This window comes from Exiguobacterium sp. ZWU0009 (genome assembly GCF_000798935.2).
Taxonomy (GTDB): domain Bacteria; phylum Bacillota; class Bacilli; order Exiguobacteriales; family Exiguobacteriaceae; genus Exiguobacterium_A; species Exiguobacterium_A acetylicum.
This window is the reverse complement of the sequence record NZ_CP018057.1, coordinates 2,216,018-2,273,688: the sequence shown is the minus strand read 5'-3', so window position 1 is coordinate 2,273,688 and position 57,671 is coordinate 2,216,018. Positions and strand designations below refer to the sequence as shown.

The following is a 57,671-nucleotide window of genomic DNA, read 5'->3' as shown; positions in this document are numbered from 1 at the left end:
TGGCGTTTCGAACGATTCCGACCGAGGTGCCAACGCTTGAGCAATTAGCGTTGCCGCCTGTCTTAAAGCGATTCTTAACGAAACCACACGGCTTGATTCTCGTGACGGGTCCGACGGGTTCCGGAAAATCGACGACGCTTGCAGCGATGATCAATGAAATTAATCAGACGATGTATAAACGGATCATTACGCTGGAGGATCCGATTGAGTACTTACATAGTCATCATAAAAGTCTTATTGATCAGCGGGAAATCGGGATTGATGCGCCGCGCTTTGCGACTGGATTACGGTCAGCGCTCCGTCAAGATCCGGATGTCATTTTGCTTGGAGAGATGCGAGACCTTGAAACGATCGCGACCGCCGTGACAGCAGCAGAAACTGGTCACCTCGTCTTTGCAACGGTCCATACGTCGACGGCTGCCTCGACAGTCAGCCGGATCATCGATGTTTTCCCGTCAGAGCAACAAGATCAGATTCGGGCTCAACTCGCAAACGTTCTTGCGGGTGTCGTCTCGCAACGCCTGATGCCGCGTTCGGATGGAACTGGACGCGTCGCAGCCCTTGAAATCATGGTCGATACACCAGCTGTCTCGAACTTGATTCGGACCGGTAAGGAATATCAGATTCAATCCGTCCTGCAGACGGGTAAACAATACGGCATGCAGACGATGCAGATGGCATTGCAGGATCTCGTCAGTCGGGGATTGATTCCGGCTTCTGCTGCATCACCGTACATATCGGGGTGAACACATGGCAGTATTCATTTATGAAGGTCGGACGATTGCCGGCAAACGAAAGAAAGGCAAGATTACAGCACTGACGAAACGAGAAGCTGCAGAACGGTTGCGGACGGATCAGATTGCTGTCACTTCGCTTGAAAAACAAGAATCGAAAGGCTTGAACACCGAGATTACGTTTCTCAGTGCCAAACCGAAAATCGAACATCTCGTCATGTATGCGCGGCAGTTCGCGACCCTCGTGCGGTCCGGTGTCTCAATCGTCAAGGCGACGGAAATTCTACGCAAGCAGACGGAGTCGAAACCACTTGAACGGGCACTCGTTGAGGTCGAGGACGATTTGCGAAGTGGGATCCAGTTTTCGCAAGCAATCGAAAAGCATCCACGTGTCTTTGATACGTTCTTCGTCAGTATGGCGATGGCGGGAGAGGCGAGTGGTAATCTCGAGGAAGCACTCGATAACATCGTCACTCAACTTGAGAAACAATATGAAATCAAACGGAAGGTCATCTCGGCACTCATTTACCCGGCGGTCGTCTCACTCGTTGCCGTTGGGGTCGTCGTCTTTTTGATGATGAACGTCGTACCGACGTTTGCGTCAATCTTTGATCAGCTCGGGAGTGAATTACCGTTAATCACGAAGCTCGTCGTCGCCGTGTCCGACTTCTTCGTCGCCTACTGGTGGGTGATGCTATTGATTGCGTTCGGTCTGATTGGATTACTGTACTTCAATTTAAAAAACGAACGGCAACGTGTATTCTTTGATCGTTTTTTATTGATGATTCCAGTCTTTGGACCGTTGATTCAAAAGTCACAGATTGCCTTGATGACGCGTGGTTTGTCCGTACTGTTGAACGCTTCGGTCCCGATCCTGGCATCGCTCGACATCACGGAACGAATCGTCACGAATCGGATCATCCGGAAGGGGATTGCTGGTGCCAATGAAGCGATGTCACGCGGAATCCCGATGCACGAGCCACTTGAGAAAAACAAATATTTTCCACCTCTCGTCACACAGATGATTGCGATTGGGGAAGAATCAGGGCGTCTTGATACGATGTTGACAGAAGTCGCGAACTTCTATGAGACTGAAGTCGAGACAACAACGGACCGATTAAAGTCGATTATTGAGCCACTCTTAATCGTTGTGTTGGCCGCAATCGTTGGGGTCATCGTCATTGCTGTCGTCGTGCCGATGTTTAAAATTTACTCGGATATCCAAGCAAGTTGACAATTGTAAAAACATTTACCTGTTGTGAAAAAAAGACATAATCTACAAAAAATATGGTGCTACTATAATAGTATTCGTCTGGATAGTATTACCTACTAGCCACGCACAGTAAAAAAGTACTAGGGAGGCATAATGTAATGGTAGAACGGTTAAAAGAAATCTGGTTAGATGCAAAACAAATGCGCGATGAGCGCGGACTGACGTTGATCGAGTTACTGGTCGTCGTCGTTATCTTAGGAATCATTGCAGCAATCGCTGTCGTCGCAATCGGTGGATTGATCGAGAACTCACGTAAAGATGCAGTTGTTTCGGATGCGAAGCAATTGGTATCAGCTGCGAAGTTGTACACTTCGTCAAATCCGATTCAAGCAGGAGAATCAATTATCTTGGGAATTAATGAAGATGGAAAAGCTATTAAATCAACAGCAGTTGGCACCGATGTTCCAGTTCGTAAAGAATCATTAAGTAAGTATATCGATGAAATGAAAGATTCATTAAATTCGGATGCAGAGTATAAAGATTCTTACGTACTTGTGAAAGAAAGTGCTGGAAAATATACTTATACAGTCACGCTCACAAGTAAAAAATCGACAAATTCTTACTTCGAAAAACAAGATCCATCTGAACTCAAGCGTTCAGCTGTTGAAGTAAAATAATTCCTACCCCCTCCTCGGGGGTTTTTTTCTGAACTTTTTTGAAAGGGAGGTCGTGTCATGACGATCGTCTTCACGGTTTATTTTTTCTTGTTAGGCTTACTCATCACGTCGTTTACGAACGTCGTCGGTCTGCGCGTCCCGGTCGGGGAGTCGATCGTTCATCCGCGCTCCCATTGTCCGACGTGTGGACATGTTCTTGGACCGCTTGAACTGACACCGGTACTCGGTTACGCAATACTCGGCGGCAAGTGTCGCTCTTGCGGACAGTCAATCTCGATTAAGTATCCAGCGCTTGAATTACTCGGAGGGATTCTTTACGCCTATGCCTTTTGGCAGTTCGGCTGGTCGATGGAACTCGCGTTGACACTCGTCCTGACGAGCTTGCTGTTTATCCTGACGATGTCGGACTTAGCCTACATGCTGGTTCCGAATAAAATTTTGCTGATCTTTTTGCCGATTGCCTTGATTGTGCGCTACCTTTCTCCACTCGAAAACTGGTATAATCCAATTATTGGTGGAATCGTCGGATTCGTTCTATTATTCGTCATCTTTCTTGCTTCCCGGCGTGGTATGGGAGCAGGGGATGTCAAGCTGTTTGGACTGCTCGGAATCTTCCTCGGACCACTTCACGTCGTCATTGCCTTGTTCGTCTCGGCATTCGTCGGTTCCGTTCTTGGCTTAACGTTACTTGGACTCGGACGCGTGAAACGGAAACAACCAATTCCCTTCGTTCCGTCGATTGCCGTCGGAACATTACTGACATATTATTTTGCGGATGATTGGGTATCGTGGTACCTCGATTTACTGCTTTAAGAAAGGAAGAACGTACATATGGCGCAACGGCGTAAAGGTACTTATATCTACTTTAATTTCACCGATGTCGCAATTTTCGGTGCAGTCGTCAAAAAAGGCGTCATTAAGCGCCGGGCAGTCGTCGCGCTGCCGCCGGGAACACTGCAAGGAGGCTGGTTGCAACCGGAAGCCTCGCTTGATTTCATCTTTGACGGGTTACTGACGAAGCTGAAAGTACCACGTGGCTCGCAAGCGGTGCTGGCGCTCGATGGTTCGCTCGTTCTTGCCCGGAAACTCGATATTCCGGAAACGATCGAGACGAATCAAATTCGCGGCTACCTGTTCATGGAGATCGGACATAGTATCGTCTTGCCGTTTGAAGAACCGTATTTTGATTACACGGTTCTTGAAGAAGATGGCAAGCGGGAAATCATGCTCTATGCCGCGCCGAACGAGGCGCTCAAGCAATATACACAACTGTTCAAACAAAAACACCTGCGCCTCGTTGCCGCTGAACCACAACCGCTTGCGACCTATTTCGGGATTGAAGCCCATCATCCGGTCGCAACGGAAGCCGATACCTTATTGATCTGGAATGCCAACGCGACGAACCATCAGTTGATCATCATCGAAGATCACGTGCCGCGTTTGATTCGCTCCGTTGATACGTTTGCTGCTGACGCGTGGGATGTTGATGTCATCGACGATCAACTGCATTACCGTTATCGTTCAGATGATCCGACTGTCGAACTTGTTTTAGACGAGATGTTGCTCGAGTTCTCACGGGTGCTCGATTTCTATCGTTTTTCACTCGCGCGCGAAGGGCGAGAGATCACGAACGTTGTCCTTGCTGGGGACTTCCCGTTCCGTGATGAATTGGCGACGCGTTTCCGGTCGAACTTTGATTTAAGTCTTGATGAGATTCCAGACATGATGACGATCGATGGGCAGTCGATTCCACGAGCGTACTTACCGCTTGCTGGTCTTGCCTCACCGCGAAAAGACCGGATCAACTTATTGCCGGAAAATGACGAAGCCCCGAAATATCCGCTTGTTGCTTCACTCATTTTATTGTTATTCGGAGGACTTGCCGGCGGCTATCTGTATTGGCAAACCGATCAATTCGCTGATCGCGTCGAATCGACGAATGATCAAATCCAGATCGTTCGTCAGCTACAGTCGGAATCCGATCAATCGGCAAAGCAAGAAGTCGCACAACTTAAACAGACGGTTGAAGGTCTTGAGACGACGCCTCGTCCTGCCGTGCCGACATTGGAACGGATTACTCGTTATCTCCCGGAACGCGGTTATATTCTTCAATTTGCGTACGGTGCAGATCATGCCGTGACGATGACGACCCAGTTCGAGACACTGGATGAACTGAACGATTTTTATCGCGAGCTACTGACGGATAAAGTCTTCTCAGGAACGAATCTCGCGAGTGTGACGACACGAACGATGAACGAAAAGGCAGACGTCGTCACGACGACGACAGTTGATCCGACGACTGGGCAAGAAGTTCCAACGACGGAAATTACACCGTCTGACGATGCTAAGTCAGAAGAACCACGTTATATCGGACAATTCTCGTTGAACGTCAATCCGACGGAAGTCGTTAAAGGTGAGACGAACGAGGCCGATCCAGAAGTACCGAAGGAAGATCAGCCAGCTGAATCGGAAACGGATAGCTCAACCGAAGCGACTCCTTCGACTGATTCGACGACAGGGACGACTGATCCAAATGTAACGACTGAAATCGAGGAGGTGCCGGACAATTGAAACGTTATAGTAGCTTCATCCTCCTTGGTCTAACGATCTTGATCGTCCTCGGTGCGGTTGGTTACTTCGGTTATACGACGTATACGACACATCAAACGTTGCAAGAAAAAGAAGCGACGCTGAAGCGAGAACAGATGGTGCTCGAACAAGCGAAAGCAAATGAACAGAAAGTTGACGTCGCTGAATCGAGCTTTTTGCAGCAAAAAGTACCGGTGACGGCGTCAAACGATGACGTCATCGATGCGATCAACGCATCAAGTCAGATTGCCGGTGTCAAAGTCCAGTCGATCACGTTTGGTCAGGCGACAGAGACAGCACAGCAGTCACCCGTGACATCAACACCTGCAGTTGACGGAGCGATGGCGACGGAATCGGATCAGGCTGAAACAACTGCCGCAGCACCGGTCGCAGCGAATGCAACACCACTTCCGGCATCACTAACAGTCGAAGCTCCGTCGTATGTTGAATTAATGGCATTCCTGAAGCAAATCGAGCGGACGGACCGGATTACGGTCTTACGTCAGATTCAATTGTCGGGACCGGAAGAACCAGGTCCGGGTAGTGGAGCCATCTTGCTTGAGGATGAGATGCTCTCGTTCACAGTGGAAATCGAATCGTACTATCGTCCGGACTTGACGAAGTTGACGCCGGATAAACAAACACCACTCGAGGAGAAGACACCGAAGTCGGATCCGTTTGTCGATGTGACAGGAAATTAAGATAAAACAAGTGGTTCCTAGGCTGTTAGGGGCCGCTTGTTTTTTGTTAGACTAAACGATGACTCGAATTATCCGATTCGAAATTAACGGGAAAGAACGTGATACTGATGATAACGCAACCACACTTGATTCTCGCGTCGGCTTCACCACGTCGGACGGAACTCCTACAACAAATCGGGATTCCTCATGAAGTCGTACCGGCGAATGTCGTCGAAGAAGCACCATACCCGATGTCACCGCATGAATACGTCCGCCATCTATCACAAAAGAAAGCGCGAGCGATTACAGCAGATGGTGTCATTCTGGCTGCCGATACGGTCGTCGCAATCGATGACATGATTCTTGAGAAGCCGGTGGATATTTCTGAAGCGCGGGCGATGCTTGCGCGTCTGTCAGGACGTGCTCATGAAGTCGTGACAGGCGTGACGATTCGCTTCGGGGAGAAGGAAGAGACGTTCGACGTGACAACGTACGTCCGTTTTGGTGCATTGCCAGGCGAGTGGATGGAAGGCTATATCGCGACGAACGAGCCCTATGATAAAGCGGGCGGCTACGGCATCCAAGCGATGGGTGGTCTGTTCGTCGAAGCGATCGAAGGCGATTATTATAATGTCGTCGGACTGCCGATCCACGAGATCACGAAACGTCTCGCGTCCTTTGAAATCAAGCCGATGTTTGCGTAATCCTGAAACAGAGAGGTCGGATGCTGTGATTGAATGGCCGAAGGATATGGTTCAGTTGAAAGGCTTGGCACAAGCGACGACAGTCGAGTTGCTGGCGTGTCTCGTCCGAAGTGGGACGCGCGACCGGACACCACTTGAAATCGCGGAAGAATTACTGCACATCTATCCTTCATTGATCGAACTTGAGGCGGCTGGAGTCGGTGGACTCGAAAAAGCACCTGGGGTCGGGAAGGCGAAGGCACTACAAATCATGGCTGGACTGGAACTCGGTCGTCGGCTCGTCACGGAACCGAAGTGGGTACGACCGACGATCCGCTCACCGGAAGACGCGGCGGAACTGTTGTTAGAAGAGATGCGTCTCTATCAGCAGGAACACTTCATCTGCCTGTATTTGAATACGAAAAATGAGGTCGTCTCGAAAAAGACGTTATTCATTGGAGGATTGAACACGTCAATCGTCCACCCGCGAGACGTCTTCCGGGAAGCGATTCGTTGCTCGGCTGCGAACTTCATTGCCGTCCACAATCATCCGTCCGGTGACCCGACGCCAAGTCGCGAAGATATCGAGGTATCCGAGCGACTTGTTGAGGCGGGACGACTCATTGGAATCAGTTGTCTTGACCACATCATCATCGGGCATGGACAATTTATTAGTATGAAACAGCGCGGATTTATGTAAGAATAACGTCTGAAGGGAAAGCTTTGATTCTTTCCGTCAGACGTTTTTTTGTGTGTTTTCTAAGGCGAACTGTAAACAAGCTGTAACGTTTTAACGCTTTCCAATGAAGGCTTTTCCGTTATAATTAGTGAAGTGTATTCTCAGAGAGGGGTTTTTTGAATAATGTTTGGATCATTCAGCCGTGAAATCGGCATTGACTTAGGTACGGCTAACACGCTTGTGTATGTAAAGGGGCAGGGAATCGTCGTTCGTGAACCGTCCGTCGTCGCCTTCCGTACGGATACAGGGAAAATTGAAGCTGTCGGTAACGCAGCGAAAAACATGATCGGTCGTACGCCGGGTAACGTGACTGCACGACGCCCGATGAAAGACGGGGTTATCGCGGATTATGAAACAACCGCTACGATGATCAAATATTTCATGGATCAAGCTTCGAAGAAAAAAGGCTTGTTCTCTTCTAAGACGAACGTCATGATCTGTGTACCAAGTGGTATCACATCAGTTGAAAAACGTGCGGTCGAAGATGCAGCGAAACTCGCAGGTGCGCGTGAAGCGTACACGATCGAAGAACCATTCGCAGCAGCAATCGGAGCGGGTCTTCCGGTTTCAGAACCAACAGGCTCGATGGTCGTTGATATCGGTGGTGGTACGACAGAAGTTGCTGTCATCTCACTCGGTGGTATCGTTACGAGCCAATCGATCCGTGTCGGTGGTGATGAGATGGATGAGTCGATCATTCGTTACATCAAATCGAAATACAACTTGATGATCGGGGAGCGGACAGCTGAGACGTTGAAAATGACGATCGGTTACGCTCGCATCGATGAAGAGTCAGAAAACGAAACGATGGAAATCCGTGGACGTGATCTCGTCACAGGTCTTCCGAAACAGATTGAAGTCACAAGTGCTGAAATTTGTGACGCACTCTCGGATACAGTCGAAGCGATTCTTGCAGGTGTCAAACATACGCTTGAGCAGACGCCTCCTGAATTATCAGCAGACGTCATGGACCGTGGAATCGTCTTGACAGGCGGTGGGGCACTCTTGAAGAACCTCGACGCTGTCATCGAAGACGAAACACGCATTTTGACACTCGTTGCGGAAAACGCACTCGATTGTGTCGCAATCGGTACAGGAAAATCACTCGAGATGATGAATGTCCTTCGTTCGAAATCAGGCATCTCGCAAAAAAGATAAGGACGGGATGAGCGATGAAGCGATTTTTAAATAATCGAAAACTGCTCATCACACTCCTTAGTTTTCTCCTTTTGGTGATCTTAATCGGGATTTCGCTACAAGGGCGTAACCAATCCCACTGGTATCAAAGCTTCGTGCGGGATACCGTGGGCGTCGGTCAACGCCTTTTCGCGACACCGATTGGCTGGATTGATGATACGGTCACTTCGATTAAAGAAGTGCGTGACGTGTACAAAGAGAACGAACACTTGAAATCACGTTTAAGTGACTATGCCGGTAATGCCGTCAAAGTCCGTGATCTAGAACGTGAGAATAAAGAATTGAAAGATATGCTCGACCTGAACGGATCGATTCGCGACTATAAATTGTTACCAGCAGAGATGATCGGTCGGACATCGTCCGAATGGCAACGGTTCGTTACGATTAACATCGGCGAACAAAAAGGAGTCAAGCCGAACATGGCCGTCGTAACAGCAGATGGACTGATCGGTCGCGTCATCCAGGCGAGTGCGTATACATCCCTCGTGCAGTTGATGTCAGATACGAGTCGGACGAATAATGTCTCGGCAACGGCAGACGACACGAAAGGAAAAGGAGTCTTCGGTACAATCGAAGGCTTTGATGAGGAGACGAAATTACTCAAGTTCACGAAAATTCCGAATGACGCGAAGCTGAAAAAAGGGCAGACCGTCACGACGTCCGGTCTTGGTGGAAAGTATCCGAGCGGAATCGTCATCGGAAAAATCGAGGAAGTGAAATCCGATCAGTATGGGGCTTCGAAAATCGCATACGTCAAACCGGCAGCAGACTTCGAACAGTTCGGTCATGTCTTCGTGATTGAGCGCGAAGCGAAGGAACCTTTCGCTGAGACCGATAAGGGAGGGGACACTCGTGAATAACGTTAAGTTGTTTTTCGCCGTGTTCCTTCTTTTTATCTTAGAAGGAACGCTGTTCGCAGGACCACTCGGAGACGGTTCACCGTACGTCATCCATGCGACATTGATTGGTCTAATGTTCCTCGGTCGGTATGGAAAACTTGAACAGGCACTCGGATTCGGACTCGTCTTTGGATTGCTGTATGATTTCGTGTACTCGGATATCATCGGCATTTACTTATTTGCGTTATCCGCCATTCCGCTTTTTAGTAGCTTCGTGCTAAAATATGTAAAGGAGAACGTATTGACGATTCTTGTCACGTTCACGTTCAGTGCCATTTTGTATGAGCTCGATATATATTTCTTCACGGCTTCGGTCGTAGGTGTCGGAGTCTCCTTCCAGGAACTCGCGACACAGATCATTCCAAGGAGTCTGGTTGCCCAGCTGATCGGGATCATCATCCTGTATTATCCGATGACCCGACTCGTGCAGTCGACCCTTGACGAGAAAAGAGGATGAGTCATGATTGAGCGTAAACGTTATGTAACGATGAAAGGTCATCGTGGTGGCCTCGCCGTCTATGTGAATGAAAGGTGCAGTGTGGATGAATTTCTTGACGATCTAGAGTTGACGCTTGCGGACAAATCCGTCGAGAACGGACGCGCCGTACCGATTACCTTCTTCTTCGGTCGACGTTATGTCGATGAAGGAGTGTTGACGGCCGTCGAATCTATCGTCGCGCGACATGATTCCTTCTCTTTCAAAGGCTATGACAGTGAGTGCATCACGAAGGACGAGGCAAAAGCCTTGTACGGAGAGCGAACGTTTCATTACTTCGGTGGAACGGCACGCAGTGGGCACGTATTAGACGTCGAAGGTTCGATCGTCATCATCGGAGATATCAATCCAGGTGCGGTCGTCCATGCGACAGGAAGTATCTATTGTCTCGGTGCTTTACGTGGTACCGTTCATGCAGGAAAAGGTGGCAATGCGGAAGCCGTCATTGCGGCGAGTGTATTGCAGCCGAAGTGGGTTGCAGTCGCTGGCACCGTCCATGAAGAACCGGACGACGCACCGATTCCAGCTCTCGATATGGGTTGTGCATTTTTAGGCGAAGACGGGGTCGAATTCTCCCGCCTTCAAACCGTTCCGCTCGCGCGGATGGATCAGTTTGCGATTGATAGTGAAAGAGGGTGACGGATATGGAACAAGTGAAAGAACAGGTACATATGGAGGCGAAGACGAACATGGGACGCGCCATCGTCGTCACATCCGGTAAAGGTGGCGTCGGAAAGACAACGACGACTGCAAACATCGGAACAGCACTTGCATTGATGGGACATTCCGTTTGCCTCGTTGATACGGATATCGGGTTACGTAATCTGGATATCGTGCTTGGTCTCGATAACCGGAGTATCTATAATATCGTTGACGTCGTGACAGGGCAATGTAAGTTGCACCAAGCACTCGTCCGCGATAAACGTTTTGAAGAGATGTATCTGTTGCCTGCTGCTCAATCAAAGGATAAGTCCTCCGTCACACCCGAACAGGTGAAGGCAATCATCGATACACTGAAACTCGAATACGACTTCGTCTTGATCGATTGCCCTGCAGGAATCGAGCAAGGCTTCATGAATGCAATCGCTGGAGCCGATGAAGCCGTCGTCGTGACGACACCGGAAAAAGCAGCCGTTCAGGATGCGGACCGGATCATCGGGATGCTCGAGCGCTCAGAACGTAACATCGTTCCGAAACTCGTCATCAACCGGGTGCGTTCGCATATGATGGCATCTGGCGATATGCTCGACATCGATGAGATCATGCGTATCCTTTCGATTGATCTGCTTGGTCTGATCATCGATGATGAAGAAGTCATCGCCGCTTCCCACCGTGGTGTGCCTGTAACGATGAATCCGGATAACCGGGCTGGACTCGGCTACCGGAACATCGCTCGCCGGATTCTTGGAGAATCTGTACCACTGCTTGATTTAAATGAACAACCGCAAAAAGGGTTCTTCGTCAAATTGAAGAAGATGCTTGGGATGAAATAAGAATGGGAAATTAGACTAGGACGACATCGTCGCGCCTAGTCTAATTTTTTTGGAGGGATCAGTATGCGATGGATTAGTGAACAGACCGCTTCGCTTGAACGATTGGCATTGGTCGAAGGCGGTCGATTGATTGAATACCATGAGCGGATGCGTGACGAGATTCGGGTTGGCACTTTCGTCTATGCCAAGGTCGACCGGTTGCATCCGACGCTCGGAGCAGCCTTTTTGATTGCGACCGACGGTACACCGCTTTACTTACCGCTAAATGAGACGATTGAAGCGTTGCACCGTTATCCGGACGTACCGACGATCGGACAAGCCGTCCAGGTCGGACAGACGTTACTCGTCCAGGTCGTCAAAGAGGGCGTTGCACCGAAACAACACAAAGTGACGCAAAACATCACCTATGGTGGACGTTATCTCGTTTATTTCCCGTACGGTCGACGCATCCGTTTCAGTCGAAAGCTGGATCTCGTCGTCCAGCGTCAACTGGCGGAACAACTGACGACGACGGACGAAGAGGGGATTCTCTACCGGACGGAGGCAGCAAAAGCATCAATCGACGAATTGAAGCAAGAGCTGCAGTCGTTACGGACACGGCACAAAGAACTCATGCAGGCGCCGCGTCTTGAACAAGACGAGGCACTGATCGTCCAAGAAGCGAAACGTCTTCCACATGTCACGGAAGCACTCGTCATGACGCGTCAGGAAAAGGAACGACTCGAACTACTTGGTCTTTCTGTCGAACGGTCGCTACGAAAAGGGCGCTTACCCGAGATGGAAGCAATCGATGGCGCGATTGAGAAGGCGATGCAACGGGTCGTCTGGCTCGACGGAGGAGCGTATCTCTTGATTGAAGAAGTCGAGACGATGACTGTCATCGACGTCAACAGCGGGAAGACGATCTCCGTCAAGGAACAAAAGCGGACGTTTGATCAAATCAATGAAGCGGCTGCCGTCGAAGTCATGCGGCAATTACGGTTGCGCAACATTAGTGGCATGATTGCGATCGATTTCCTCCGTGGCTCAAGTAAAGGACAGACGCGCGTGACCCAACTCCTTAAAGAACGGGCAGCGCTCGAGACGAAACAAATCGAAGTCTATGGGTTTACGAAGATGGGTTTATGCGAACTGACACGACAACGTCACGGGAAATCGCTACAGGAACGTTCACAGGAATCCGGGCAGTGGACGCGATTGAGTGTCTATCGCTTGATTGAACCGAAGTTACTTGAGATTGCGACCTATGCGGAAGCGGTCGTGATTCGCGCACCACGGCATCTGTTGCAGGACGAATTCGTTTCCCGTCAACCGCTCGAAGTCCATGTGCTCGAAGGCGATCCAGCGGTCCTGTTCACGGGGTTGTCACAAGACTGTCTCGATTTCATCAAGCGATCGGAATAATCCTTCAGAACAGCATTGACAAGGTAGAAGAACGTTTGGTATTCTGAATAACGTTAGTTCGTTTGGAAGCACCCAAATGACTACAACCGCACAGACCGGGTTTTAAAGCATCCGCTGCCCGTGATGGCGAGTCTGAGTTCCTAAGAGGAGGTGCACGTAATGTACGCAATTATCAAAACTGGTGGTAAACAAGTCAAAGTTGAAGCTGGCCAAGAAATCTACGTTGAGAAATTAAACGCAGACGTCGACAGCACAGTTGAATTTGGTGAAGTATTGATCCTTGGTGGTGACGATGTTAAAGTCGGCGCTCCACTCGTAGAAGGTGCGAAGGTCGTAGCAACGGTCATCAAACACGCTCGCGCGAAAAAGATCACTGTCTTCAAAATGAAAGCGAAAAAGAACTACCGTCGTAAGCAAGGTCACCGTCAACCTTACACGAAGGTCCGCATCGAGAAAATCGAAGCGTAAGCCATGATACGTGTCAAGATTCGACGAGATGAAGCGGAACTCGTCCGCTCCATCGAAGTGACAGGACATGCCGAGTTCGCAGAACCAGGTCTCGACCTTGTCTGTGCCGGCGTCTCGTCGGTGATCTTCGGGGCATACAATGCCATAGAAGCATTACTCGGGCAGGTCCTGCTCCTTGAAATGGCAGAACAACAAGAGGGTGGCTACTTTTATGTAGAACCGTACGCTGACTTAGCACCGGATGTCAGTGAGCGCACCCAATTGTTACTGGAAGCGACTTTGGTCCAACTTGGTACCATCGCTGAAAGTTACGGTGAGTTTATCCAACTTGAACAAGTATAGGAGGTGGATTCCACATGTTGAAACTTAATCTTCAGTTCTTCGCATCGAAAAAAGGGGTAGGTTCGACAAAGAACGGTCGTGACTCGCAATCGAAACGCCTTGGGGCGAAACGTGCAGACGGTCAAACTGTTTCTGCTGGTTCAATCCTCTACCGTCAACGCGGTACGAAGATTCACCCAGGTATGAACGTCGGACGTGGTGGCGATGATACACTTTTCGCAACTGCAACTGGTGTCGTTCGTTTCGAACGTCTCGGACGCGACAAGAAACAAGTCAGCGTTTACCCAGCATAAGGATCGACGAAGCAGACTCTAGCCACTTTCGAGGGTTAGGGTCTGTTTTTTTTAGGAGGGAACGACCGATGGAGGAACAGCAGGTACTTGATCTTTTGAAGACTCTTCGTCACGAGTGGTTGAACCGGATACAACTCGTCCGTTCGTATGGCGCGATCGGAGACGAACAAGCAGTCGAGTCGATCTGTTCGGCGTACCGGGAGCAAGCATCTCGGGAAGGACGTCTAGGGCGAATCGGATTGCCGAAAACCGCACTGGCGTTACTGCAAGCTGAATGGTCAGGCAAAACTGTGACGTATGATGTCATCGGAGCACCCCACATGGAAGATGAGCGGCTGAAGCAACTCGTCGAAGCAGCCATCGCCATGATTGATGTAGGAGTAGGAGAAGTATCCGTGACCTTCCACGAGGGCGTGACCATCGAGATCTATCGGGATCTACTAGATATGTCGCGCCTTGAGGATCTAGTGACGCCGATGGAAATCGAGTCGCAGACGGAAAATGAGTGTGTGATTGAGATTGAAAGTCTTCCGTTTGAGGAAGAGAAGTAAGAGGAGGGATCCGACATGTTTGTCGATCAGGTAAATATTTATGTAAAAGCAGGTGACGGAGGACGTGGGCAAGTAGCGTTCCGTCGAGAGAAATACGTTCCGGACGGCGGTCCTGCCGGCGGTGACGGTGGTCACGGGGCTCACGTCGTCCTTGAAGTCGACGAAGGGCTTCGGACATTGATGGACTTCCGTTACAAACGTCACTTTAAAGCAGTTCAAGGTGAAAACGGTATGTCAAAAGGCATGCACGGTCGTAAAGCCGAGCATTTAATCGTCAAGGTCCCACCTGGTACGGTCGTCTATGATGACGATACGAATGCAGTCATCGCTGACCTCGTCCATCACGGGCAACAAGCGATCGTCGCAAAAGGTGGACGTGGCGGACGTGGGAATACACGTTTTGCAACACCTGCCAACCCAGCACCTGAGCACGCTGAAAACGGTGAGCCAGGAGAAGAGAAGTACTTGAAACTTGAGCTGAAGATGCTAGCAGACGTTGGTCTCGTTGGTTTCCCGAGTGTCGGAAAATCAACGATGTTATCAGTCGTTTCAGCAGCACGTCCGAAAATCGGCGCGTATCACTTCACGACGATCACACCGAACATCGGTGTCGTCGAAACGGAAGATAGCCGTAGCTTCGTCATGGCTGACTTGCCAGGATTGATTGAAGGCGCAAGTGAAGGTGTCGGACTCGGTCACCAGTTCCTACGCCACGTCGAGCGGACGAAAGTCATCGTCCACGTCATCGACATGAGTGGGATGGAAGGCCGCGATCCAATCGAAGACTACAACATCATCAATAAAGAACTTGCAGACTATAACCTGCGCTTAACAGAGCGTCCGCAAGTCGTCGTCGCGAACAAGATGGACATGCCGGATGCGGCAGAACATCTTGAAGCCTTCAAGGAAGCTTTCCCAGAGCTTGAAGTATTCGAGATTTCAGCAGCAACACGTCAAGGATTACGCGATCTGTTATTCCGAATCGCGGACCTCGTCGATGCAACACCAGAATTTGGTCTTGAGGAACTCGAAGAGAAAACAGCGACACCACGTGTCGTCTACGGTTACGAAGCACCTGAAGCCGGCTTTACGATTTCGAAAGATGAAGACGATTGCTTCGTCATCAAAGGACCACGGATCGAAAAACTCTTCACGATGACAAACTTCATGCGTGAAGAATCGATTAAACGTTTCGCTCGGACACTGCGTCAAATGGGTGTCGACGAAGAGTTACGTCGTCTTGGTGCGATCGACGGCGATGTCGTTCGTATCCGTGATTTCGAGTTCGAATTCGTCGAGTCATCCTTCTAAGCGGTTCATTCCATTAGGAAACGGAGTGTGAAAGCATCGTGGACCCATTGCCCATGATTTCATTCGTTTGGTTAATTCCGATTCTCGTCTTATCCGCATTCTTTTCCTCAGCCGAGACGGCACTCGCGAGTGTCAATCGGTTGCGGTTGTTGCACCAGTCGGAAGCAGGGGACGCGCGTGCGTCCCGTGTATTTCGTTTACTTCAACGCTATGAAGAGACACTGACGTCGATTTTGATTGGGAATACGATCGTCAACGTCGCTTTTATCTTATTTGGTGGCTGGTGGATCATCCAATTCGTCGAGACAATCGCGACACAAACCATTGTCTTTCTTGCGCTGTTTTTCCTGTTGCTGTTGTTCGGGGAATTGATACCGAAGTCGTATGCCCGTGAACATACGGAACGTTACGTGTTGTTGATCGGACATCCACTGCGCTTCTTCTTACTGTGCTTTCGACCACTTGTCTTCCTGTTACTCCGCTTACGCCAGTTAGCGCTAAGGTTGATTGGAGCAGATCCAAAAGGACCGCTCGTGACTGAACAGGAACTCAAAGCACTCGTTGATATCAGTCAAGAAGAGGGGATCATGGGGCTTGCAGAGGCTGAACTCGTTCATCAAGCGGTTGATTTTCAACATGCGACGGTCGAGGATGCGTTGACGCCTCGCATGGACATTCAAGCGATCGATATTGATGCGCGGCTTGAAGATATCCTTGCAGAGGTCCAGAAGGGTGGCTATTCTCGTCTACCGGTCTATAAGGATTCGATTGATCACGTCATCGGTGTATTATCGGAGCGGGACTTTCTGCGTGCGTATGTGAAGAACGGCTCTGTCGATATCCGAGAATGGATTCGACCGGTATCGTTCGTCGTACCACAGACACGATTGATGGATTTATTACCGGAACTCAAAGTCAAGCAGTCCCATATGGCAGTCGTCCTTGATGAATTCGGAGGGACGGCAGGTCTGATCACCCTTGAGGATATTTTAGAAGAAATCGTCGGGGAGATTTGGGATGAACACGATGAATCATTGGAATATACGAAACGGATTGGTCCAGAGCAATACGAATGTCTAGCAGAGTATGACATTGAAGACTTCTGTCAGCAATTTCAATTGACGATGCCAGACACCGATGCCCAGTCACTCGGGGGATGGATCATGGAGGAGAGCGGACAATTGCCGGACGTTGGAACGGCGATGCGTTATGAACGTGTCACGTTGACGGTCTTGCATATCGAAAACCGACGCGTCCGCAAAGTCTTAGCAACGTTTGATCCGCCATCTACGATGCCGGAGACACGACTTGAACCGATTGAACGATAAAAACCGCTTATTCCTTGGGAATAGGCGGTTTTTATTGTTCAGACATCGAGCTCCGAAACGAGAATTCCGAGACGATCGAGTTTTGCGATAGCTGCTTCTAGTGCTTCTTCATGATCCGCTTCCAGCGTATGAATATGGACTCCGTCCGTCAGGCTCGAGAGCGGAGTGGCTTGCGTCTCCTTTAACTGCTCGAGCAATACGCGGACATCTCGGCGGCTTTTTAGCATCAATTCTCCAGTGATGAAGCCGTAGACGGGATGTTCGATGATAACATCACGGACGACGACCCCTTCGTCAACGATGGCGTCACACTCATCCTTTAACTGATCGATGCCGTGACGGCAAACGATCTTGCGGCGTAATTTTGAGCCGTCGACTTCCGGATCATTGATAAAATAGCCACGAGCTGTCGCGATGACAGGATATCCTTTTGCCTTTAACAATGATAAATCCTGCACAATCACTTGGCGACTGACACCTGCTTGTTTCGCCAGTGCCGTTCCTGTGACAGGTTGCTCACTTTCCTCAATCATACGAAGTAATGATTTCCGGCGTTCTTCTCCGGAGATGCGTTTCCCCATCATGTCTCCTACCTTTCTCCAGTGTCATGAAATTGTGTTCAACACATCAATGCACTGTTCGATTTCTTCGTTCGTCGTGTGTCTTCCAAAACTGAGTCGAATCAACCCATGAGCCGCCGATTCGTCATAGCCGATGGCACGTAATGTCGCATTCGGACCATTTTCTCCAGCCCGACAAGCACTACCAGCAGAAACGGCGATTCCAGCACGATTCAAGGCGAGCAACGCGTATTGACCGTCCCGTTGTTTCGTATGGACGGCACAGATGGAAGCCAGTTGCGTCGGGGACTCGATGATCACGTAACGAGACGAAGACAATGTTTTTTTTAGCATACCACGAAATCGACGGCTTGAATCCTGGATTCCTGGATTTTCTAGTCGCGTGGCTTCACAGGCAGCGATGAAGGCTGCAATTCCCGGAACATCGACTGTACCAGGACGGATCCCGAATTCGTGATGACCTTCGTAGTAAGGACTGAAGAGTGGTCGTCGCAGATACAGGGCGCCCAACCCTTTAGGTCCATAAACCTTGTGACTACTCATCGTGTACGCATCAAAGGCGTCAATATGGATGTCGTCTTTTAAGAATCCTTGGACCCCGTCGCAATGAAACAGAATCCCACGCGATTGACAGTAAGCTGCAATTCGTTCGACGGGAAAGCGAAAACCCGTATCCGAATTGACGTGTTGAATCGAGACGACACCAATTTCGTCCGTACAAGTCGCGACGAATTGTTCCCAATCGAACGTTCCGTCCGGTAATAAAGGCAGGTGCCGTGTTTCTTGTGCCCAGCGCGCAAGCGGAAGCAAGACCGAATCATGTTCACATCGAAGTGTCAAGACAACTGATTTGTTACTCTGTCGCATCAAGTGTGTCAAAGCGATGTAATTCGCTTCTGATCCGCTCCCTGTAAAGATAACGGTTCCTTCTTGTTGAGCCAATTGTTGCATCAGATAGTGACGGGCTCGTTCGAGTAAACGTTCAGCATCCCCACCGATGTCGTGAAGAGAAGAACTGTTGCCGTAGAACGACTGAGCGGCTTGTTGATAATGATCGAGTGCTTGTGGATGCAGCGGAGTCGTCGCTGCGTAATCGAGATAGATCATGAAAAAATCCTGTCCTTTCGTCTTGTCACTCAGCTAAAAGTATGCCAAACTTATTGTCAAGTCAATAGTAAACATTTAGATATAGAGGTGTAAATCATATGTCTTTACATAAAAGGCTTGAGACGGATGTGTTGATCATTGGAACAGGGCTTGCCGCGATTTCAGTCGCCCTGCATCTTCCATCGGGAATGAACGCATTACTTGTCTCGAAAGGTTCGCGATTTGAGACGAATTCCGTCCGAGCACAAGGTGGGATTGCTTCCGCTTATGCAGAAATCGATCATCGTGGTCACTTTGAAGATACGTGCCAAGCAGCAAAAGGGCGTATCAATCGGTCCGTCGTCGATTACGTCACCCGATCGGGAACCGAGGCGATGGAATTCTTATTACGACAAGGCGTTTTATTCGATCAGTCCGAGGGAGAGTTTTTACTCGGTCGTGAAGGAGCACATCGTTTGCCGCGGATTTATCACTGTGGCGGGGACGAGACTGGTAAACGGATCATGGAGACGTTGATGCCGCAAGTACCATTTCCGATTCTTGAGCAGACGCATATCACAGAGTTGATTCAAGTCAATGGACAGGTAGTAGGTGCAGTCGGATATAGCGAGGGAGAGCCGATCGAGATTGTGGCGCGCGCAACGATTCTCGCGACCGGTGGAGTGGGTGGATTATTCGCAGCGTCGACGAATGACCCTTTGATTCAAGGGGACGGGATTGCACTCGCCTTTGAAGCGGGGGCGACGATTCGTGATCTCGGTTATATCCAGCATCATCCGACGGTACTCGTTCATGCAGGTCGTTCGGAAGGTTTAATCACGGAAGCATTACGAGGTGCAGGAGCGACGCTTGTAACGAAAAATGGCGACCGGATCATGGCGGATCATCCGATGCAAGATTTAGCGGCGCGAGATGAAGTCGCAAAACGAATCCATGAGGTGCGAAAACGTGAACCGGTCTATCTCGATACGTCGAACGTCGTCGACCGAACGAAACGGTTTCCAACGTTTGTAGAAAAATGTGAAAAACTGAACATAAATCCGGATCTCGTTGAAATTGCACCAGGCATTCATTTCTTAATGGGTGGGATCGAGACGGACCTTTCAGGGCGGACGCAGGTCGAAGGACTATACGCGGTCGGCGAGACAGCATCGATTGGACTACACGGTCGAAATCGTCTGGCGTCGAACTCGCTCCTTGAATGTGTCGTCATGGGAAAAGCGGTAGCAGAACAGCTCAAGCTGTTACCGGAACGTTCAGTCAAACAAATAAAACGACGTCCGGGAACACTTCGTTCCGTAACAGACCGTCTATCGCAGGTCATTGGTGTCGAAATGGATGTTAGGCAGATACAAGAAAGTCTGGACGCATTAAAAGACTGGACATTAGACGAATCCGGACAGGAAGCGGAAGAAAATCGATTACGTCACGTAACGGCATGTTTGTTGCTTGAAGGAGCACGGAGTCGATTGACAGGAGAGGATGAGAGCGTTGAACAAGTGGCAGTTACGGCAACAACTGGAGGCATTTTTAATCGAGGATATCGGACAGTGGGACATCACGAGTGAAGGATGTCTGACGGGACAAGAACGCGGGACCGGTCGTTTTTTAGCAAAGGAAGACGGAGTTTTTTGCGGAGCAGACATCATTCGGGAGATGGCGCATCTGTTACAAGTCGACGTGACGATTCATGTAGCGGAAGGGACGGTCGTCACGCGAGGCACACTCCTTGCTGAGTGGTCTGGTTCGTTACAGGATATTTTAAGTGGAGAACGGGTCGCCTTGAACTTGGTGCAACGTTTATCCGGGATTGCGACGAAGACACGTCAAGCCGTTGAAATGGCAGCAGGACGAATCCGAATCACGGATACACGAAAGACGACCCCTGGATTACGAATGCTCGAAAAACATGCCGTTCGCGTCGGGGGTGGTTATAGTCATCGCGGACGTCTCGATGACGCCGTCATGATCAAGGACAACCACATCACAGTAGCGGGATCGATTACGGAAGCGGTGACGCGAGCAAAACGTGTCGCGGGTCATACGACACCAATTGAAGTCGAAGTCGAGACGGAAGCGGAAGTGCTGGAGGCAGTGGCTGCAAGAGTCGATATCATCATGCTCGATAACCGGACACCAGCAGAAATCAAACAGCTCCGGCAATTGATTCCACCGCACATCACGGTCGAACTATCCGGTGGGATTACGCTAGACACGTTATCAGACTTTGCAGATAGCGGAGCAGACGTCATCTCACTCGGAGCACTCACCCATTCAGCAACAGCACTTGATATCAGCATGAAAATCGAAGGAGGAAAAAAAGATGTCATTTGATCTATTACGTCACGAGGGAATTCCAGCGTCGTACTTACAACAATCAGAAGCAGAATTGATCGCCATCATCGAAGGGGTCAAAGCACGGATGGGCAGTCGCTTGTTCTTACCTGCCCACCACTATCAAAAGGATGAAGTCGTCCAGTTCGCGGATGCGACGGGAGATTCGCTCCAGCTCGCGCAAGTCGCGAAGCAGATGACAGAAGCGGAATTTACAGTCTTTTGTGGTGTCCACTTCATGGCAGAGACGGCAGACATGCTGACGGATGCGTCACATACGGTCGTTTTGCCTGACATGCGTGCTGGTTGTTCGATGGCGGACATGGCGAACGATACGCAAACGGAGCGTGCCTTTACGATCTTGACGGAACGGTTCGGAGAGTCGATTTTACCGTTGACGTATGTCAATTCGACAGCAGCGATCAAAGCGTTCGTTGGTCGTCACGGGGGGGCGACAGTGACGTCATCAAACGCTGTCCAGATGGTCAAGTGGACGCTTGCTGAACGCGACATCTTATTCTTCCTGCCCGATCAACACCTCGGTCGCAATACGGCGCACGCACTCGGAATTCCGTTAGAACAGATGGCGATTTGGGATCCGATCAAGGACGAACTCGTTTTTGACGGGGAAGACCAGGACGTCCGCGTCATCTTATGGAAAGGACATTGTTCGGTCCACGAGAAATTCACGGTCGGTCAGATTGAACAGTTCCGCAAGACGGATCCAGAGCGAAAGATTCTCGTCCATCCGGAATGTTCGCACGAAGTCGTAGCAGCGTCTGATCTCAACGGATCAACGGCGTACATCATTCAACAAATCGAACAGGCTGCTCCTGGAACGAAGTGGGCGATCGGAACAGAGATGAACCTCGTCAATCGACTCGCGTCGACGCATCCGGAACTTGATATCGTGTCGCTCAATCCATTCATGTGTCCGTGTCTGACGATGAACCGGATTGACTTACCGCACTTGGCGTGGGCGCTCGAACAAGTCGAAGCCGGTGACCCGGTCAACATCATCACGGTCGATGCAGAGACGACGCGGCACGCCGTATTGGCACTCGAACGGATGCTTGAGCGTTCATAAAATAAAGGGTGAGAGCGTGGTCGTGCGAACGATCACGCTTTTTTGTTTTCTGATTGAGAGACCGAACATATGTATTGATTTTTGCTGAAGAACGCTTTGAAGCCAAACGAAGATGTATGCTACAATAACACGAGAGTTTGTTTAAGGATGGGAGCGTTCCACATTGATAGAATTCGTACGCGGCGAAGTCGCTTATGTCTGTGCGGAATTCGTGACGGTAGAAGTTGGCGGGATTGGCTACAAAATCGTAGCACCGAACCCGTTTTTTTATCGGACCGGAGACGAACAGATCATCGTATATACGTATCATTATGTCCGTGAGGACCAAGAAGTCTTATTTGGATTCCGTTCCCGTCGTGAGCGTGCCTTGTTCACGAAGTTGCTCGGTGTCACAGGAATCGGACCAAAAGGAGCGCTTGCGATCGTCGCATCAGGGAATGTCGATGCGCTCGTTGAAGCGATTGAACAAGAGAAAGAAAGTTATCTCGTCAAATTCCCAGGGGTCGGCAAGAAAACAGCGAAGCAAATGACGCTCGACCTAAAAGGAAAGTTAGCCGAGCTTGCGCCGGATTACGTACCGAGCGAAGGCTTGTTCGCGCAAGGCAATGCTGAGCTGAATGAAGCTTGTGAAGCCTTGACGGCGCTTGGTTACAGTGACCGAGAAGTCGAGAAAGTCAAAAAAGCGTTGCAGGCAGAAGTCCTGTCGACGGATCAATATGTCAAACGGGCACTCCAGTTGTTATTGAATGTGAGGTGAGGACATGGAAGAGCGCATTTTGTCAGAATCCGCCCATGCGGAAGATCAAGAAGAGTGGAGTCTGCGTCCTCAAACGCTCGAGCAATATATCGGGCAGGAGAAAGCAAAAGGAAATTTAAGTGTCTTCATCGAGGCGGCAAAAATTCGTCAGGAAACACTCGATCACGTTCTTCTCTACGGTCCTCCGGGGCTCGGGAAGACGACGCTTGCAACGATCATCGCGAACGAGATGGGAGTCGGCATCAAGACGACAGCCGGTCCTGCGATCGAACGACCGGGTGATTTGGCAGCAATCCTATCATCACTGGAACCGGGTGATGTCCTGTTCATCGACGAGATTCATCGATTGAGTCGATCGATCGAAGAGATCCTTTATCCGGCGATGGAGGATTATTGTCTCGATATCGTCATCGGCCAAGGTGAACTTGCCCGCAGTGTTCGGATTGACTTGCCACCGTTTACGCTCGTCGGTGCAACGACACGTGCGGGGATGTTATCAGCACCGCTACGTGATCGTTTTGGCGTGACGCTGAAGCTTGAATATTATACGATGTCAGAGTTGTCTGCCATCGTGACCCGGACGTCACGATTGTTCGGATTCGAAGCGGATCGTCTGGCAGCAGAAGCCATCGCGCTCCGTTCACGCGGAACACCACGTGTCGCGAACCGGTTATTACGGCGTGTCCGTGATTTTGCTCAAGTCGCCCATCAAACCGAGATCGATGCCACGCTTGCGACAAGTGCGCTTGATCGCTTGCATGTCGATGCGCTCGGACTCGACGATGTCGACCATCGTTTACTACGATCGCTTGCAGAACGGTTTGCCGGTGGTCCGGTCGGACTCGAGACGATCGCAGCGACGATCGGAGAAGATGCGCAGACGATCGAGGATGTGTATGAACCATATCTACTGCAACAAGGATTTTTACAACGTACCCCGCGCGGACGTGTCTTAACACCGTTCGCCCGCCAACATTTAGGACTGAAAGAAGGAAATTGAACCAATGGATGTAAACTTATTTGATTTTCATTTACCAGAAGAACAAATTGCTCAAGTGCCATTGCTCGACCGGACGAGTTCGAAATTGATGGTTCTCGATCGGGAGACAGGTGCGATTCAGCATCAGCACTTCCATGATATCGTCGACCACTTCCGGGAGGGCGATACACTCGTCATCAATGATACAAAAGTCTTACCGGCACGTCTCTTTGGTGTGAAGGAAGAGACGGGTGGGAAGATCGAACTGTTACTCTTGAAGCAAACGAGTGACGATGTTTGGGAAACACTTGCGAAACCGGCAAAACGCGTCAAACCAGGAACGATTTTGTCGTTTGGTGACGGATTACTCCGTGCTGAGTGTGTCGAAGCACTTGAAGACGGGGGACGAATCCTGAAGTTTTTCTATGACGGCATTTTTTATGAAGTGCTCGACCAACTCGGAACGATGCCACTGCCACCATACATTCATGAACAACTCGAGGATCAAGATCGTTATCAGACGGTCTACGCTCGCGAACGCGGAAGTGCTGCAGCACCAACAGCCGGGCTTCATTTCACGCCGGAATTGCTTGAAGCATTAAAAGCGAAGGGCGTCCGGATCGCACCGTTGACGCTACACGTTGGACTTGGCACGTTCCGTCCTGTCTCGGTCGACGACGTCGATAGTCATAAAATGCACAGTGAGTACTACGAACTGCCGGAAAGTTCAGCTGCCTTGCTACGCGAAACACGGAAACAAGGCGGACGGATCATCGCAGTCGGAACGACATCGACACGGACGCTTGAAACGGTCATTCGTGACCATGGCGACTTCGTCGAAGCAACGGGCTGGACGGACATCTTCATCTTCCCAGGTCAGGAAGTCAAAGGGATTGATGGATTGATTACGAACTTCCACTTACCAAAATCAACATTGATCATGCTCGTGTCCGCGTTATCGACACGAGAACACATTCTGCATGCCTACGAAGAAGCAGTTGCAAACGGCTATCGCTTCTTTAGCTTTGGTGATGCGATGTTCTTAACGAGAGAGGAACGAAACTAATGACAAAACACGCGGTAACATACGAACATATCAAAACATGTAAACAATCCGGAGCGCGGTTAGGAATCGTCCACACGCCGCACGGCAGTTTCGAGACACCGGTCTTCATGCCGGTTGGAACACAAGCAACGGTCAAGACGATGGCACCGGAACAAATCAAGGACATGAACGCGAACATCATCCTCGCGAACACGTACCACCTCTGGGTGCGTCCAGGACATGATGTCATCAAGGAAGCGGGCGGTCTGCATAAATTCATGAACTGGGATGGCGCGATTCTGACGGACTCAGGTGGTTTCCAAGTGTTCTCACTTGCTGACCTCCGGAACATTTCTGAGGAGGGTGTTCATTTCCGTAACCACTTGAACGGGGACAAATTGTTCTTGTCACCGGAAAAAGCGATGGAAATTCAAAATGCACTCGGTTCAGATATCATGATGGCGTTTGATGAGTGCCCACCGTACCCAGCTTCTCACGAGTACATGAAAGCATCTGTCGAACGAACGAGCCGCTGGGCGGAACGTTGTCTTGCTGCGCATGAACGTCCACACGATCAAGCGCTGTTCGGTATCATCCAAGGTGGAGAATACGAAGACTTACGTCGTCAAAGTGCAAAAGACCTCGTTGCCCTTGATTTCCCTGGTTATGCGGTCGGTGGTCTATCGGTCGGAGAGCCAAAAGACGTCATGTACCGTGCGCTCGAATTCACGACACCACTCATGCCGGAAGACAAGCCTCGTTATTTGATGGGCGTCGGTTCACCGGACGCATTGATCGAGGGTGCGATCCGCGGAATCGATATGTTCGACTGTGTCTTACCGACACGGATCGCGCGAAACGGCACATTGATGACATCACAAGGACGTCTCGTCGTCCGGAACGCGAAGTATGCACGTGATTTCCGTCCGCTCGATGAGAAATGTGATTGCTACGCGTGCAAGAACTACTCGCGTTCGTACATCCATCACTTGATCCGTGCGCAAGAAACGTTCGGTCTGCATCTGTGTTCGACACACAATCTTCACTTCCTCGTCAAGTTGATGGAAGGCGTTCGCCAAGCGATTCGTGAGGATCGCCTGCTCGATTTCAAGGAAGAATTCTTCGAAGAATACGGTTACAATTTACCGAACGCAAAGAATTTCTAACAAATCGTCTGACAAATCAATTCTTTCACGGTATAATGAACGTGATTTGAATGATAAAGGAGCTGAATCAGATGGAAGGCTTAATCACATTCCTCCCGATGATCTTGATCTTCGTGGTGTTCTATTTCTTGTTGATCCGTCCACAGAACAAACGCCAGAAGCAAGTGCGTCAGATGCAAAATGAACTCTCACGCGGCGACTCGATCGTTACGATCGGTGGTCTTCACGGGGTTGTCCAAAAAGTTGACGACATGACGGTGACATTGAAGTCAGGTAATGCACAATTGACATTCAACCGAAGTGCTGTCGCAGAAGTGACGAAAAAATCAACGACTGTCATGGACGACGAAACTGTCGAATAAGGCATTGAAAAGGCGCTTTCCGGATTCCGGAGCGTCTTTTCTGTTTATATATGAGAAAAACGTTTGCTAAGATTACCATTTCTTTTGTAAGCTAGGGTAGGAGAACAAAGTTGTCTGAAAATATACTGGGAACTAGAGAAAGGACAATGTAGCATGATCAAGAAAGGGAAACTTGCCACATTCTTCATCGTCGTCATCGCGTTGCTCGTACTGATCGGTACGACATCGTCATGGTTGTTGAAGGATACGAAGCTCGGCCTTGACCTTAAGGGTGGCTTCGAAGTCTTGTATGAAGTACAACCGCTGAAAGAAGGAGACGTCATCGATCAAAATGCGATGAGTGCGACGCTGACGGCAATCGAGAACCGTGTCAACGTCCTCGGTGTCTCTGAACCAGACATCCGGATCGAAGGCGATAACCGGATTCGCGTTCAGCTTGCTGGCGTCAAGGATCAGACGGAAGCGCGTCAAATCCTCTCTTCGACAGCACAATTGTCATTCCGTGACATCAACGATAAGTTGTTGCTCGATGGATCAGACTTAAAAGCCAAAGGGGCAAAAGTCGGGTATGATCCGAACACGAATGAACCACTCGTCGAGTTGACGATGAAATCAAAAGAGAAATTCTATGAAGTGACACAACAAGTCTCACAAATGCAACCACCTGCGAACCGTCTCGTCATCTGGCTCGATTACGAGAAAGGCGATTCGTATGAAAAAGAAATTCAAAAAGCGAACTCGAAAATCGTTTCGGATGCATCGGTCACACAACCGATTAATTCGGATAAAGCGATCATTTCCGGTGGCGATATCGATGCCGAGTACGGGAAACAATTGTCGTCGATCCTAAACGCCGGCGCATTACCGGTCAAACTCGAAGAAATCTACTCGACATCCGTCTCTGCTGCTTTTGGACAGGATGCGCTCGATCAGACGCTCTTCGCGTCAGCAATCGGTGTAGCTGCGGTCTTCTTGTTCATGCTCTTGTTCTACCGGATCTCTGGATTCGTTTCGATCATCACGTTGCTGTTCTACATCTATCTCGTCATGATCTTCTTTAACGGGATCAATGCCGTCCTCACGTTACCGGGGATTGCGGCACTCGTTCTTGGAGTCGGGATGGCGGTCGATGCGAACATCATCACTGCTGAGCGGATCAAGGATGAATTACGAAGTGGTAAATCCGTCTTGTCCGCATTTAAAGCCGGTAACCGTCGTTCGTTCGGTACGATTCTTGATGCCAACTTGACGACGTTGATCTCTGCTGGTGTGTTGTACTACTTTGGTACAAGTACGGTCAAAGGATTCGCCATCATGTTGATGGTTTCGATCGCCGTCACGTTCGTCACGAACGTCTTTGTCTCACGTTACCTGATGCAACTCCTTGTCAGTAGCCGATGGTTCGATAAGAAGAAATCATGGTTCGGTGTAAAGGAGAGTGAAATCCGTGAGCTTTAATCCTACGAAATTCGATTACGTCAAACATCGTAAAATCTATTTCGCAATCACGATTGCGCTTGTCATCGTGTCGGTCCTCTTGTTGTCGTTCCGTGGTCTAAACCTCGGGATCGACTTCACGCAAGGAACGCGTGTCGAGATTTCTTCTGAGAATCAAATCAAGGAAGCGGACGTCCGCTCTGTCATTGAAGATGCCGGGATTGATGCGGAAGAAATCGATGGTATTCAATTCGCTCAAGGCGGAAAGTTAGCGAACGTCACGTTCGTTGGTGAATTCAGCCAAGAACAAATTTCTGAAATCAAACAATCGGTTGAAGCAGAATACAAGAAAGAACCGAGTATCTCAACAGTTTCGGCACAAGTCGGTCGGGAAATCGCGCGTAACGCGATTTATGCAGTCTTACTTGCGTCACTCGGGATTGTCATCTACGTCTCGTTCCGATTCCAACCGCTCTACGGAATTGCGACAGTCCTCGCATTGCTACATGATGCGTTAATGATCATTGCTTTCTTCTCGCTGTTCCAGATCGAAGTCAATCTGTACTTCATCGCAGCCGTCTTGACGATCATCGGCTATTCCGTCAACGATACAATCGTTACCTTTGACAGGGTACGAGAAAATCTCGGACTTGCTGAAAAAGGTGGACGGAAAGTCTCATTCGATGAATTGGCACACATCGTCAATGAATCGATCCAACAAACGATCATCCGCTCGATCAATACGGTCGTCACGGTCATCATGACAGCAGCAGCGCTCTACATCTTCGGTAGCGAAGCGATCCGTGGATTCAGTCTTGCCTTGCTTGTCGGGTTGATCATGGGGATGTATTCTTCGATCTTCATCGCCGCGCAACTCTGGCTCGTCATGAAAGGTCGGACACTTGGTCGGACAAAACGTGCTTCTTAAAAGAGTATCCGCATCAGCTATCGCTGGTGCGGATTTTCAATTATAATGGGGAAGTTGATTGGAGGGTTTGAGATGTACCATGCTAAAAAAACATGGCTTGATAAAGTCATCGATTCAGAACAAATCGAACAATTGACGGCGGATGGCACGATCTCACCGCACGTCGCACAACTACTTGTCCAACGGGGATTCACGACACGTGAAGCTGCCCGTGATTTTTTAGAAACCGATCAAATGGCATTTCATGATCCATTTGCTTTTAAAGACATGCCAAAAGTCGTCGAACGGATTCAACGTGCCGTTGACGAGGGCGAGATGATTTTAATTTACGGTGATTATGACGTTGACGGCGTGAGTTCCGCTGCGATTCTCTGGCACGCCTTAATTGAAATCGGAGGGATGGCAGAGTGTTATATCCCGAACCGATTCACGGAAGGCTATGGACCAAACGAAGCCGCTTTTCGCTGGGCTGCGGAAGAAGGCTTTAGTCTCGTCATTACCGTTGACTGCGGCATTTCCGGCATCCATGAAGCAGATGTCCTGAAAGAACTCGGTGTCGATTTAATCATCACCGATCATCACGAAGCAAAAGAAACGTTACCCGACGCTTTTGCTTTGATTCATCCGGGTGTTGATCCAGCGTATCCGTTCTCGAAGCTTGCTGGAGCGGGTGTGGCCTTTAAGGTCGCACATGCACTGCTTGATCGGGAACCCGTCGAGTTACTCGATCTTGCCGTGCTCGGAACGATTGCCGATCTCGTCCCACTTGTCGGTGAGAACAGGTTGCTAGCGATTCGTGGCATCGAGGCGCTGAATGCGAGTGAACGTCCGGGTATCCTTGCGTTACGTGACGTTTGTAGTTTAACGGAAGAGGAACTGACCGAAGAATCGGTCGGATTTGCGTTCGGTCCGCGGATCAATGCGGCAGGTCGTCTTGATTCGGCGATGCCAGCGCTTGAGATGTTACTAGCGGAAAGTAAGGATGAGGCACTTCACCTCGCGAAGCAACTCGACCAACAAAATAAGCAGCGTCAAGATATCGTCAAGCAGATTGCGGAAGAAGCGACGGCGCTTGTCGAAGAACGGTTTAAAGATGACCGCGTACTCGTCGTCGATGCGGCAGACTGGAATCCAGGTGTCGTTGGGATTGTCGCTTCGCGACTCGTTGAAAAATATCATCGTCCCGTCATCATGCTGTGTCATGATGCTGAAAAAGGAACAGCTAAGGGTTCTGGACGTTCGATTCCAGCCTTTGATTTATTCGCGGAACTGACGAAGTGTGAAGACATCTTGCCGCACTTCGGTGGACATCCAGCTGCTGCTGGAATGACACTCTCTTCCGATGACGTCGAGACGTTACGTCAACGCTTGAATGAACAGGCTAGCACGTTGCCAGACGATGCCTTCATCGCGACGATTGATGTCGACTTACGTTTGCAAGTCAGCGACGTCTCGATCCAGTTAATTGAAGATATTCAGCGACTCGCACCATTCGGGATGGGGAATCCCGCGCCACGGATTGTCATCGAGCAAGCGAAGATCCGGGACATGAAGCGGATCGGTCGTGACTTGACGCATGTCAAAGCACTACTATCAGGCGACGGGAAGGAACTCGATGCGATCGGCTTCGGCTTCGGCGACCTTGTCGATGAAGTCTCGACCCTGTCGGAGATTCACTTGATGGGCAGTCTGAACATTAATGAATGGAATGGGTTCCGTAAACCACAATTGATGATTCAAGATGTCGCCGTCGAAGATGTTCAAGTGTTTGATTATCGTGGGGGTAAACGACCGCTGAGCGAACTATTTGCCTTACCGCACGAGACAACGACATTCGTTGCCTTTACCGATGAGGTGAAAGAAAAGTACGCGGAACGTCCGTTGAACGGTCCGATCCGTCAAAATATCGTTTTCCTTGACCTACCGGAGGAAGAAGTTGCATTCCATCCTTACGTGCAACAGGCAGAGCGGATTTATTGCGCTTTTAAGGATGAAGGATATTATTTCGAGACGATTCCATCGCGGGAGGACTTCAAACAGTACTTCCAGTATTTCGCGAAATGTCCGCGTGACGAGCTCCGAATTGGTCTTGTACGTTTGTCGAAATCGCGAAAATGGACGAAACGATCGATTAACTTTATGCATTCGGTATTCTCGGAACTTGATTTTCTTGTTACAATGGAGGACGGGCTGCCGGGTGTGAACCCAAATGCTGCAAAACGAGATCTGACGGAAGCTCCGACGTACCAGCGTCATGAAGCACGTCAAGAGCTCGAGCAACAATACATTTATTCGTCACTCGCTCAGTTGAAAGAGCGTTTTGATACTTTGGTAGAAGCGGCGAAGCAGGAGGAAAAGACATGGAGTTCAAACAGCATATAAAAGAGGTCGAAAACTGGCCGAAAGAAGGAATCAGTTTCAAAGACATCACATCACTCATGCAGAACGGACCAGTGTACAAACAATCGGTTGATGCACTCGTCGAATATGCACGCAGTAAAGGCGCTGATGTCATCGCGGGTCCGGAAGCACGTGGATTCGTCGTTGGTTGCCCAGCCGCTTACGCGATGGAGATCGGATTTGTACCTGTCCGTAAAGAAGGAAAATTACCACGTGAGACAGTCCGTGTCGAGTATGGTCTTGAGTACGGAAAAGACGTTTTGACGATGCATGAAGATGCGATTCAACCAGGACAACGCGTCGTCATCCTTGACGATTTGCTTGCAACAGGTGGTACGATCGAAGCAACGATTCAAATGATTGAAAAATTAGGCGGAACGGTTGCCGGAATCGGATTCTTGATTGAACTCGATGGTCTTGGTGGACGTGAGAAACTCGAAGGATACGACGTTCTCTCATTGATTCGCTACGAAGACTAAAGCATATATACTCTCTTGGTACGTGATGACCAAGGGGGTATTTCTTTTTATTTTGACATCTTCTCAAGATTTCACGATAATAAGAACTATATATTAGGGATTCCGTTGCAGACGATCCCGGGGACTGGGTGAGGAAAAGGGATGACAAACAAACAAATCGTAAATGTAGAAGACCTTCTCGCTCGATGTGCGGAATACATGACGCAAGCTGAAGTCAAAGACATCGAACGGGCTTACCAATTCGCGAAAGACGAACATGATGGGCAATTCCGCCGTTCAGGGGAACCATACATCATTCATCCGGTACAAGTTGCCGGTATCTTAGTCGATATTGGTTTGGATGCAACGACGATCGTCGCTGCGCTTCTTCATGATGTCGTCGAAGATACGGACATTACACTCGAAGAATTAACGGAACGATTCGGTCCTGACGTCGCGATGCTTGTTGATGGCGTCACGAAACTCGGGAAAATCAAATATAAATCAAAGCGTGAAGAGCTTGCTGAGAACCACCGGAAAATGTTCATCGCCATGGCGGAAGATATTCGCGTCATCTTGATCAAACTGGCTGACCGTCTGCACAACATGCGGACGTTGCAACATATGGTCAAGGAAAAGCAGGTGCAAAAGGCGGAAGAGACGCTTGAAATCTTTGCGCCGCTTGCCCATCGTCTCGGGATTTCGACGATCAAGTGGGAACTTGAAGACATCAGTTTGCGTTATATCAATCCACAACAGTACTACCGGATTGTCTCAATGATGAAGCAAAAACGGACGGAACGCGAAGCGCTCGTCAGTTCGGTCATCGAAGAGGTCAACGAAGTACTCGATGATGTACAGATCGCGGCGGAAGTCGATGGACGTCCGAAGCATATTTATTCCATTTATAACAAGATGCAAAATTCGAAAAAAGAGTTCAGTGAAATTTATGACTTAATGGCTGTGCGTATCATCGTCGATTCAATCAAGGATTGTTACGCCGTTCTCGGAATCATTCATACGCAATATAAACCGATGCCGGGACGTTTCAAGGATTATATCGCGATGCCGAAGCCGAACATGTATCAATCGCTGCATACGACGGTCATCGGACCGAAAGGCGAGCCGCTCGAGGTCCAAATTCGGACACGGGACATGCATTTTATTGCCGAGTACGGGATTGCCGCTCACTGGGCGTATAAAGAAGGTAAGGAACAGGAAGCGAAATCAGGCTTTGAGGATAAGATTGCTCATTTCCGTGAAATTCTTGAATTGCAGAAGGATACAGCGGATGCTGAAGAATTCATGGAATCGGTCAAAGTCGACTTCTTTAGTGACATGTTGTACGTCTTTACACCAAAGGGTGACGTCATTGAACTCCCGAAAGGGTCTGTTCCGATTGATTATGCCTACCGGATTCATACAGAGATCGGTCACCGAACGATCGGAGCGAAAGTCAACGGACGGATGGTACCGATTGATTATAAGCTGAAGACAGGTGACATCATTGAAATCGTCACATCAAAACACAGTTATGGTCCAAGTAAGGACTGGCTCAAGATTTGTGTGTCGAGTCAGGCGAAGAACAAGATCCGTCAATGGTTCAAACGTCAGCAACGGGAAGAGAACGTCTCCAAAGGACGGGAACTGATCGAAGCGGAAGTGAAGAAGCTTGGTTTTGAGCCGAAGGAAGTCATCAATGAGAAGACGCTCGAAGACGTGACGCGGAAGTTCAACTTCGCGCAAGAAGAAGATATGTATGCTGCCGTTGGCTATCATGGTCTGACCGCTGCCCAAGTCGCGCACAAATTGACGGAAAAGTTACGCAAAGACAAAGAGTCCAAAAATCTTGAACTGAACGAAGCCATCAGCGAGATGAAGACGTTCGATCGTCCGAAGAAAGAAAATCCAGAAGGTGTTCGTGTCAAAGGCATCGACAACATGCTCGTTCGCATGAGCCGCTGTTGTAATCCGGTACCAGGGGACGATATCGTCGGGTATATCACACGTGGACGGGGTGTCTCGATTCACCGGACGGATTGTTTGAACGTCATTCACGAACAAAATCCAGAGCGCTTGCTCGAAGTCGAGTGGGAACACGAAGGTAAAGCCGTTAAGAGTTACAACGTCGAAATCGAAATTTCAGGATTCGACCGGGCTGGATTACTGAACGATGTCCTGCAGTCGGTATCTGCGACGAATACGAACATCGTCGCCGTCAGCGGGAAAGGCGACGACAGTAAGCAAGCCAAAATCACGATGACGATCGCGATCAACAACGTCAATCATTTACAGAAAGTCGTCGATCGGATCAAACAAATCTCTGACGTGTATGCTGTACATCGCGTCATGATGACGTAAGGAGCGGATGAGTCATGCGAGTCGTATTACAACGAGTCAAAGAAGCAAGTGTCACAGTCGATCAGGAGGTCATCGGTCAAATCAAGCAAGGTTTTCTCTTGCTTGTCGGTGTCACGCACGAAGACACGATCGATCAGGTGAACTGGTTAGCTGATAAAATCGCAGGACTCCGTGTGTTCGAAGATGAGGAAGAACGGATGAACCGCTCGTTGCAGGATGTCGACGGTCAGATTCTGTCCGTCTCGCAGTTCACGTTGTATGGTGATGTCAAAAAAGGACGTCGTCCAGCGTTCACGGAAGCAGCGAAACCGGATCTTGCCAACGCGTTGTATGAAGCGTTCAATGAACGTCTTCGCGCGCAAGGACTGAAGGTCGAGACTGGTCAGTTTGGCGCGATGATGGATATCGCGCTCGTCAATGATGGACCGGTGACATTGATTCTTGAAAAAGAAGCAAACGCTTGACAGGAACCGAGAGACGAGGCAATATTAGACGTAACCAAATGATTCATACGACCGAAGACGAAGAGGAGTAATCAAGACCTCGTCTGCTTAGAGAGTCGCCCCTTGGCTGGAAGGGCGAACAGACGAACTCGATGAAAGACCCTTCCGAGGTATCTTCCTGAACTGATAGTAGGGAAGGTCGTACGCAGGCGTTAACTGCACCGAGTGGTCAAATGTGATTTGACAACCAGGGTGGTACCACGGGATCTTCAAGTTCTCGTCCCTTTGCGGACGAGGACTTTTTTGTATTCAAAAAAGGAGGAATTTGAGATGAAATTACCACGCGGTACGTTTGATGTCCTTCCAGGAACAGTCGAACGCTGGCAGTACATCGAGCAACAATTACGTGACATCAGTAAGCGTTACAACTATAAGGAAATCCGGACACCGATTTTTGAGGAGACAGAACTCTTCAAACGTGGCGTTGGTGAGACGACGGATATCGTTCAAAAAGAAATGTTCATGCTTGAGAAACGCGGAAAAGACCAGTTGACGTTACGCCCAGAAGGAACGGCTGCTGTCGTTCGTTCATTCGTGACGAACAAACTGTTTGGTTCACCGAACCAACCGACGAAATTGTTCTACATCGGACCGATGTTCCGTTATGAACGTCCGCAAGCAGGTCGTTTCCGTCAGCTCCACCAATACGGAGTCGAAGCACTCGGTAGCGAGCAACCGGCGATCGATGCAGAAGTCATCAGTCTCGCGATGAGCATCTACCGGTCATTCGGCTTGAAGCACCTCAAGCTCGTCATCAACACACTCGGGGATAACGAAAGCCGCGCCGCACACCGGGCAGCACTCGTCGCTCACTTCAAACCAGTCGTTCACGAGTTATGTCAGGACTGTCAGAATCGTCTCGAAACGAATCCACTTCGTGTCCTCGACTGTAAGGTCGACCGCGATCACCCGAGCATGGCGACGGCACCATCGATTCTTGATTACTTGAACCCGGCATCAAAAGCCTACTTCGACGAAGTATTGCTTCACTTAGACGCACTCGGCATCGAGTATGTCGTTGATCCGACGCTCGTCCGTGGAATCGATTATTACAATCACACGGCGTTCGAAATCATGTCAGAAGCAGAAGGCTTCGGAGCGATCACGACATTATGTGGTGGTGGACGATACAACGGTCTCGTCGAACAGATCGGTGGACCGGCAACACCGGGAATCGGATTCGGAATGGGTATTGAACGTTTATTGATGGCGCTTGAGAATGAGAACGTCTTACCGGCAGTCGATGATCAAATCGATGTCTTCATCGTCGCGCAAGGCAGTGACGAAGTCGAAAAGACAGCAACACGTCTCTTACAATTGATGCGTCTCGAAGGACTTGTCGCGGATCGGGATTATCTTGGTCGGAAGTTCAAAGGACAATTCAAAGCGGCAGATCGCTTGAAGGCACGCTACACGGTCATCCTCGGGGATGAAGAAGTCGAGCGTGGCGCAGCGGCGCTGAAGAACATGGCTACAGGGGAACAGACGGACGTCCCGTTATCAGCAGTCGCTGATACGATCGTCGCGAAATTAAAGGAGGAAGCACAATGATCGGACGCACGCATATGAACGGTCAGGTGACGGAAGAAGTCATCGGACAACACGTTCAACTTAAAGGATGGGTTCAAAAACGACGTGACTTAGGAGGATTGATCTTCCTAGATCTCCGCGACCGTAGCGGCATCGTCCAAATCGTCTTCCAACCGGAAAACGAGCAGGCACACCGTCTTGCGGAATCAATTCGTTCGGAGTATGTCCTCGATATCAAAGGGCACGTCATCGCTCGTGAGAATCCGAACCCGAACATTCCGACTGGACAAGTCGAAGTCGTCGCGGATGAAGTCGTCATCTTGAACGCAGCGAAGATGACACCATTCCCAATCAGTGAAGAAGCAGAGCAGACGTCAGAAGATTTACGTCTCAAATACCGTTATCTTGACTTGCGTCGTCCATCGCTCCAAGAGACATTCCGTCTCCGTTCGAAAGCATCGAACATCATGCGGAACTTCCTTGATGAGCAAGACTTCCTAGAAGTCGAGACACCAATCCTAACGAAATCAACACCAGAAGGCGCACGTGACTATCTCGTACCAAGTCGTGTTCACCCAGGTGAGTTCTACGCCTTGCCACAATCGCCACAATTGTTCAAACAATTGCTGATGGTATCTGGTTTTGAGCGGTACTTCCAAATTGCGCGTTGTTTCCGTGACGAAGACTTACGGGCAGACCGTCAACCTGAATTCACGCAAGTCGACATCGAGACGAGCTTCATGGACATCGAAGACTTGTATGCGATGATGGAGTCAATGATGACGCGTGTCATGAAAGAAACGCTTGGCAAAGATATCGTGACACCATTCCCACGGATGCCGTATGCAGAAGCGATGAGCCGGTATGGCTCGGATAAACCGGATACGCGCTTCGGTCTCGAATTGATTGATGTCGCAGAAGCCGTCAAAGGGGCAGGATTCAAAGTATTCGATATGGCACTTGAAGCAGGTGGCGAAGTCAAAGCCTTGAACGTCAAAGGTGCAGCTGAGCGCTTCTCGCGTAAAGACATCGATAAGTTACAAGAATTCACAGCGATCTACGGCGCAAAAGGTCTCGCTTGGGTCAAAGTGACAGCGGAAGGATTGAACGGTCCGATCGCGAAGTTCTTTGACGAAGAAGCAACCGCTCGCCTGACAGCGGCGACAGATGCGGAAGCAGGCGACTTATTGTTGTTCGTCGCAGCAAAAGCATCGATCGTAGCAGACAGCTTAGGTGCGCTCCGTCAGAAGTTAGCGAAGGAACTCGACTTGATCGATGAGTCAGTCTTCAATTTCCTTTGGGTGACAGACTTCCCACTCGTCACGTACGAAGAAGAAGATGGTCGTTTCTACGCGAACCACCACCCGTTCACGATGCCACGTCGTGAAGATCTCGAATTGCTCGAGACGGATCCTGGAAAAGTCCTCGCAGTCGCGTATGACCTCGTCTTGAACGGATACGAGCTCGGCGGTGGATCACAACGGATCTATGAACGGGATATCCAAGAGCGGATGTTCAAATTGCTTGGCTTCACAGAAGAAGAAGCAAACGAGCAATTCGGCTTCTTGATGGAAGCATTCGAATACGGAACACCACCACATGCGGGTATCGCACTCGGTCTAGACCGTCTCGTCATGTTACTTGCAGGACGTTCGAACTTGCGTGATACGATTGCCTTCCCGAAAACAGCATCAGCAAGTGATCTGTTGACGGCAGCACCAAGCCCAGTCTCGGATGCGCAATTAAATGATCTCTCGATTCGAACAGCAGTTAAACAATCTTAAGACACGACAAGCGAATCTTCCGGTAGAGGGAGGTTCGCTTGTTTCATGAAGGAGGACGAACGGATGGAACGACAGTTTTTTGAGCGCTCACCGGTTGAAGTCGGTCCAGATTTCTTAGGAACACACATCACCGTCGATGAGGTGACGATGCGGATCGTCGAAGTCGAAGCCTATCTTGGTCCTCACGATCAAGCCGCTCATTCGTTTTCCGGGAAACCTACGAAACGGACGGCACCAATGTTCGGTCCACCGGGACATCTCTATGTTTATTTCACATATGGTATGCATCATTGCATGAACATCGTTTGTGGTCACGAAGGGGAAGGATACGGACTGTTGTTACGAGGTGCCGAAATCATCAAGGGTCATGATCGGGTCGCTGAACGTCGTTTTGGTTGTTCCTACGCAGAGTTGACAGCGGTGCAACGACGCAATCTCGTCAATGGACCAGCGAAACTGTGCCAAGGGTTCGGTCTAACGACAGCTGATTCAGGTCAAGATCTTTATCAAGCCCGTTTTCGACTCGTTGCTGACCCGGTCGATGCAATCGTCCAGACGACTCGCATCGGTATCCCGAATGCAGGAGAAGCGACAGCCTATCCATGGCGGTTCTATGTAGAGGCGAGTGAGGGTGTCAGTAAACGTTAAAAAAATGGACGCTCCGGTAAGGAGACGTCCATTTTTTATTTAGGATTGTTAATTGATTTTTTAGACTGCTGTTTTTTATAGAATTTATAGACGATTGGTCCAACCGTCGTTACAAGCGTCATTAAAGTTCTGAGTTTACCGCGTTTTGCTGCCATTGATTCATTCACTCCTCTGGTTTGTTGTACTAATCATATTCCACGAAAACAACGTCTTAAAACCTCATCGGCACATTAAGTGGTTTTCCAAATACTATAGTCGGGTCATAGTATAAAGAGAAGGGAGACGATCAATATGGGAGCAGTTGTTTGGTATCGTCATGATTTACGTGTTGATGATCATGAGGCACTTCGGAGTGCATGTGAAGAACAGGACGTCATTCGTGCCGTATACGTCAAAGATCAAAAGAAACGCGATTTTAAAAGAGGTACACATCAAGAACGGTTCGAACAAGAGACACTTGAGAACTTAGCGGGTCACCTGTCTCAAATCGGGATCACGCTAGATATAGTAGAAGGGAAGACATGTGAGGTACTCGATTCTTATCTGCAAGCGGATGATACCGTCTATTTCCATAAGATGACCGGAACAGAAGAAGCGACAAGTGAGCAGTATATCGAAGACAGATATACCGTCCACTCTTTTGAAACACAGACGTTACATCGTCGGGAAGATATCGGAAGTGATGAATTAAAGCGCGTCTTTACGGCATTTCGAAAACGGGTCGAGGCGAAAGGGACCTTCTACGATCCACTCGATCCACCAACTGATATTCAGCTGATAAAAGAGGAATCAGTTGAAGCGGACCCAGAGACCGCGTTCCCATTTCGGGGAGGAGAATCAGCGGGAAGGGCACGCCTTCAGGAATATCTCGCCAAGCCTGTATTCACCTATAAAGAAACACGGAATGGGTTCTTACGAAATGATTCATCGAAGTTATCTGCCTGGCTAGCGAACGGTTCACTCTCACCGCGCCGCGTCATGGCTGAATTACAGGAAGCCGAGCGAAAAAAGGGAGCGAATGAATCGACGTACTGGTTGTATTTCGAATTGTTATGGCGTGACTTCTTCCATTTGACGATGCGTGAGACCGGAAGCCGTCTGTTCCGGTCGAGTGGATTACAAGAAGGTCAATACACTTGGAAGACGGACCAAGCAGCGGTCGAAAGCTGGATAGAAGGAAAAACCGGTGTGCCATTCGTCGATGCCTTCATGAACGAGATTCGCGAGACAGGGTGGATGTCGAATCGCGGAAGGCAAATCGTTGCCAGTTATCTGATTCATGAATTAAAGCAGGATTGGCGTATCGGAGCGCGGTATTTCGAACAGCAGTTGGTCGACTATGATGTCGCTTCGAACTATGGAAACTGGGCGTTCATCGCGGGTGTCGGGAATGCGACACGCACACCACGATTCGATCCCGCATTCCAACAACAAAGATATGATCCGAATCAACACTTCACGAAACGTTGGACCTGAAAAAAAGCATCTTTTTCTGGAGTGGGAAGTAGTTGCATTTCAGAAGGGAGGATGCTATATTAAATGCATCAGATGGGGTTCCTGAATTGTACGAGAGCCGCCTTTTATCTTTGAGCCACTCTTTTTTGATAGGGAGTTTGACGTTCCAACTAGTAGTACATGCCTCGTAACACAGCAGGAGGACGTACGAATAGGAATCGGATAAGACACCCACCTGCACAGCAGGTTCAAAAATAAGGTATCGACACGGCACTTCGGGTCCCATCGTCTTATTATTTTATTGTTTGACACGTCGCATGACGTTTTTTTTTATGATATAATTCCGAGTAAAACAGTATGAGTATTGTGAGGTTATGAGATGTTACATCAATTTTCGCGTAATGAACTAGCAATCGGTAAAACTGGACTTGACGCATTGGCATCCAAGTCTATCGCTATTCTGGGAATCGGTGGTGTTGGATCGTTCTCAGCAGAAGCACTTGCCCGCAGTGGCGTAGGTCGTTTGATTCTCGTCGATAAGGATGATATCGACATCACAAACGTCAACCGACAAATCCATGCTTTGCTTCCGACGGTTGGTCAACCGAAGGTTGATGCGATGGCAGAGCGTCTTGCGTTAATCAATCCGGATCTTGAAATCGTTCGTTTGAAGATGTTCTACAACGAAGAGACATTCGAGTCGTTCTTCGAACAGCAACCGGATTATGTCATCGATGCATCGGACACGGTCTCGTTCAAAATTCACTTGATTCAGGAATGTAAGAAACGCAACATTCCGATCATCTCAAGCATGGGGATGGCGAACAAGATGGATCCGACACGCATCAAGATCGTTGACATCAAAGATACAAGTTATGATCCATTGGCGAAGGTCATTCGGACGAAACTCCGGAAAGCCGGTATTCATAAGGGTGTTCCTGTCGTCTTCTCCGATGAACCGCCTGTTAAGATCATCGAAGAAGTCCGTCAAGTCGTCGGAAATGATGCGGCTGCAATTCGTAAGGCAAAGATGCCGCCAAGTTCAAATGCGTTCGTTCCATCAGTTGGTGGATTGATCGCAGCGAGCTACGTCATCAACGAGATCGTCCGTGAAGCCGGCGTGACGATCGAACGCGTTCGTTAAAAAAAGCGACCTTATGGTCGCTTTTTCTGATGTGTGGCTGTTTGTTTGTTCCAAAAATCAAGTCGAGCTTGCAGTTGTTTCTCAAAACCGCGTGGGCTAGGACGATAAAAGACCGGTTTTGTCCGGGCAAGATTCTCAGGCCAGTAATTTTGTGGCACATAGGCATGTTCGAAGTCGTGCGGATATTGATAGGTGACGCCATTCCCAAGTGCTGCTGCCCCCGGATGATGAGCATCGCGCAAGTGCGGCGGAACCGGTCCACCGTCCGAACGACGAACGAGTGTCAATGCTTGATCAATCGCTGAGATGACAGCATTCGACTTCGGTGCTGTCGCGAGATATAAGACCGTTTCAGCGAGCGGAATTCGTGCTTCCGGGAAACCGACGTATTCACAAGCACGGGCACACGCATCGACCATCAATAACGCTTGCGGATCAGACAGACCGATGTCTTCTGCCGCATGGACATAGAGACGACGAACGATGAAACGTGGACTTTCGCCCGCTTCAATCATGACGGCGAGCCAGTAAAGCGCGGCGTCCGGATCGGAACCACGAATCGATTTGATGAAGGCAGAGATGACATCGTAATGCCGATCGCCGTCCTTGTCGTACTTCAATGCTTTTTGCTGAATCGATTCCTCGGCAACAGCGAGGTCGATCGTGATCTGACCATCGATTTCCGGTGTTGTTAAGACGGCGAGTTCAAGTGCATTCAATAATGCTCGGTAATCGCCATCTGACAACTTGACGTAATGATCGATTGCATCATCTGTGATCGTAATCGGATATTTGCCAAGACCACGCTCTTCGTCCTTTAAGGTCCGGTCGAGGACGATTCGTAAATCGTCTGCTGTCGGTGGTTCAAAACGAAAGACCGTTGCCCGCGATAAGAGAGCGGCATTGACCTCAAAACTCGGATTTTCCGTCGTTGCGCCGATCAACGTGATCGTACCCGCTTCAAGCGCCGGCAGTAAGGCGTCTTGTTGCATCTTATTGAATCGATGGATCTCATCGAGAAAGAGAATCGTTTTTTGATCCTCGAACTGAAGACGGGCTTCGGCTGCTTTTAGAATTTCCCGTAATTGTTCCAACTTCGCCGTGACCGCATTCAATTGCTCGAATGCTGATTTCGTATAACTAGAGATAACGCGTGCGAGCGTTGTCTTACCGGTACCCGGTGGACCGTAAAAAATGACGGTTCCGAGACGATCGGCTAAGATGGCACGCCGTAGGAGCGTCGTTTCTCCAATCAGATGGCGTTGTCCGACGATTTCATCCAGATTCTGCGGACGCATTCGATTCGCGAGCGGTCCGGCAGGTGACTGGGATTCAAATAAATGTGCCATACACATACGCTCCTTCCACTTTTAGCTACTACTATACTAGAAAGGATGATCCTTCGCATGATGAAAATCTCGACGAAAGGGCGATATGGTCTGACGATCATGATCGCACTCGCGAAAGAAGCTGAATCTAAACCACTGTCTCTAAAAAAAATCGCGCAGATGTATGACCTATCTGAGCATTATCTCGAACAGTTGATTGCACCCCTTCGTAATGGAGGGCTCGTCAAAAGTGTCCGTGGTGCTTACGGCGGGTATAAGCTCGGTCGTGAAGCGCAAAACATCACAGCGGGTGAAATCATCCGCCTGCTTGAAGGACCACTCGTCGTCGTCGAAGGTGATGCGTGTGACGAGGTCACGAAACGCAAGCTTTGGGATAAAATCCAGCAAGCGGTCGATCAAGTACTCGATTCAACGACGCTACAAGACTTAGCGGAAGAAGAAGATACAGGATACATGTTCTATATTTGAGAGGTGAAAACGAATGAATTACTTTGACCATTCGGCGACGACGCCGATGCGTCCGGAAGTCCTTGAGGCGATGACGCCTTATTTGCTCGAACAGTATGGCAACCCATCGAGTGTCCACGCGGCTGGTCGGTCTGCTCGGGCAGCAATTGACAAAGCACGTCGACAGATCGCACAAGAATTGAATTCGAAACCAACTGAACTGATTTTTACGAGTGGTGGCACGGAATCGGATAATTATGCAATCTTCGGTGCAGCTGAGGCGGCGCGTGAAAAAGGGCGTCATCTCATTACGACACGGTTTGAGCACCATGCTGTATTGCATGCGTTCGAAGAGCTCGAAAAACAAGGCTATGACGTCACGTATCTCGATGTACCGTCGTCTGGCGTCGTCTCATTGGCTACCTTGCAAGAAGCAGTCCGGGAAGATACGACTCTCGTCTCGATCATGTTCGGCAACAATGAAGTCGGAACGATTCAGCCGATTGCGGCATTTGGTCAATTTTTACGGGAACGCGGTATTTTGTTCCATACGGACGCGGTGCAAGTGTTCGGAAAACAAGCAATCGATGTCGAAGCGTTACAGGTCGATCTCTTATCCGCGTCTGCTCATAAAATCAATGGTCCAAAAGGAATCGGGCTATTGTATGTACGGACTGGTGTGAAGTTAGCGCCTCAAACGTTCGGAGGAGAACAGGAACGCAAGCGTCGCGCAGGAACGGAGAACGTACCGGGAATCGTCGGTTTAGCGAAGGCGCTCGAACTGATGGTAGCAGAGCGCGATCAACAACAGGACCACATCAAACAACTGCGTAGCATTTTGCTAACGCGTTTGGATGAAAGTGGCGTCACTTACGAAGTCAATGGTGTGGAAGGATTACCGAATGTCCTCAATCTTTACTTCCCGCAGATTGAAATCGAACCGTTCTTGATCATGCTCGATATGCGTCAGATGGCCGTATCGAGCGGGAGTGCATGTACGGCAGGATCCGTCGAACCTTCGCATGTCTTATCGGCGATGTATGGCGAAGAGGAACGAACACGGGCATCGGTCCGGATTAGTTTTGGTCACGGAAATGAGGTCACGCAAGTCGAACTACTCGCACAAGCCTTGCAAGATGTCGTAAAATCGTTTCAGAATTAACTAAGAGGTGAAATAAATGAATACACGAGCGAAAGCCCCGAGTGAAACGACAGTCGTCGTTGGGATGTCGGGGGGTGTCGATTCTTCTGTGACGGCTCATTTATTAAAAGAGCAAGGTTATAACGTCATCGGGATCTTCATGAAAAACTGGGATGACACGGATGAAAACGGCTTTTGTACGGCGACGGAAGATTATGAAGACGTCATCGCCGTAGCCAACCAAATCGGCATTCCGTATTATGCGGTCAATTTCGAGAAAGAGTACTGGGATAAAGTCTTCACGTACTTCCTCGATGAATATAAACTCGGTCGGACACCGAATCCGGACGTCATGTGTAACAAGGAAATCAAGTTCAAAGCCTTCCTCGATCACGCGATGCGTCTTGGTGCCGATTTCGTCGCGACAGGACACTATGCGCGTGCTGTCTATGAAGACGGAGAACATAAATTGCTTCGAGGCGTGGATGCAAACAAGGATCAAACGTATTTCTTGAATCAATTGTCGCAAGAGCAGATCGCGAAGGCGATGTTCCCGATCGGACACATGGAAAAATCAGAAGTACGCCGGATCGCAGAAGAAGCGAACCTCGCGACAGCGAAGAAAAAAGACTCGACAGGCATTTGCTTCATCGGCGAGCGGAACTTCAAGCAGTTCCTCGGTCAATATCTGCCGGCGCAACCCGGTGAAATGCGGACGCTTGACGGGAACGTCATGGGACGTCACGATGGATTGATGTACTATACGATGGGACAACGTCATGGACTTGGTATCGGTGGCGACGGAGAACCTTGGTTCGTCGTTGGGAAAAACCTAAAAGAGAACATTCTCTATGTCGATCAAGGATTCCATAACGAATTGTTGTATTCGGAAGGATTGCTTGCTTCAGATGTCAGTTGGACGTCTGAGCGTCCGGTCGGTGAGACATTCCGTTGTACAGCGAAATTCCGTTACCGTCAACAAGACACAGCCGTCACGGTTCGTGTCCTCGAAGATGGACTCGATGTCTCGTTTGACGAGCGTCAACGGGCAATCACACCAGGACAAGCGGTCGTGTTCTATGATGGAGACATCTGCCTCGGTGGTGCGACGATCGATGCAGCCTATAAAGCAGGCGAACGCCTCGCTTATCTCGCGTAAGGAGCAAAAGAAGATGAATTATAATGAAGTAGGATTCCGGCATTTAGAAGCTGGAAATTATGAATTAGCAGCGCAGGCTTTCAACGACGCAATCGAAGAAAATCCAAAAGATCCGACAGCATATGTCAATCTCGGAACATTACTCCAATCGATGAACGACGCTGATCGTGCCCTTCGTTTTTATGATCGGGCGCTGATGATCGATAATACGTTCGCGAGTGCCTATTATGCAAAAGGTGCGCTATTCTTTGCTGCCGACCAACTCGTCGAAGCAGAGGAATCATTGCGGGCAGCGTTATTATATGGACTTGACGACGCGGATCTCCATTTCATGCTTGGGATGACGTATCAAAAACTTGGTGATCCTGTACGTGGCTTACCTCGTCTACAACGTGCGTCAGAATTGAACGGTGTCGATATTGAGATCGCGTTCCAATACGGGCTTGCCTTAGCGCAAAACGAGAAGTTGGAAGAAGCCGTCGAGATGTTCGAGCACGTTTTGATGCTTGACGAAACGCACACGGATGCTCGGTACAACTATGCGATCGCGCTTGCTTTCCTCGGTCAACAGGAAGTGTGTTATGCAGAACTTGAAGCCGTTCTTGCCTACCAGCCGGAACACGCTCTTGCGCGAGATGCAAAAGCGAAGATGGATGCGTTATTAAAACAAGCAGACTGATCCAAAAAAGACGATTCCATCTGGAGTCGTCTTTTTTGTGCTATTTAATTCCCAACTTCACGGATGACACGAAGTGGTGGACCGGAAAAGTCTTCATAGGCTTCATCCATGTTTTTCGTGTACAGTTCGATGACGTTATTTTCCGTATCCTTGAAATAAGCTGAATGCTCTTTTTGATTCGAGGTCTCCTGTTCATCCCACTCTCTGAGCTTCACGGTGATCGAAGCTTCGCGCAGTTGATTCAAGGCTTGTTGGAACTCTTCCTTCTCAACGTAGAAAGCACAGTGGACATGGACACCACCTTCGTCATACAACGTGTCCCATTCGGACACTGGTAAGTGTTTGACCGTTCGTTCTTCCATCGTGAAGTCTCGCTTCAGCCATAGACCGAGTCGGGTGTTACCGCCAATGTAGAGCCACGTTGCCCAAACTCCGTCCTGTTTAGATTGTTCCTTGCTCGGTTCTGCATCCTCAGGTGCCCATTGCTCGACGATCGGAATACCAAGTGTCCCATTCCAAAAGCCAACCGCACGGTCCATATCCTCGACTTCCAGTACTAATTCACACAATCCTGCAATCGGTAAACGTGCCATCCTTGAACTCCTCCTCTTAACGAAATGTTTCAGGGTATCTTTCCCTGATTTAAAATCCGGTAAACGAATGCTATGATGAAAGCAGCGAATGAAAAAGAGAGAAAGAAGGTGGAGTGATGGAGCACCCCCATCAAGTCGTCGGGCGCGTCAAACGTGTGCTCTTTTCTTCTGAAGAAGAAGCACACTCCATTGTATTGGTCGCCGTCAAAGAAAAAAACTTTGAACTGAAAGAAACCGAGCTCGTCATCACGGGTACAGGGGTCGGAATCGAACTCGGAGGAACGTATCAAGCATTTGGTCGTCTCGTTGATCATCCTCGCTTCGGAAAACAACTGAAGGCGGAGCTGATTCGTCGATCGGTTCCGATGACAAAACAGGCAACGATCCGCTTCTTGACGAATGGTTCGTTCACCGGCATTGGTCCGAAGACAGCGAAAAATATCGTCGATGCTCTCGGAGAAGAGGCAGTGGACCTCATTTTGAAGGATGAGCGAGTACTGAATCAGGTGCCTGGGTTAAAACAAAAACAAGCGGATATCATATTGAGTCGACTCGCTACGTTATACGGTGTCGATCAGTTGATGCTATTCTTAGCGCCATTTGATGTCACACCAAAACTAGCGGCGAAAATCTATGCTGCTTACGAAGGGGACGCCATGGCGCGAATTCGAGAGAATCCGTATTCCTTGATGTATGAAGTGAACGGGATTGGTTTTAAGACAGCCGATCATATCGCCTCACATCTCGGACTTGTCGGATTACATCCGGAACGTGTCGCTGCTTCGATCATGCATATATTAGAACAAGAAGCAGGAGAGGGACATGCCTTTGCGACGGTCGACTCACTATTACAACGGGCACCCCGGTTGCTTGGTGAAGACCCAGGAGAACGGCTGGAACAAGCGATTGAACTGTTGCTCGCTGAAGATAAGGTCAAGCTTGAAGAAGGTTGTTTGTATTTACCGACGATCTTTTATGCGGAAGTTCGAGCGGCGAAAGAACTGGCTCGCGTCATGGCGAACGGTGCCGAACAGGAAGTCGATGTCGCGACGATTCTTGAAGCGATTGGGCACCTCGAAGAACAGTTTGGCATGGAATATGCCGCACAGCAGCGGGAAGCGATCGAGTTAGCGGTTAAAGCACCATTGATGGTTCTGACCGGTGGACCAGGGACCGGTAAGACGACCGTCATCAAGGGAATTTTACATGCCTTGCAAGAAATTCATGATTGGCCACTTGAGAAAAGTCGCGTCAAGACGGGAGATGTCTATCCGTATGTCCTTGTTGCACCGACCGGACGCGCCGCTAAACGTTTGTCGGAAGCAACGGACGTTCCAGCGATGACGATTCATCGTCTGTTGAAGTATGACGGAACGAACTTCCAACTGAATGAAGATCAGCCGATCACGGGAAAAGTACTGATCATCGATGAGTCATCAATGATTGATATCTACTTGTTATCGAGTCTGCTCCGTGCTGTTCCGAACGGTATGAAAATTTTGTTCGTCGGTGACCGCGATCAGTTGCCATCCGTAGGTCCTGGGCAGGTACTGGCAGACTTGATGGACACGGAAGGGATTCCCGTCGTTCGTCTGAACGTCGTCCATCGCCAAGCGGAAGATTCTTCGATTTTACGGCTTGCCCATGATTTGAAGAACCGGACGACGTCTGCTGATTTGTTGGCACCACTTGCGGATCGTCGCTTCTATACCGCGTCTCCGCAAGAGACGTTACGCGGTATTTCAGCTTTCGCAGAAAAAGCACTTGCGAAAGGCTATTCGAAATTCGATGTTCAGATTCTTGCACCGACTTACCGTGGTCAAGTCGGAATCGACGAATTAAATGTCGCCTTGCAACGCGTCTACAACCCGGAAGAACCAAAGAAACGAGAAGTTAAACAAGGCACGCGGATTTACCGGACCGGAGATAAGATTCTCCAGCTCGTCAACAATGCAGAAGAAAACGTTTATAACGGAGATATCGGAGAAATCGTCAACATCTTCTTCGCTAAAGAGAATGTCGACAAGGTGGATAAGATCATCGCCCGCTTCGACCAGACGGAAGTCGAGTATAACCGAAGTGACTGGGATCAATTCACGCATGCCTATGCGATCACGATCCATAAGGCGCAAGGGTCCGAGTTTCCAATCGTCTTGATGCCGGTCTATTTTACGGGGGCGTTCAAGCATTCCCGAAATTTGATTTATACGGCGGTTACCCGTGCGAAGTCGAGTTTATTATTGTTCGGCGACCCACGAGCATTCCATAAAGCGTCGCAAGAAGAGGAACCCCGGCGCCGTACACGATTGATTGAACGACTCGGTGGTGTGACAAAGACTTGACGGATGCTGTGCGATAGGTAATAATCACGATAGATGAATGGACGTAACACGTTGATGGAAGATAAGTAAAAGGAAAACTCGAGTCCAGAGAGAAGTGAGTCTGCTGCAATCACTTTCTCGAGTCCCTTTGAAGCTCCTTCCGGAGTCGGGTGTAAACACCTGCGGGTCATCCCCGTTATCAGATGTTCGAGGTAGGCAATGGATTGCTTACGAACGAGGGTGGTACCACGGAAGCGATGCTTTCGTCCCTTTTCAGGGATGAAGACATCGCTTTTTTGCGTCCAAATAAAACCAATGGGGGTAACTGTTCATGAAAGCTCTAAAACCATTAACGGGTGCACAAATCCGTCAGATGTATCTTGATTTCTTCCAAAGCAAAGGACATGCGATCGAACCGAGTGCTTCACTCGTACCGGTCGAAGATCCATCGCTCTTGTGGATCAACTCGGGTGTTGCAACACTCAAGAAATATTTCGATGGTCGTGTCATTCCTGATAATCCACGGATTGTCAACGCACAAAAATCAATCCGGACGAACGATATCGAAAACGTTGGGAAAACAGCGCGTCACCACACATTCTTCGAGATGCTCGGAAACTTCTCCGTCGGTGATTACTTCCGTGAAGATGCAATCAAATGGGGCTGGGAGCTCTTGACGAGTGATGACTGGTACGGTCTTGATCCGGAACGTCTTTCGGTCACGATTCACCCGGAAGATGACGCAGCGCGTCAAATCTGGCTTGAACTCGGCGTGCCGGCTGAGCGGATCATTCCACTTGAAGATAACTTCTGGGAAATCGGTGAAGGTCCATCTGGTCCGAACACGGAAATCTTCTTCGATCGTGGTCCAGCTTTCGGAGACGATCCGAACGATTCAGAACTCTACCCAGGTGGCGAAAACGAACGCTATCTCGAGATCTGGAATATCGTCTTCAGTCAATACAACCACGATGGACACGGCAACTATACGGAACTTCCGCGTAAAAACATCGATACAGGGATGGGACTTGAACGGATGGCGTGTGTCATGCAGGACGTGCCGACGAACTTCGATACGGATCTGTTCATGCCGATCATTCATAAGACAGAAGAAATCAGCGGTAAAATCTACCGTGATGATTCGAAACTTGATGTAGCATTCAAAGTCATCGCAGACCACATCCGTACCGTATCATTCGCAATCGGTGATGGTGCGCTTCCTTCGAATGAAGGACGTGGATATGTCCTTCGTCGTTTACTACGCCGTGCGGTGCGTTATGCGAAGATGCTTGGAATCGAGCGTCCGTTCATGTATGAACTCGTCGATACGGTCGGGAACGTCATGGTCGACTTCTACCCACAAGTTCCGGAAAAAGCGGACTTCATCAAACGCGTCATCAAAAACGAAGAAGAACGTTTCCATGAGACACTTCATGACGGTCTTGCAATCTTGAACACAGTCGCTCAGACGTCTAAGGCGAACGGTGAGCATGTCATCAGCGGCGAAGATGCGTTCCGTCTGTATGACACATATGGTTTCCCACTTGAGTTGACAGTCGAGTATGCAGAAGATCATCAGATGTCTGTCGATGAAGAAGGCTTCAAATTAGCAATGGATGCGCAACGTCAGCGTGCACGTGCGGCACGTGAAGAGAGTGGTTCGATGCAACAGCAATCGGAAGTCCTCTCGACGCTAAAAGATAAAAGTACGTTCGTCGGCTATACCGACCTTAAGGCGGATGCAAAAATCATCGCTTTAGTGCATGATGGAGAACGAGTCACAGAAGTCGCTGCTGGTGAAGAAGCACAAGTCATTCTCGACATCACGCCGTTCTACGCTGAAAGCGGTGGTGAAGTCGCAGATACAGGAACAATCGAAGGCAAAGACTTCGTTCTTGATGTTAAAGATGTTCAAAAAGCACCAAACGGTCAAAACTTGCATACGGTCATCGTTCGTACAGGGATCGCAACGGAAGCGGCAGATGTCGTTGCAACGGTCGAAGCAGCAGAACGTAAAGCCGTCACGAAAAACCATACGGCAACACACTTGCTTCATAAAGCATTGAAAGATACGCTCGGAACACACGTTAACCAAGCGGGATCACTCGTTTCTCCAGAACGTCTTCGCTTCGATTTCTCACACTTCGGTGCAGTGACACAAGAAGAGTTGACGAAGATTGAACAAGACGTCAACCAAGCAATCTGGGCATCGCTACCGGTCGATATCGAAGAGATGAACATCGCTGATGCAAAAGCAAAAGGCGCGATGGCATTGTTCGGTGAGAAGTACGGTGAAACGGTCCGCGTCGTCTCAGCAGGCACATACTCGATCGAGTTGTGTGGCGGAATCCACGTCGGAAACACAGCCGAAATCGGCTTGTTCAAGATTGTTTCGGAGTCTGGTATCGGTGCAGGTACCCGCCGAATCGAAGCGGTAACGGGTGCAGGTGCGTATCGTGTCATGAACCAACACTTAGAGACACTCGAACAAGCAGCAGCTGTTCTGAAGACGAAGACGACAGAAGTTCCTGTACGCATTGAAGCACTGCAACAACAGCTTCGTGAGACGGAACGAGCAAACGAATCGTTGCAAGCAAAACTTGCGAACATTGAAGCTGCTTCACTGAAAGACGATGTAGAAGAAATCAACGGCGTACGCGTGCTTGCGAAACGCGTTGACGTCTCAGATATGGATGCTCTTCGCGGTATGATGGATGAGTTGAAGAGCTCGCTCGGATCAGCGATCATCGTACTCGGTAGTGCGCAAGGTGAGAAAGTCAACCTCGTCGCAAGCGTCGCAAAAGATTTAATCGACCAAGGCTATCATGCTGGTAAATTGATCAAGGAAGTCGCAACACGCTGCGGTGGTGGCGGTGGCGGTCGCCCTGACATGGCTCAAGCTGGTGGAAAAGATGCGTCGAAATTAGAAGAAGCACTCGCGTACGCTTCACAATACGTGCAATCACTGGCATAATAGAAACGTAGTGTATATGAAAGAGGTGATGAACGTGAGTCAGATGGATCAAACGATGAAATTCAACTTTCCGGAAGACGATAACAAAGCAGCGACACGTGATGTGTTGTTGACGGTCTATCATGCTTTAGAAGAAAAAGGATATCATCCGATCAACCAAATCGTCGGCTATCTCCTTTCAGGAGATCCTGCTTACATTCCTCGTCATAATGACGCACGTAATTTAATTCGTAAGATTGAACGCGACGAATTGCTCGAAGAACTCGTGAAATCTTATTTGGCGGAGAGTGGAAATTCAAAATGAAACGTGCAATGGGACTAGATGTCGGTTCGAAGACGATCGGAGTAGCGGTCAGTGACTTGATGGGCTGGACGGCGCAAGGTGTCGAGACGGTCAAGTGGACGGAACCGGATTACCCGGAAGCCTTCAAACGGCTCGATGTCATCATGAAGACATACAATGTCGAAATCCTAGTCATTGGTCTTCCGAAAAACATGAACGGTTCCATCGGTCCCCGCGCAGAAGCAAGTGAAGCTTTTGCGAAGGAAATCGAACAGCATACCGGGCTTGAAGTCGTCTTCATGGATGAACGGTTGACGACGATGCAAGCAGAACGGATGCTGATCGATGCCGATGTCAGTCGTAAAAAGCGTAAACAAGTCATCGATAAGATGGCTGCCGTCATGATCCTGCAATCGTACTTGGATCGGACGAACCGATGAAGGGGGAGAAACCGATGGCTGAAGAAAAACGTCAGTATCTCTTTCCGGATGAAGAGGGCGGCGAACATCTTTTCGAAGAATGGTACCGTTACTCGAGTGAACGTACAGGAAAAACCTATCTGTTTCTTGAAATGATCGGTAACCCTGACGAAGGAGCAGATGATCTGATCATCTGTGAGATCGATGAATATGGAGAAGGCGAAGATGATTTTGAATTGAGCCTGATCGATGAAAATGATGAGCAAACTTGGGATGAACTCGAGCTTGCGTTAAAGGAGCGGATCACTGATGCAACAGAATGAACCAACACGTTACGTAATTCCGGACGGCGAAGGAAATGATTTCGAATTCGTAGAACGTCTGCGTTATGAAAGCCCACGTTCGAGCAAGACATACATCTTCCTCGAGCCAATCGGAGCAGACTATGACGAAGCAGAAGAAGTCGATATCTTCGTTTACGAACTCGACGAATACGGTGATGGAGATAACGACTTCAACCTCGTACCAATCGATGAAGACGATACAGCGACTTGGGATGAAATCGAAGAAGTCTTTAACACGCTCGAAGACCAGTTAGACTAACCCGACTCATGACAGGTGACGTCGTAAGAGACTTTCTCTTACGATGTCACCTTGTTTTAAGAGAAGAAGGAGGAACCGATGGAGAACGAATGGAAGCAAAATGCTGAAATCGAAAAAAGGCGACGCCGGACATCACGCCGGATTACGCTAATCATCCTTTCTGTATTGTTGACGATTTTTCTAGTTACCAGTGCGGTCATCTATGTCTTTTTGAAAAATGCGCTTGAACCAGTCGATGAAACAGCGACGAAATCCGTCAAAGTCGAAATTCCTTTAGGAGCAGGGACGAGTTCGATTGCTTCTTTACTAAAGGAAAAAGACTTGATTGCAAACGAGACGATTTTCCGTTACTACGTCCGTTACAAGAATGAATCGTCATTCCAAGCGGGTACGTATACACTGTCACAAGCCATGTCCCCGGATGAAATCATTAATGAATTAAAGACGGGAACGGTCATGAAGGCAGCGGATGTGAAAATCACGTTACCTGAAGGCATCACGATGGATCGTCAAATCGCTTTGATCGCGAAAGCAACGAACTTCAAGGAAGAGACGGTCCGTAAAGAATTGACGGATGCGACATTCATCGACAGCATGATTGAAAAATATCCGATGTTGACGGATGAAGTGAAGAAGAATGGTGTCTTGTATGCACTTGAAGGATATCTCTTCCCAGCAACGTATGAGTTTGATAAAGGAAAAAGCATTGATCAAATCGTCGAGACGATGCTCGATGAAACAGAAAAAGTCTACGATGAGAATGCGGATGCCATTCAAAAATCAGGCATGACCTTCCATGAAGTACTCAGTCTCGGTTCCATGGTCGAGCGTGAAGCGGCGACAGCAGATGATCGTCGTGAAATCGCTGGTGTCTTCAAAAATCGATTGGATGACGGCATGAAGTTACAGTCGGATCCAACGGTTTGGTATGGCACAGGTGAAAACACGGCTTTAACGACACTGAAGGATCTCGAGAATAATTCGAAGTACAATACGTATAAGTACGAAGGAATTCCGATTGGTCCGATTTCGACGGTCAGTAAAGATTCGGTACTTGCCGTGTTAAATCCGAATAAAACAAAATATGTCTATTTCTTTGCTCGTCCACCAAGTGATAAACATCCACGCGGACAGATTCTATACGAAGAGACATATGAAGAACATCAACGAAACGTCGTTAAGTATAAGCCGGAATGGGTGGAATACGAAGCGAGTAAAGAGCAATGAGCAACGGGTTGGGTTGAAGCGGGAAGTTCGCTTCAAGTCAACCTGTTTATGCGGAAGAGGGAGTGAATGGCGTGAATGATTTCACGACCTATGTCGAATCAATGATTCATCCTCGAGATGCTCTGTTAGAAGAAATGGAGCGTTATGCGGAAGAAAATCATATACCAATCATCGAACTGACAGGTTCCGAGGTCTTGTTATCGCTCCTGCGATTACAACAACCGAAGCGCATTCTAGAAGTCGGAACCGCAATCGGATATAGTGCGATTCGGATGGCGCGTGCGCTACCGGATGCGCGTATTACGACGATTGAACGAAATGCGAAGCGGTATGAAGAAGCAAAAACCTTCATCGCCCGGTCAGATGTGGCGGACCGGATTGACATCATTTTTGGTGATGCAGTAGAATTAGCCGAAACGCTTGAAGACCAGTTCGATGCGGTCTTCATTGATGCAGCTAAAGGACAGTATAAAAAATTCTTTGCAGGATATGGGCGACTCATTCCTGAGGGCGGCGTGCTTTATACGGATAATCTCTTCTTACACGGAGATGTCCTCGAGTCCGATCCGAAGACATTCGATCGAAGAAGACGTCGACTCGTGCGTCTCGTCAAGGAATTCACGGTCTGGATGATGGAACAAGAACAATACGATACGACGATTTTTCCGCTCGGTGACGGTGTATCCGTCAGTCGGAAAAAGTCGAAATGATGGAGGAACGAATGACATGCAAAAACCGGTAGTAATTGGCGTAGCGGGCGGAACGGGTTCAGGGAAGACGACGGTGGCACGTTCACTCGTCGATGCGTTCCCAAGTGAATCAATCGTCATGATTGAACAGGACGCGTATTATAAAGATCAAAGTGATTTATCAATGGAGGAGCGGTATCAGACAAACTATGATCACCCGTTTGCTTTTGATAATGGTCTGTTGATTGAGCACATTCAGTCGCTCCGTGAAAACATTGCCGTTGAAAAACCGGTATATGACTATGTCGCCCACACGCGGGCACAAGAAACGATTCGTCTCGAACCACGCGATGTCATCATCGTAGAAGGAATTTTAGCGCTTGAAGACGAACGGTTACGGGAACTAATGGATATCAAGGTGTTCGTCGATACGGATGCGGACGTTCGCATTCTTCGTCGGATGCAACGTGATATCAACGAACGTGGACGCTCGATCGACTCAGTCGTTGAGCAGTATACGAACGTCGTTCGTCCGATGCATCTTCAGTTCTGTGAACCAACAAAACGATATGCGGACATCATCGTACCGGAAGGCGGCGAGAATCATGTCGCGATCGATTTACTCGTGACGAAGATTCGAGCGATTCTTGATTATCGTTCAGCACTCGATCAAAGAGGATATTGATTCCAAAAAAGATGTGAATATACTATACTAGTGGAATAAAAAGGAGCGTGACAAAAATGGCAGAAAAGCAATACTACATGACGCTTGAAGGTAAAGCGAACATTGAAAATGAATTGAATGAATTGAAGTCAGTCCGCCGGAAAGAAGTCGTCGAGAACATCAAGATCGCCCGTTCGTTCGGTGACCTTTCAGAGAACGCAGAATACGATTCAGCAAAAGAAGAACAAGCGATGGTCGAAGGCCGGATTGCTCAACTTGAAGAGATGCTTCGTAATGTTGCGATCATCTCGGAAGAAGAGAAGGATATCTCGGTCGTCGGTATCGGAACGACAGTCACTTTCTTGAGTGTCGAAGATAACGAAGAAGATACGTACACAATTGTTGGTAGTGCCGAAGCAGATCCGTTCACAGGTAAAATCTCGAACGAATCACCAATCGCGAAAAGTTTAATGGGGCACCAAGTCGGAGATCAAGTCTCTGTACCAGCACCAGGCGGCGAATACGCAGTAAAAATTACATCGATCAAATAAAGAACACAGGAGCCGGAGCAATCCGGCTTTCTGTTTGATGGAGGAATGAAGTATGCCAATCGCAATCATCGGCGCAATGGAAGAGGAAGTCAACTTATTGCGTAATGAGTTATCAGAACGTAAAGATACAGTCATCGCAAACTATCATTTTTATGAAGGGCTTTTAAATAGCGTTCCTGTCGTCATCTTGAAGTCAGGAATCGGGAAAGTGAACGCTGCGATCGGAACGACATTATTGCTGGATCATTACAAACCAAGTGCTGTCATCAATACGGGCTCAGCAGGTGGATTCAAGGAAGGCTTAACGGTCGGGGATGTCGTCGTCTCAACAGAAGTACGTCACCACGACGTCGATGTGACGGCATTTGGATACGAATATGGACAGGTACCTGGAATGCCAGCTGCCTATCAAGCAGATCCGAAGCTTGTTGCAACAGCAGAAGCCGTCATCGAGCGGATGGATGCGATTCGCGTCGTTCATGGATTGATTGCGACAGGCGATTCGTTCATCCACGATTCAGAGCGCTCTGCTCAAATCAAGGCGCACTTCCCAGAAGTCGCAGCCGTCGAAATGGAAGCAGCACCAATCGCACAAGTCTGTCATCAGTTCGGTGTCCCGTTCGTCGTAACGCGGTCGATTTCAGATAGCGCCAATGAAGAAGCGTCACTCTCGTTTGATGAATTCCTCGAGATTGCGTCAATCAATTCCGCTAAAATGGTCATGGAAGTCGTACGGACGTTAGCAGAATGAGGTATGAGGAAGGGCACGGGAGACCATGCACTTCCTTTTTTCTTTGACAAAAGCAAATTAACGCTTTATATTAGTACCAGATACTAATAACAAAAGGGGATGCCTTATGAAGATCGGGATTGTAGGATTAGGAACGTCTTTGCCGTCACGGCGCGTGACGAATGATGAATTAGCAACGACGCTCGATACGAGCGATGAATGGATTCGGACACGGACAGGAATCGGGGCACGACGGATTGCAGCCGATGATGTGGATGTCACTGACTTAGCGACAGAAGCTGCTCAGAAAGCGCTTGATGATGCTGGATTGACAGTAGAGGACATCGGGTTGATCGTCGTCGGAACGGCAACAGGACGCGCGTTTCCATCTACAGCCTGTATCGTCCAAGAGCGTCTTGGAGCACGCAGAGCGACTGCATTCGATATTAGTGCGGCATGTAGTGGCTTCATCTTTGCATTACAAACAGCTGCTAGCATGTTGACGACAGTTGAAGGAAAACATGCGCTCGTCATCGGTGCTGAAAAAATGTCGAGTATCGTCGACTGGTCAGACCGGTCAACTGCCATCTTATTTGGAGATGGTGCAGGGGCAGTCGTCATCGGACCAACTGAGCAAGCGGGTCTTAATGCCTTCGAGCTTGGAACAGATGGACGCGGA

General features: G+C 49.1%; 57 protein-coding genes, 1 other RNA gene, 1 pseudogene and 3 other annotated features (2 of these 62 running past the window's edge). Of the genes and pseudogenes, 55 read left to right on the top strand and 4 right to left on the bottom strand.

What is annotated here, in order from left to right; translation table 11 throughout:
• From L985_RS11980 to L985_RS11885, 20 genes are all read left to right on the top strand, one after another.
• Positions 1-746, top strand: the 3' portion of a protein-coding gene (locus L985_RS11980; protein ID WP_029342266.1) for a type IV pilus twitching motility protein PilT. The gene continues 301 nt to the left of window position 1, outside the view; the window shows 746 of its 1,047 coding nt (coding positions 302-1,047); its start codon lies off the left edge, out of view; it ends in the stop codon at positions 744-746.
• 4 nt (positions 747-750) lie between these two features.
• Complete coding sequence (locus L985_RS11975) at positions 751-1,968, top strand: type II secretion system F family protein (protein ID WP_047393618.1); 1,218 nt, start codon at positions 751-753, stop codon at positions 1,966-1,968.
• 137 nt (positions 1,969-2,105) lie between these two features.
• On the top strand, positions 2,106-2,624 hold the full coding sequence (locus L985_RS11970; RefSeq protein WP_050677605.1) for a type II secretion system protein: 519 nt from the start codon (positions 2,106-2,108) through the stop codon (positions 2,622-2,624).
• A 57-nt stretch (positions 2,625-2,681) separates the two neighbouring features.
• Positions 2,682-3,437: a prepilin peptidase gene (locus L985_RS11965; protein ID WP_047393620.1), complete on the top strand. Its 756-nt coding sequence runs from the start codon at positions 2,682-2,684 to the stop codon at positions 3,435-3,437.
• Between the two features lie 18 nt (positions 3,438-3,455).
• Positions 3,456-5,195 (top strand): type IV pilus biogenesis protein PilM, encoded by a 1,740-nt coding sequence (locus L985_RS11960; protein WP_047393622.1) that lies wholly within the window; start codon positions 3,456-3,458, stop codon positions 5,193-5,195.
• Positions 5,192-5,914 carry a YfgM family protein gene (locus L985_RS11955; RefSeq protein ID WP_047393624.1) on the top strand — a complete coding sequence of 241 codons (723 nt, stop codon included), beginning with the start codon at positions 5,192-5,194 and terminating at the stop codon, positions 5,912-5,914. The genes L985_RS11960 and L985_RS11955 overlap by 4 nt, the downstream gene beginning before the upstream one ends.
• Before the next feature lie 107 nt (positions 5,915-6,021).
• Positions 6,022-6,597 (top strand): Maf family protein, encoded by a 576-nt coding sequence (locus L985_RS11950; protein WP_047393627.1) that lies wholly within the window; start codon positions 6,022-6,024, stop codon positions 6,595-6,597.
• 46 nt (positions 6,598-6,643) lie between these two features.
• Positions 6,644-7,276 carry a RadC family protein gene (gene radC / locus L985_RS11945; protein WP_050677672.1) on the top strand — a complete coding sequence of 211 codons (633 nt, stop codon included), beginning with the start codon at positions 6,644-6,646 and terminating at the stop codon, positions 7,274-7,276.
• 162 nt (positions 7,277-7,438) lie between these two features.
• Positions 7,439-8,473 carry a rod shape-determining protein gene (locus L985_RS11940; RefSeq protein WP_029342258.1) on the top strand — a complete coding sequence of 345 codons (1,035 nt, stop codon included), beginning with the start codon at positions 7,439-7,441 and terminating at the stop codon, positions 8,471-8,473.
• A gap of 14 nt (positions 8,474-8,487) precedes the next feature.
• Positions 8,488-9,372, top strand: coding sequence for a rod shape-determining protein MreC (gene mreC / locus L985_RS11935; protein ID WP_029342257.1), 885 nt, complete (start codon positions 8,488-8,490; stop codon positions 9,370-9,372).
• Positions 9,365-9,868, top strand: a complete 504-nt coding sequence (gene mreD, locus L985_RS11930; RefSeq protein ID WP_023468949.1) for a rod shape-determining protein MreD — start codon at positions 9,365-9,367, stop codon at positions 9,866-9,868. The genes mreC and mreD overlap by 8 nt, the downstream gene beginning before the upstream one ends.
• Before the next feature lie 3 nt (positions 9,869-9,871).
• The gene (locus tag L985_RS11925) at positions 9,872-10,546 is read left to right on the top strand and encodes a septum site-determining protein MinC (protein ID WP_029342256.1); all 675 of its coding nucleotides are present in this window, start codon (positions 9,872-9,874) and stop codon (positions 10,544-10,546) included.
• A gap of 50 nt (positions 10,547-10,596) precedes the next feature.
• Positions 10,597-11,400: a septum site-determining protein MinD gene (gene minD / locus L985_RS11920; RefSeq protein WP_029342255.1), complete on the top strand. Its 804-nt coding sequence runs from the start codon at positions 10,597-10,599 to the stop codon at positions 11,398-11,400.
• A gap of 63 nt (positions 11,401-11,463) precedes the next feature.
• Positions 11,464-12,804, top strand: coding sequence for a ribonuclease E/G (locus L985_RS11915; protein WP_047393631.1), 1,341 nt, complete (start codon positions 11,464-11,466; stop codon positions 12,802-12,804).
• A gap of 74 nt (positions 12,805-12,878) precedes the next feature.
• Positions 12,879-12,948, top strand: a sequence feature (ribosomal protein L21 leader region).
• 15 nt (positions 12,949-12,963) lie between these two features.
• On the top strand, positions 12,964-13,272 hold the full coding sequence (rplU, locus tag L985_RS11910) for a 50S ribosomal protein L21 (protein WP_012370978.1): 309 nt from the start codon (positions 12,964-12,966) through the stop codon (positions 13,270-13,272).
• Positions 13,273-13,275: 3 nt separating this feature from the next.
• Complete coding sequence (locus L985_RS11905) at positions 13,276-13,614, top strand: ribosomal-processing cysteine protease Prp (protein ID WP_023468945.1); 339 nt, start codon at positions 13,276-13,278, stop codon at positions 13,612-13,614.
• A 14-nt stretch (positions 13,615-13,628) separates the two neighbouring features.
• A complete protein-coding gene (gene rpmA, locus L985_RS11900; protein ID WP_012370976.1) occupies positions 13,629-13,907 on the top strand; it encodes a 50S ribosomal protein L27 in 279 nt (92 codons plus the stop codon).
• 68 nt (positions 13,908-13,975) lie between these two features.
• Entirely contained in the window at positions 13,976-14,458 is a 483-nt protein-coding gene (locus L985_RS11895; RefSeq protein WP_047393635.1) for a Spo0B domain-containing protein, read from the top strand.
• Between the two features lie 15 nt (positions 14,459-14,473).
• Positions 14,474-15,769 (top strand): GTPase ObgE, encoded by a 1,296-nt coding sequence (obgE, locus tag L985_RS11890; protein WP_023468943.1) that lies wholly within the window; start codon positions 14,474-14,476, stop codon positions 15,767-15,769.
• Positions 15,770-15,822: 53 nt separating this feature from the next.
• Positions 15,823-17,097, top strand: coding sequence for a hemolysin family protein (locus L985_RS11885; protein WP_071908825.1), 1,275 nt, complete (start codon positions 15,823-15,825; stop codon positions 17,095-17,097).
• Positions 17,098-17,135: 38 nt separating this feature from the next.
• Here the strand turns inward: L985_RS11885 and L985_RS11880 are convergent, their stop codons facing one another.
• The gene (locus L985_RS11880) at positions 17,136-17,678 is read right to left on the bottom strand and encodes a transcription repressor NadR (RefSeq protein WP_047393638.1); all 543 of its coding nucleotides are present in this window, start codon (positions 17,676-17,678) and stop codon (positions 17,136-17,138) included.
• A gap of 24 nt (positions 17,679-17,702) precedes the next feature.
• Positions 17,703-18,785 (bottom strand): cysteine desulfurase family protein, encoded by a 1,083-nt coding sequence (locus L985_RS11875; RefSeq protein ID WP_047393640.1) that lies wholly within the window; start codon positions 18,783-18,785, stop codon positions 17,703-17,705.
• A gap of 98 nt (positions 18,786-18,883) precedes the next feature.
• Between L985_RS11875 and L985_RS11870 the strand changes: the two genes are divergently transcribed.
• The 19 genes and pseudogenes from L985_RS11870 to L985_RS11780 all read left to right on the top strand — a co-directional run bounded on the left by L985_RS11870 (position 18,884) and on the right by L985_RS11780 (position 41,163).
• A complete protein-coding gene (locus tag L985_RS11870) occupies positions 18,884-20,353 on the top strand; it encodes an L-aspartate oxidase (protein ID WP_052169452.1) in 1,470 nt (489 codons plus the stop codon).
• A complete protein-coding gene (gene nadC / locus L985_RS11865) occupies positions 20,277-21,119 on the top strand; it encodes a carboxylating nicotinate-nucleotide diphosphorylase (RefSeq protein WP_047393643.1) in 843 nt (280 codons plus the stop codon). The genes L985_RS11870 and nadC overlap by 77 nt, the downstream gene beginning before the upstream one ends.
• The gene (gene nadA / locus L985_RS11860) at positions 21,109-22,206 is read left to right on the top strand and encodes a quinolinate synthase NadA (protein ID WP_047393645.1); all 1,098 of its coding nucleotides are present in this window, start codon (positions 21,109-21,111) and stop codon (positions 22,204-22,206) included. Before nadC ends, nadA begins: the two co-directional genes overlap by 11 nt.
• Before the next feature lie 163 nt (positions 22,207-22,369).
• Positions 22,370-22,963 (top strand): Holliday junction branch migration protein RuvA, encoded by a 594-nt coding sequence (ruvA, locus tag L985_RS11855; protein WP_023468936.1) that lies wholly within the window; start codon positions 22,370-22,372, stop codon positions 22,961-22,963.
• A 4-nt stretch (positions 22,964-22,967) separates the two neighbouring features.
• Positions 22,968-23,963 carry a Holliday junction branch migration DNA helicase RuvB gene (ruvB, locus tag L985_RS11850; RefSeq protein ID WP_029342246.1) on the top strand — a complete coding sequence of 332 codons (996 nt, stop codon included), beginning with the start codon at positions 22,968-22,970 and terminating at the stop codon, positions 23,961-23,963.
• A 4-nt stretch (positions 23,964-23,967) separates the two neighbouring features.
• Positions 23,968-25,008: a tRNA preQ1(34) S-adenosylmethionine ribosyltransferase-isomerase QueA gene (gene queA, locus L985_RS11845; protein ID WP_023468934.1), complete on the top strand. Its 1,041-nt coding sequence runs from the start codon at positions 23,968-23,970 to the stop codon at positions 25,006-25,008.
• Positions 25,008-26,153, top strand: coding sequence for a tRNA guanosine(34) transglycosylase Tgt (gene tgt, locus L985_RS11840; RefSeq protein ID WP_029342245.1), 1,146 nt, complete (start codon positions 25,008-25,010; stop codon positions 26,151-26,153). The genes queA and tgt overlap by 1 nt, the downstream gene beginning before the upstream one ends.
• A gap of 71 nt (positions 26,154-26,224) precedes the next feature.
• Positions 26,225-26,515 (top strand): preprotein translocase subunit YajC, encoded by a 291-nt coding sequence (yajC, locus tag L985_RS11835; RefSeq protein WP_029342244.1) that lies wholly within the window; start codon positions 26,225-26,227, stop codon positions 26,513-26,515.
• A gap of 153 nt (positions 26,516-26,668) precedes the next feature.
• Positions 26,669-28,880: pseudogene (gene secD / locus L985_RS17245) on the top strand (protein translocase subunit SecD).
• 72 nt (positions 28,881-28,952) lie between these two features.
• Positions 28,953-31,262 (top strand): single-stranded-DNA-specific exonuclease RecJ, encoded by a 2,310-nt coding sequence (recJ, locus tag L985_RS11825; RefSeq protein ID WP_029342243.1) that lies wholly within the window; start codon positions 28,953-28,955, stop codon positions 31,260-31,262.
• Positions 31,241-31,759, top strand: a complete 519-nt coding sequence (locus L985_RS11820; protein WP_023468928.1) for an adenine phosphoribosyltransferase — start codon at positions 31,241-31,243, stop codon at positions 31,757-31,759. The genes recJ and L985_RS11820 overlap by 22 nt, the downstream gene beginning before the upstream one ends.
• Positions 31,760-31,900: 141 nt before the next feature.
• Positions 31,901-34,099: a RelA/SpoT family protein gene (locus L985_RS11815; RefSeq protein ID WP_023468927.1), complete on the top strand. Its 2,199-nt coding sequence runs from the start codon at positions 31,901-31,903 to the stop codon at positions 34,097-34,099.
• Positions 34,100-34,113: 14 nt separating this feature from the next.
• Positions 34,114-34,563, top strand: coding sequence for a D-aminoacyl-tRNA deacylase (dtd, locus tag L985_RS11810; protein WP_029342241.1), 450 nt, complete (start codon positions 34,114-34,116; stop codon positions 34,561-34,563).
• A 45-nt stretch (positions 34,564-34,608) separates the two neighbouring features.
• Positions 34,609-34,830 (top strand) — a binding site (T-box leader).
• A 42-nt stretch (positions 34,831-34,872) separates the two neighbouring features.
• Positions 34,873-36,153: a histidine--tRNA ligase gene (gene hisS, locus L985_RS11805; protein ID WP_029342240.1), complete on the top strand. Its 1,281-nt coding sequence runs from the start codon at positions 34,873-34,875 to the stop codon at positions 36,151-36,153.
• Entirely contained in the window at positions 36,150-37,916 is a 1,767-nt protein-coding gene (gene aspS, locus L985_RS11800) for an aspartate--tRNA ligase (protein ID WP_029342239.1), read from the top strand. Before hisS ends, aspS begins: the two co-directional genes overlap by 4 nt.
• A gap of 63 nt (positions 37,917-37,979) precedes the next feature.
• Positions 37,980-38,564 carry a DNA-3-methyladenine glycosylase gene (locus L985_RS11795; protein WP_047393651.1) on the top strand — a complete coding sequence of 195 codons (585 nt, stop codon included), beginning with the start codon at positions 37,980-37,982 and terminating at the stop codon, positions 38,562-38,564.
• A gap of 291 nt (positions 38,565-38,855) precedes the next feature.
• Positions 38,856-40,040, top strand: coding sequence for a DASH family cryptochrome (locus L985_RS11790; RefSeq protein WP_047393653.1), 1,185 nt, complete (start codon positions 38,856-38,858; stop codon positions 40,038-40,040).
• A 75-nt stretch (positions 40,041-40,115) separates the two neighbouring features.
• Positions 40,116-40,305: non-coding RNA, 6S RNA (gene ssrS, locus L985_RS11785), on the top strand.
• Positions 40,306-40,398: 93 nt separating this feature from the next.
• Positions 40,399-41,163: a tRNA threonylcarbamoyladenosine dehydratase gene (locus L985_RS11780; RefSeq protein ID WP_035396651.1), complete on the top strand. Its 765-nt coding sequence runs from the start codon at positions 40,399-40,401 to the stop codon at positions 41,161-41,163.
• An 11-nt stretch (positions 41,164-41,174) separates the two neighbouring features.
• Here the strand turns inward: L985_RS11780 and L985_RS11775 are convergent, their stop codons facing one another.
• Positions 41,175-42,512 (bottom strand): replication-associated recombination protein A, encoded by a 1,338-nt coding sequence (locus tag L985_RS11775; protein ID WP_047393656.1) that lies wholly within the window; start codon positions 42,510-42,512, stop codon positions 41,175-41,177.
• A gap of 60 nt (positions 42,513-42,572) precedes the next feature.
• Between L985_RS11775 and cymR the strand changes: the two genes are divergently transcribed.
• From cymR to L985_RS11755, 4 genes are read left to right on the top strand one after another with little or no spacing between them, the layout of a single operon-like run.
• A complete protein-coding gene (gene cymR, locus L985_RS11770) occupies positions 42,573-42,980 on the top strand; it encodes a cysteine metabolism transcriptional regulator CymR (protein WP_029342236.1) in 408 nt (135 codons plus the stop codon).
• Between the two features lie 13 nt (positions 42,981-42,993).
• Complete coding sequence (locus L985_RS11765; protein ID WP_047393658.1) at positions 42,994-44,121, top strand: cysteine desulfurase family protein; 1,128 nt, start codon at positions 42,994-42,996, stop codon at positions 44,119-44,121.
• Positions 44,122-44,137: 16 nt separating this feature from the next.
• Positions 44,138-45,259, top strand: a complete 1,122-nt coding sequence (mnmA, locus tag L985_RS11760; RefSeq protein WP_029342234.1) for a tRNA 2-thiouridine(34) synthase MnmA — start codon at positions 44,138-44,140, stop codon at positions 45,257-45,259.
• A gap of 13 nt (positions 45,260-45,272) precedes the next feature.
• A complete protein-coding gene (locus L985_RS11755) occupies positions 45,273-45,938 on the top strand; it encodes a tetratricopeptide repeat protein (RefSeq protein ID WP_029342233.1) in 666 nt (221 codons plus the stop codon).
• Positions 45,939-45,982: 44 nt separating this feature from the next.
• Here L985_RS11755 and L985_RS11750 read toward each other — a convergent pair whose 3' ends face one another.
• Positions 45,983-46,531, bottom strand: coding sequence for a VOC family protein (locus L985_RS11750; RefSeq protein ID WP_029342232.1), 549 nt, complete (start codon positions 46,529-46,531; stop codon positions 45,983-45,985).
• A 116-nt stretch (positions 46,532-46,647) separates the two neighbouring features.
• Between L985_RS11750 and recD2 the strand changes: the two genes are divergently transcribed.
• From recD2 to L985_RS11690, 12 genes are all read left to right on the top strand, one after another.
• Positions 46,648-48,873 carry an SF1B family DNA helicase RecD2 gene (gene recD2, locus L985_RS11745; RefSeq protein WP_047393660.1) on the top strand — a complete coding sequence of 742 codons (2,226 nt, stop codon included), beginning with the start codon at positions 46,648-46,650 and terminating at the stop codon, positions 48,871-48,873.
• A 42-nt stretch (positions 48,874-48,915) separates the two neighbouring features.
• Positions 48,916-49,126 (top strand) — a binding site (T-box leader).
• Positions 49,127-49,183: 57 nt separating this feature from the next.
• Complete coding sequence (gene alaS / locus L985_RS11740; RefSeq protein WP_047393663.1) at positions 49,184-51,826, top strand: alanine--tRNA ligase; 2,643 nt, start codon at positions 49,184-49,186, stop codon at positions 51,824-51,826.
• A 34-nt stretch (positions 51,827-51,860) separates the two neighbouring features.
• Entirely contained in the window at positions 51,861-52,130 is a 270-nt protein-coding gene (locus L985_RS11735; protein ID WP_029342229.1) for an IreB family regulatory phosphoprotein, read from the top strand.
• The gene (ruvX, locus tag L985_RS11730; protein WP_023468910.1) at positions 52,127-52,549 is read left to right on the top strand and encodes a Holliday junction resolvase RuvX; all 423 of its coding nucleotides are present in this window, start codon (positions 52,127-52,129) and stop codon (positions 52,547-52,549) included. Before L985_RS11735 ends, ruvX begins: the two co-directional genes overlap by 4 nt.
• Positions 52,550-52,563: 14 nt before the next feature.
• Positions 52,564-52,851 carry a DUF1292 domain-containing protein gene (locus L985_RS11725; RefSeq protein WP_023468909.1) on the top strand — a complete coding sequence of 96 codons (288 nt, stop codon included), beginning with the start codon at positions 52,564-52,566 and terminating at the stop codon, positions 52,849-52,851.
• The gene (locus L985_RS11720) at positions 52,838-53,131 is read left to right on the top strand and encodes a DUF1292 domain-containing protein (RefSeq protein WP_023468908.1); all 294 of its coding nucleotides are present in this window, start codon (positions 52,838-52,840) and stop codon (positions 53,129-53,131) included. Before L985_RS11725 ends, L985_RS11720 begins: the two co-directional genes overlap by 14 nt.
• Positions 53,132-53,209: 78 nt before the next feature.
• Positions 53,210-54,358 (top strand): endolytic transglycosylase MltG, encoded by a 1,149-nt coding sequence (gene mltG, locus L985_RS11715; protein ID WP_029342227.1) that lies wholly within the window; start codon positions 53,210-53,212, stop codon positions 54,356-54,358.
• 71 nt (positions 54,359-54,429) lie between these two features.
• Complete coding sequence (locus L985_RS11710) at positions 54,430-55,068, top strand: O-methyltransferase (RefSeq protein WP_081834729.1); 639 nt, start codon at positions 54,430-54,432, stop codon at positions 55,066-55,068.
• Between the two features lie 16 nt (positions 55,069-55,084).
• Positions 55,085-55,732 (top strand): uridine kinase, encoded by a 648-nt coding sequence (udk, locus tag L985_RS11705; RefSeq protein ID WP_023468905.1) that lies wholly within the window; start codon positions 55,085-55,087, stop codon positions 55,730-55,732.
• A gap of 56 nt (positions 55,733-55,788) precedes the next feature.
• Positions 55,789-56,262 (top strand): transcription elongation factor GreA, encoded by a 474-nt coding sequence (gene greA / locus L985_RS11700; protein ID WP_029342224.1) that lies wholly within the window; start codon positions 55,789-55,791, stop codon positions 56,260-56,262.
• Between the two features lie 52 nt (positions 56,263-56,314).
• Positions 56,315-57,013 carry a 5'-methylthioadenosine/S-adenosylhomocysteine nucleosidase gene (gene mtnN / locus L985_RS11695; RefSeq protein WP_023468903.1) on the top strand — a complete coding sequence of 233 codons (699 nt, stop codon included), beginning with the start codon at positions 56,315-56,317 and terminating at the stop codon, positions 57,011-57,013.
• A gap of 106 nt (positions 57,014-57,119) precedes the next feature.
• Positions 57,120-57,671, top strand: partial view of a beta-ketoacyl-ACP synthase III gene (locus L985_RS11690; RefSeq protein ID WP_047393667.1) — the 5' portion only. Its footprint extends 393 nt past the window's final position; 552 of the gene's 945 nt are visible here — the first part of the coding sequence; the start codon lies at positions 57,120-57,122; its stop codon lies off the right edge, out of view.

Bases quoted from the DNA above. Each gene is read 5' to 3' on its own strand.
- rpmA (WP_012370976.1), top strand. From the start codon at position 13,629: ATGTTGAAACTTAATCTTCAGTTCTTCGCATCGAAAAAAGGGGTAGGT.
- L985_RS11905 (WP_023468945.1), top strand. From the start codon at position 13,276: ATGATACGTGTCAAGATTCGACGAGATGAAGCGGAACTCGTCCGCTCC.
- tgt (WP_029342245.1), top strand. From the start codon at position 25,008: ATGACAAAACACGCGGTAACATACGAACATATCAAAACATGTAAACAA.
- L985_RS11940 (WP_029342258.1), top strand. From the start codon at position 7,439: ATGTTTGGATCATTCAGCCGTGAAATCGGCATTGACTTAGGTACGGCT.
- L985_RS11880 (WP_047393638.1), bottom strand. From the start codon at position 17,678: ATGGGGAAACGCATCTCCGGAGAAGAACGCCGGAAATCATTACTTCGT.
- mltG (WP_029342227.1), top strand. From the start codon at position 53,210: ATGGAGAACGAATGGAAGCAAAATGCTGAAATCGAAAAAAGGCGACGC.
- obgE (WP_023468943.1), top strand. From the start codon at position 14,474: ATGTTTGTCGATCAGGTAAATATTTATGTAAAAGCAGGTGACGGAGGA.
- greA (WP_029342224.1), top strand. From the start codon at position 55,789: ATGGCAGAAAAGCAATACTACATGACGCTTGAAGGTAAAGCGAACATT.
- L985_RS11875 (WP_047393640.1), bottom strand. From the start codon at position 18,785: ATGATCTATCTCGATTACGCAGCGACGACTCCGCTGCATCCACAAGCA.
- minD (WP_029342255.1), top strand. From the start codon at position 10,597: ATGGGACGCGCCATCGTCGTCACATCCGGTAAAGGTGGCGTCGGAAAG.
- recD2 (WP_047393660.1), top strand. From the start codon at position 46,648: ATGGAGCACCCCCATCAAGTCGTCGGGCGCGTCAAACGTGTGCTCTTT.
- L985_RS11750 (WP_029342232.1), bottom strand. From the start codon at position 46,531: ATGGCACGTTTACCGATTGCAGGATTGTGTGAATTAGTACTGGAAGTC.
- hisS (WP_029342240.1), top strand. From the start codon at position 34,873: ATGAAATTACCACGCGGTACGTTTGATGTCCTTCCAGGAACAGTCGAA.
- L985_RS11790 (WP_047393653.1), top strand. From the start codon at position 38,856: ATGGGAGCAGTTGTTTGGTATCGTCATGATTTACGTGTTGATGATCAT.
- L985_RS11925 (WP_029342256.1), top strand. From the start codon at position 9,872: ATGATTGAGCGTAAACGTTATGTAACGATGAAAGGTCATCGTGGTGGC.
- L985_RS11895 (WP_047393635.1), top strand. From the start codon at position 13,976: ATGGAGGAACAGCAGGTACTTGATCTTTTGAAGACTCTTCGTCACGAG.
- yajC (WP_029342244.1), top strand. From the start codon at position 26,225: ATGGAAGGCTTAATCACATTCCTCCCGATGATCTTGATCTTCGTGGTG.
- mnmA (WP_029342234.1), top strand. From the start codon at position 44,138: ATGAATACACGAGCGAAAGCCCCGAGTGAAACGACAGTCGTCGTTGGG.
- L985_RS11915 (WP_047393631.1), top strand. From the start codon at position 11,464: ATGCGATGGATTAGTGAACAGACCGCTTCGCTTGAACGATTGGCATTG.
- ruvB (WP_029342246.1), top strand. From the start codon at position 22,968: ATGGAAGAGCGCATTTTGTCAGAATCCGCCCATGCGGAAGATCAAGAA.
- L985_RS11755 (WP_029342233.1), top strand. From the start codon at position 45,273: ATGAATTATAATGAAGTAGGATTCCGGCATTTAGAAGCTGGAAATTAT.
- udk (WP_023468905.1), top strand. From the start codon at position 55,085: ATGCAAAAACCGGTAGTAATTGGCGTAGCGGGCGGAACGGGTTCAGGG.
- mreC (WP_029342257.1), top strand. From the start codon at position 8,488: ATGAAGCGATTTTTAAATAATCGAAAACTGCTCATCACACTCCTTAGT.
- L985_RS11815 (WP_023468927.1), top strand. From the start codon at position 31,901: ATGACAAACAAACAAATCGTAAATGTAGAAGACCTTCTCGCTCGATGT.
- ruvX (WP_023468910.1), top strand. From the start codon at position 52,127: ATGAAACGTGCAATGGGACTAGATGTCGGTTCGAAGACGATCGGAGTA.
- L985_RS11870 (WP_052169452.1), top strand. From the start codon at position 18,884: ATGTCTTTACATAAAAGGCTTGAGACGGATGTGTTGATCATTGGAACA.
- nadA (WP_047393645.1), top strand. From the start codon at position 21,109: ATGTCATTTGATCTATTACGTCACGAGGGAATTCCAGCGTCGTACTTA.
- recJ (WP_029342243.1), top strand. From the start codon at position 28,953: ATGTACCATGCTAAAAAAACATGGCTTGATAAAGTCATCGATTCAGAA.
- L985_RS11885 (WP_071908825.1), top strand. From the start codon at position 15,823: ATGATTTCATTCGTTTGGTTAATTCCGATTCTCGTCTTATCCGCATTC.
- alaS (WP_047393663.1), top strand. From the start codon at position 49,184: ATGAAAGCTCTAAAACCATTAACGGGTGCACAAATCCGTCAGATGTAT.
- L985_RS11975 (WP_047393618.1), top strand. From the start codon at position 751: ATGGCAGTATTCATTTATGAAGGTCGGACGATTGCCGGCAAACGAAAG.
- rplU (WP_012370978.1), top strand. From the start codon at position 12,964: ATGTACGCAATTATCAAAACTGGTGGTAAACAAGTCAAAGTTGAAGCT.
- L985_RS11950 (WP_047393627.1), top strand. From the start codon at position 6,022: ATGATAACGCAACCACACTTGATTCTCGCGTCGGCTTCACCACGTCGG.
- L985_RS11795 (WP_047393651.1), top strand. From the start codon at position 37,980: ATGGAACGACAGTTTTTTGAGCGCTCACCGGTTGAAGTCGGTCCAGAT.
- mtnN (WP_023468903.1), top strand. From the start codon at position 56,315: ATGCCAATCGCAATCATCGGCGCAATGGAAGAGGAAGTCAACTTATTG.
- L985_RS11725 (WP_023468909.1), top strand. From the start codon at position 52,564: ATGGCTGAAGAAAAACGTCAGTATCTCTTTCCGGATGAAGAGGGCGGC.
- cymR (WP_029342236.1), top strand. From the start codon at position 42,573: ATGAAAATCTCGACGAAAGGGCGATATGGTCTGACGATCATGATCGCA.
- L985_RS11960 (WP_047393622.1), top strand. From the start codon at position 3,456: ATGGCGCAACGGCGTAAAGGTACTTATATCTACTTTAATTTCACCGAT.
- L985_RS11970 (WP_050677605.1), top strand. From the start codon at position 2,106: ATGGTAGAACGGTTAAAAGAAATCTGGTTAGATGCAAAACAAATGCGC.
- queA (WP_023468934.1), top strand. From the start codon at position 23,968: ATGGATGTAAACTTATTTGATTTTCATTTACCAGAAGAACAAATTGCT.
- aspS (WP_029342239.1), top strand. From the start codon at position 36,150: ATGATCGGACGCACGCATATGAACGGTCAGGTGACGGAAGAAGTCATC.
- L985_RS11765 (WP_047393658.1), top strand. From the start codon at position 42,994: ATGAATTACTTTGACCATTCGGCGACGACGCCGATGCGTCCGGAAGTC.
- L985_RS11820 (WP_023468928.1), top strand. From the start codon at position 31,241: ATGGAGTTCAAACAGCATATAAAAGAGGTCGAAAACTGGCCGAAAGAA.
- L985_RS11720 (WP_023468908.1), top strand. From the start codon at position 52,838: ATGCAACAGAATGAACCAACACGTTACGTAATTCCGGACGGCGAAGGA.
- L985_RS11775 (WP_047393656.1), bottom strand. From the start codon at position 42,512: ATGGCACATTTATTTGAATCCCAGTCACCTGCCGGACCGCTCGCGAAT.
- L985_RS11780 (WP_035396651.1), top strand. From the start codon at position 40,399: ATGTTACATCAATTTTCGCGTAATGAACTAGCAATCGGTAAAACTGGA.
- L985_RS11965 (WP_047393620.1), top strand. From the start codon at position 2,682: ATGACGATCGTCTTCACGGTTTATTTTTTCTTGTTAGGCTTACTCATC.
- dtd (WP_029342241.1), top strand. From the start codon at position 34,114: ATGCGAGTCGTATTACAACGAGTCAAAGAAGCAAGTGTCACAGTCGAT.
- radC (WP_050677672.1), top strand. From the start codon at position 6,644: ATGGTTCAGTTGAAAGGCTTGGCACAAGCGACGACAGTCGAGTTGCTG.